Raw genomic sequence first — 57,671 nt, 5'->3', positions numbered from 1 at the left:
GTTCCATCTTCTTTGGTGACAATGGCCAAATTTTCGTAGTTTTTCCCGGTGTAAATGCGTCCTTGGATTTCGATTTTATATTCGCGATTTTTGGTGCGAATGGCACCTGCGGGTAGATTGACACTACTTTGCTGAATAATTTGTGAGATTTGCTGTAAAGTGATTCCGTAAGCGCGGAGTTTTTCTTCGCTAACTTCTATGGTGATTTCATAGTCGCGAATACCTTCCAGTTTGACCTGCGATAGACCCTGGGCAAAAAGTTCGTCTTTGATGTCAAGAGCCATTTCACGCAGTACGCGTTCTTGTGCGTCTCCATGGAGTACCATGAGATACACCGTGTCGGTGGCGATGATTTCTTGCACTTCTGGTTTTTCGATATCTTTGGGCAAGGTGGTGATTTTGTCTATTTTGCTCTTCACATCTTGTAGAATTTCTTTAGTATCACGGCTACGACGCTCTTTGAGTTCTAAATTTAAAAAAGCAATACCTTCACTGGCCGAGCTTTCAATGTTTTTTATTTCCGGTGTACCTTTTATGGCACGTTCAATTTGGCGCAAAACACCTTCCTCTACCTCGGTAGACGACGCGCCGGGATAGACGACGCTTACGGTAATCATGTCGATGTTAATGGGGGGAAAGGTTTCACGATATAGGTTGGAATATCCGAAAAAACCTGCCACCAAGAAAACAATCATCAGTAAGTTTGGTAAAACGGGATGGCGCGCAACTTCGCGAATTAGGTCTCTCATGTTACTTCTCCTGTCTTATTTTTAAAGGCATTCCCTGTATAGGGTACATGATCGGAGAAGTAATGACGAGATCTCCAAAAGTAACGGCATTTTTTTTATTGCGATCTTTGGGAAAAATCATGTACTGTCCACCGCTGTAGTAAGTGAAGACTTTTTCGATATGCAGTTTGTCACCGCGCAGTAAATAGATGCTGTCTTGTTCGCGAATGGCTTGTTCCGGTACCGCCATCGCTTTTTCGATTTCAACACCCTCAATACTTACTTGGCAATATACTCCGGTAAGAAGAGGCGGATTATTGTTTTTTAGACCAAGCCAGGGATTTTCTATTTGTACAACAAGAGGTAGGGTGCGTGTTTTTTCGTCAATGGGCTCTATACGTACTAAGGTACCGTCCCATTTAAAACTCCGGCCAAAAGCGACCCAAGTGACCTTTGCTTTGGGAGTTCCAATTGCCTCTTTGATGTCACGTAAGTTTTCTGGTAAATTTTCTTGCGGTACATAGGGAATCTTTTGTAGTTCTTCAGGATCGACCTTCACGACAACTTCGTAGATGCGATCGTACGCTAGCTGCCCTAGTTCCACCCCCGAAGATACAAATTGTCCAATTTCGGCATTTTTTGCCACCACTTCGGCGCTAAAAGGAGAGGTGATTACCGTTCGTTTTAGGTCTTTCTTGGCCTTTTTTAAATTGACTTCACTACGCTTAATGGTGATTTTAATTTTCTCGATTTCATGAGGAAGTGTTTCTAGCGATTTTTGTGTCGCGAGTAGTTGCTGTTGCTGTTGTAGGTAACTAGTACGGGTGGATTCCCATTCTTTTTCCGACAGTCGCCCGCTCGTGGCTAGTTTACGGCTGCGTTCGAGATCTTTTTTGCGTAAGTCGAGTTGTTCTTTTAATAAATTGAGTTCTTTTTGCAAAAAGGAACTGGTTTTTTTGAGACGTTGCCATTCCGCTTTTGCTTCTTCAAGTTCGGCTTTTACCAACTTATAGGTAATTTCGTAATCTTCGGGGTTGATTTTGATGAGAATTTCGCCTTTTTTGACAAAGTTACCTCTTTTAAAACTCTTGGCGATATAAGTAATACGCCCTGAAACTTCCGAGGTCAGCATTGTCTGGCGTTGTGGACGAACAGCTCCATAGCCATCAATGGTGGTTTTTATCGGTTGTGGAGAAATTTCAATGATATCAACTTCTTCGACTTTGAAGTCAACTTGCTCTTTTTTGGATACTTTTTGTTCTGTTTGCGCGATACTGATGGAGACTAAAACACCGAAAAACAAAATGGTAATGGGAGTAAGAATCAAAATAGCCCACCGCAAATACGGATACTCTTTATTTATTGATGGTTTTTCGGAGATATCTTGTGGTGTGGATTCTTTATTTTGCGGTAGATCGTTTTCTACTTGTTGATTTTGTGTTGGTTCATCCATTTATTTTTCTCACTATAAAATGCAAATAAGGTAAAATCACAAATTGACGCAGCCGTTATATTTACGTTATAATTTTAATCTAAAAACTTTACCACAATTGAACCAAGTGTACAATGGATAAAGTAATGATCGATAATACAAACCCTACCAAACCTCAATAGCGAATGTTTAAAATTTAGATGGGATTCTGTGATGCGTGAAAAAAATTGGTATTTGCGTTTGGAAAGTGAAAACAAGGTATTTGGCCCCTTTTCCAAACAGGAACTTGTTGCTTTTCATCGACAAGGCAAGCTGAGCCGGGAGCATGTCGTATCCAAAGACCACAAGCACTGGGTGGGAGCTTTGCAGATTTTGTCTTCTTTTGAGGAAACACGACGACTTCGGGCCCCACAACAACCAATTTCAGGGCATTCACATAGTAGTTTTGTAAAGACGAAAAAGCTTTCTTTGCCATTGGATAACCAGGTCGGACATTACAGAATTTTGGGAGAGCTTGGGCGCGGAGGAATGGGAATTGTCTATAAAGCTGAAGATCTAAAGTTAAACCGCGTGTGCGCATTGAAGGTGATTCATCATCAACAACTTACCAACAGTCGCAGTGTGGAACGTTTTATTGAAGAGGCGCGGTCCATTGGTCACTTAAAACACCGCAATATTGTCACCATTCACGAAATTATTACCACTCCGATACACATGTTTGCCATGGAATATGTCGCTGGGCAAACGTTACAAAAATATCTGTTGGCGGATGACTTCGACATCCAAAGATTTATGCAAATAATATTAGAAGTTTGTGCCGCATTGGAGTACGCTCATGAACGGCAAGTCATTCACCGCGATTTAAAGCCAGAAAATATTATGATCACCACAGAGGGGCATGCCAAGGTGATGGATTTTGGTATTGCCCGGCGTTTGGACGCCGAGAAAACTTTGTCGAAAACCGATGAGATTGTGGGGACTCCGGCGTATATGGCGATCGAACTTCTCAACGGTGGTAAGGCGGACCAACGCAGTGATATTTACGCCGTGGGAGTGATGATTTACGAAGCCCTTACCGGAAGTAAACCGTTTGTCGGCAAAACACCTGTGCAAATATTTTTTCAAATGGCACGCAAAGACCCTACGCCACCATCAAAGCTACATCCGAAAACCAATAAAGATTTGGAAGCCGTTTGTCTTAAGTGTTTGGAGAAATCTCCGGAGAAAAGATTCCAGACGGTGCGACCACTACGCGACGAAATTGAACGCTTTTTAAACAACAAACCCGTGCTCACACATTCTCCAGGTATTGTTTCGAAAACGCGGAAGTGGTGCGAGCGCAATCCTGTTGCCGCAGGTTTGTGTTTGCTGATGTTTATTTCCATTATCATGACGATTTACCTCCTTGCTTCGCATGCACGAGAGCTGGAGGATAGCAACAACCAACTACAAACTGCCGAACAAGCGACCAAAAAAGCATTGCAAGAGAAAAAACGTGCATTGGTGAAATCGCAGCAAAAATTGGCGTTGGCGCATATGAAAATGTCGGAGTACCATATTGCAACGCGCTTTTATACAAAAGCGCAGAAAGATTTACTGGCCGCAAAGAATATTTTTGGGGCATCACCTGGACAAAGTAAGCACCTCAACGACATAGCTATGGCTCTAAATTATACGACAACACCTATCCTGCCGCGGCTAGCAAAAAAAATTCCGTTCGAGGCAAAGGACTTTGATTTTAGTAGCAATGGACAATATTTTTTGTTGTACCGAAAGAAACAGCTTTTTGTGTGGAACACCTCTGTTCTTATTCGCGATGAGGAAAACTTTTCGTCTCCGCAACAGATCGTACCTATAGGCTCATCTATCTTTAGCATCACCAACGACGGGCAAAATGTTGCGTATGCTGTTAGAAACGAAGTGCGGATATATAATCTTGCGCGCAAAAAAGTAGAGAAAAAATTTTCTTTTGGTGGCAGAATAAAATTTTTGACTTTCTCTCCGAATGGTCGCTTTATGGGAGTTAGTGTGATTCGGTCGCGAACTTCGTTCGAAAATATGATTGTCGATTTACAACAAGACAAACAATTTCTGTTTGATGAGGTACGCCGTGAGAGCCTGGCGAACATTACTTTTAGTCATGACAGTTCCCGCGCTCTGTGCCGCCTGCACATAGGAATACAAGTGATGAACCTCAACGACAAGAAAGTCAACTCGCTTTGGTATGCTGGAAATCCAGTGGCTGGCGCGGCATTCACACCAAATAAACGCGTATTTGTCTACGATAAAGCGGGTAATATTTTGGTGTGGAATGCTGCCAGCAAAGCCAAACAGCAAGATATATTGTTTGCGGCACACCCCAATAAACACATCAATCATGTTGTTTTTAGCCAAGATCGACGTTTTTTTGCGACGGTGGCAGAGGGGCGAGAGGTGGTACTATGGGACATGATGACACGTGGTAAAATACTCTCCTTTACCGTGGACAGTCCTATCTATGAAATTCGTTTTGATCGCAACAATCGGCATTTGCAAATGGTTTGTGTGAAGGAAAAGCTCTATTACTATTGCTGGAAAATAGAGCCTAATTTGCAAAAACAACTGTTTGTCAGTAAAAAAATAGCACAACAATTTGACGAACTACAAAAATTTATTACGCATGCCAATTCTTTTTCTTCGGGAGGAATTGCTTTTAGTCCTTCGAAAAGATATGTGGCCATGCCCATTCTGACGCATTTATTGATGTGGGATTTGCAAAAGTCTACTTTTTCCCACATTGCGGCGTCGGTGATGTATCAAGAATTATTAAAGATTACGTTCTCTCCACAGGAAAAAACGGTTGCGTATAGTTTTAACAAGAATCATGTGGAATGGCAAAACCTGGAAACGGGAGAGATTACGTCGTTGTCACTGCCACGAAGAAGTCACGGTTTGATTTTTTGGAACGAAAACGTTCTGTTATTCAATTCTGACAAGCAGCTTTTTGCGTATGATATGGTTGCGGAAAAATATATATTACAAAAACCATATTACAATAGGGTGCTGCGTGCTCTTGAAATAAGTCATGATCGTAAGTGGATTGCGCTTATTCGCGAAAACGTCGTGCATATTTTTGACCACGAAAAGATTCTCGACAAAAATTATGAGGGAACAGTCGTGCCCATGAATTTTCGCGGACATTTTTGTGCATGGAGTAAAAATAGCAAGCGATTTTCGATCAGTGATGCCAAGGAAGTGGCAATTTTTGATCGTGTGGAAGAGCGTTGGGAGTTAGTGAAGTATATACGTAGTCCTTTTGATATTGTTCGCGTTAGTTTATCACCTGATGGGAAGTATATGTGTGTTTTTGGTCGCAATCAAATGTTTATTGAACATCTGGAGAGTGGGACGCGCAAACCGGTATGGACGGGTTATTTTTTGGGGACATCGGCTTCTTTGGATTGCGATTGGAAATATTTGGCGATACCTAGTATTCAACGTGGTGTGGTGTTATACAATTTTCCTTATGGACGAGATACATCATTTTATTAGAATTTGACCGTTACCGTAGCCTTTTGTTTTCGGTCAGGGTCACGGTCAGGGTCACGGTGACGATTACGACTACGATTACGGTGACGATTACGGCTACGGCTACGGGCTACGGTGACGATTACGGCTACGGTGACGGTTATGGAGTTGGTTGTGGACTAAAATAGTTCCTTTAGTAGCTCCATTCTTTTTGCGAAGATTTGTTTGACATCTTCAATAATTTCTTCTGGTAAAAAAGCGTCAATATCTCCCCCTGAGGCGGCTACTTCGCGTACTAGGTAACTATTGACAAAAGCAAAGTTGGGAGTACTCATTAGAAATAGAGTTTCTAAATTAGGTGATAGGGTCTTATTGGTGACCGCCATGTGAAATTCCATGTGAAAATCTGTAGGGTTACGTAGACCGCGAATGAGTACATTCACTCCGATATTGTTGGCGTAATCAACGGTGAGTCCTTCATATGTGGCAACGGTGACATTGGTAAACTGTGCCGTGGCCTTTTCCAATAATTGTACGCGTTCGTCGGGTTTGATAACCGCTTTTTTACGCATATTGATACCAACGCCAACGATTAGGCGATCACAGACATTGCAAGCGCGGCTAATAATATCTAAGTGTCCCTTTGTCGGTGGATTAAAGCTTCCTGCATATAAACCTACGCGTTCCATAACTCCCCCTTGTATTTCAATAAATGGAATTTATAATGTTATCATTTACTAGTATACTAGTACGCTGTTGATTTAGTATGCCATTGTATAATATCGGGTAATTAACTCTCAAGTGATTTTATAAGTTCTACAAAAGACTGGGGAAAGAATGAGTGCTAGGAATAAAAAAATACGTGTTGTTTTTCGAATATTCTTAGTGTTGCTGTGGATAGGGGTTGCGTTTTTTTCCGCCGAATTTTATTTGCATTACCAGCACGATGAATGGTTAGAGAATAGTAAAGTTTTGCAGGAAACAAAAAGAAAAAATGCCTTTTTTACCGAAGCATACCACAATAACTTGTGGGCAAAAAAATGGTGGGAATACAAAAAAAACATGGTTCTTTTTTTTGAAAAAGATGGTATAAATTTTCAAATTCGCACCAATGCTCAGGGGTTTCGTGATGACGATGTTCGTGAAAAGAAAGCAAATGAACTACGTATTGTGTGTGTGGGAGGATCAACCACCGTTGAAGGACAGACCAATGCAACAACATATCCCAACTTGGTAGAAAAGCGACTACAAAAGCATCGTGTGGATGTAATCAATTGCGGTATATCAGGGCTGTTGTCGTCGGGAGAGTACCAAAAATTACCGGTGTATCTTTCTCTAAAGCCTGATATTTTAATGGAATACAACGGGGTAAATGATATTTGCCGTGTTTTAGTACGCAACTGGGAAAAAGATTACTCTTCATTGGCGAAATGGTTGCATGGTTCTCTTGTACTAAAGATGATTTTTCAACCGTCGCTCATGCCTAGCCAGAAAAAAATTGATGAAGATATTGATAAGGTGATGATTACAAATTTAAAAAAAATTTGGCAACAAGCAAAAGCCCACAACGTAAAAATGGTTTTTTGTAGTTTGGCTTACCCCGATTTACAAAAGTCTTCTACGGAGGAGATCGCTTATTTAAATTACAATCTAAACGCATTTTGGCGTGCAAAGTACCTATCGATTCACGATTATTGTCGCGTGGTGGAAAATTACAATGAACAGTTGGAAAAGTTTTGTAATAAAAACAATATATTGTTCATACCTGTGGCAAAGAATTTAAGAGGTAGCACCAACTACTTTGTCGATATTTGTCATCTAACTCCTGAAGGTATCGAGCAAAAATCAAAAATTATCGCAAAGCATTTAATCGAGTACATCGAACAAAAAAAGTGACTTGTTGTTACACTTGCTATTTCGCAAAATATTCAGTAGAATTACCAAAACTTTTTTATAGTGAAAGTTACCGTTATGGAAGAAAAAAAGTCTCAAAGAGTTGACGTTGATGCAAAAAAATCTACGCGAGGTGGATTTGCTGGGCTTGTTGAAACAGGATTACGTAAATTTCGCAGCATCGTGCATTGTTCTGTTTTGTTGCTATTGTATGTTCTAGCATCTGTTCTCATTGGATTGGCATTAGTACCGAGTATTTATTTTGTTTCATTTATACACAAATGGACATACACATGGTTTCACCTATACCACTACACCGCATTCGCCATTTCTCTTGCCGCGGGCTATTTTATCTACGGCTTTACTTTAATTTTGGTCGTTTTGCCAACAGCAAATTTTGTTTTTCGTCTAAAATTAAAACCGTGGCGCGGGATTTACTACTCTTTGGAAGCTGTTCCTTGGTACGTTCATAACGGATTTACCTATATTGCGCGTTATACCTTTTTATTTATGATTACCCCGACACCTTTTAGCATGATGTTTTACAAACTGATGGGGATGAAAATTGGCCGAGGAACACAACTCAATACCGTAAATATCTCTGACCCTTCTCTTCTGACACTAGAAGACAAAGTTACCATTGGTGGTTCGGCGACGATTATTGCACACTATGGGCAAGCGGGGTATCTAGTCATTAGTCCTGTGCGTATCGGTAAAGGAGCGGTTGTCGGTTTGAAGTCCACCATTATGGGTGGTGTTACTATTGGTAAGAAGGCAAAAATATTGGCAAATTCTTTTGTGATGCCCAATACGGAAATCCCTGATGGTGAAGTTTGGGGTGGAGTTCCGGCAGTATGCATACGCAAAGCAAAGCCTCAAGAGGGAGAAAAAGCCGCAGTTAATGAAGAAAAGCCTCAAGAGGAACAAAAATCGACGACAGATGAAAAATCAACAGAAAACACAGAAAAGGAATAGTTATGAAGGTCCACAATAAAAAATGCCTGGAAGATTATCCAGATTATCCGAAGAGAGCATCTATTGAAGATCCTTATGCACCTGTATATTTTAATCACAAAGACAATGATACGCGTAGTTACGCTGACCCTGAAGATGCCGAAGCTGTTAAGAAAATGACATTTAAAAGTCATACCGGAGATATTAATGTGGTGGATGGCTATCCACAAAATCCCGTAGGACGCACAGGAATGACCGGTAGAGGAATTTTAGCAAAATGGGGAGCCAATTTTAGCGCAGATGTGATCATTACAAGAGGTAGCGGAGATTTGGAAGTTCTTTTGGTCAAAAGAAAAGACACTTTGGAGTTCGCTGTTCCTGGAGGGATGATCGATACTGGAGAAACAAGTTTGCAAACAGCACAGCGCGAACTAAAAGAAGAAACAAGTATTGAGTTAGATTTATCCGCGGCGAAAAAAGTGTACGAAGGTTACGTGGATGATCCGCGTAACACTGACAATGCGTGGATTGAGACTTCTGTGTATCATGTTCATGTTGAAAACTTTGATCCACAAATTACAGTACAGCATTCCGAAGTGATTGAGGGGGGATTTTTCTCACTTAAGGAGGCGCTACAACAAAAAATGTTCGCATCGCACCGTGCATTTTTGGAAATGATATCCGCGAATTAAGAATACTAGAGCCTGGTTTTCACCAGGCTCTAAGAAATAAAGCTACACCTCTTCACATTTTATCACACCGAATAAACGTTTTATGTCGCGATCTACAGCATAAATACATGGAAGCACGATTAAAGTAGCGACGGTACCAAATAGAATTCCCCATGCCATGGCAAGTATCATTGGAGTAATCAGTGGATTAGAACCTGCAACACCGTAAGCCGCAGGAAGAAGACCCGAAACACTTGTCAAAGAGGTTATGGTAATGGGGCGTAATCTCTCACTCGCACCTTGTGCAATAGACTCATCTGTGTATAGTTTTGTTTGATATACTTCTCTATTGAGAGTGACAATCATCACCAGCGAATCGTTCACTAGGACCCCTATTAGACCAAGAACTCCAATGAGAGCAATAAGGCTAAGAGGAAGGCCATGGAGTATAAACGTCAGGATAACTCCCGCGATCCCAAAAGGGATGACTAGGAGTATCAAGAACGGTTGTGACATGGAGTTGAATAGTAAAGCCAATATAAAGAAGATACCCACACTACAGATACAAAATGCCACCAAATAATTACCGAGCGCTTCTTGTTGTTGTTCAATCTCACCGCCATACCATATGCGTAGTTTGGAAAAGCGCTGCAATAGTTTTTGTTGCTTTAAGAATTTGGCTACCTTAGCATTGATTTCGCCCACACTAATTTGAAAGCGATCTATGTCAGCAGAAATTGTGATGTTGCGTTGTCCGAAGTAGTGCTGAATGGCGGCCTCACCGGTACGCAAATGGAAATTAGTAAAGCTCTTTAGCGGTATTTTTTGTTGTAGACGATTAATAATCACTAAGTTTTTCAATGTTGCCAACTTGCCCTGTTGCTGATTATCGAATTGTAAGCGATACTTTATTTTTTCGTCAATGGTTTGCAATTCGTTGATGATGAGTCCATCAAAGGCGATTCTAACAGCTCGGGTAACATCTGCTACTGCTATGTTGCGGCTGGCCATTAATGAGTGATCAAAAAGCAGTTCGATGACATCTTTTCCTGATTTGTAACTGCTGTTGACGCTGACAACACCTGATTGTTGTTGTAGGAAATCATACAAAATTTTGCCCAGTTCAAAGCGGGTAGGATCGTTGCCTATAATTTCTAGTTGCACAGGAGCTCCTGGTACAGGAGCTTCTTCCAGTGGTTCGAATGCAATGCTATTGTATCCCGGTAAATTCTGCACATGGTTGCGTAGTTGGGCGATGATGTCATTGGAGTTGGTGCTTCGTTCCCCTTGGGGTTTCATGTAGATCGCAATAAGCGACCATGCCGGATTAAAACCTTCGGTAATACCATAAACATTGGTGTTGTGGTGTCCAATTTGCGAAGTGATACTTAGAAGATCTTGTTGTGGAGTTATTTTGCGTATCATTTTCTCCAGTTTGGCGGTCATGACTTGCGTATGGTGAAATGACGAGCCTTCCGGAAGCTCTACTTTGGCAAAAAAAGTATCGATGTCTACTTCGGGATACAAATTAAACTTTATCGAACCTGCTAAAAAGAGAATTCCTATGAATACAGACAGAATTACCAGTAGGGTAAGGCAGCGCCAGCGAACTAATTTTAAGATGAAGCTATGGTAGAAATTTTGACATGTGGCAAACCATTTGCGTGCGGTGAAATCTCCCTTACCACCCATTAAATGTGCTGGAAGCATAAATTTGCATTCGAATAGTGAAGCTCCAAGTATTAAAGCGACCATCACCGGTAATGTCCACATGAATTTTCCTTCTAGACCACCCAAGAAAGAAACAGGAGTAAAAGCGAGAATCGTCGTCAACGTGCTGACGATGACAGGAGCTGCGACGCTGTGTGTACCATTAACACTTGCCTCCAGGGGTAACTCGCCTTTTTCACGGTGGCGATAAATACTCTCTCCGGTGACGATGGCATCATCTACAAGCATTCCGATCATCAAAATAAGGGCCATAAGTGACAGCATATCGATACCAATTCCTAAAATGGGCATCATGGCAAAGGTGAAACAAATGGAAACTAAAAGCCCCACACTTACCCAAAAAGCTAAACGTATGCGGAAAAACAGCACCAGAGTGACAAACACTAATATGAGACCGATAAGTGCGTTTCCAATGAGAACATCAATCATCATCAAGGTAAAGCGCGATACATCGTTTACTGCAACAACCTCGACTCCAGGAGGAAAACTACTTTGCACATTTTTGATGAAGTTTTTCACAGCAGCGGTGGTTTTCACCGCATCGGCATTGGCTTTTTTACGTACGGAAAGTGCAATTCCCATTACATTGTTGATGCGCGACTGTACCTTCCAATCTTCGTAGTCAAGAACAACTTGAGCTATATCGCGAACGCGGATGTAGTTACCGGGTTCGGCCGCGCGAATAATGACGTTTTCCACTTCTTTTGGCTGCGAAAACTGTCCTACGGTAAGGACTTTTTTTTCCGCGACGAAGGACTCTACCGACCCTCCAGCGTCGCGAACATTGCGTTTGTTGACGGCGGTGATAATTTCATCATACGTAATGCCAAGGTGTTCTAAGCGACCAGGATCTAAAAGAATACGTACCTCGCGATCGCGGAATCCTATCTTCTTTACTCCCGAAACACCAGGTACCTCACGTAAACTATCCGCTAATTTTTTGGCCGTAAGGCGCAAAAGTTGTTCAGGTACTTTGCCCGATATATGCAGCTCTATCACCGGAACCTTTAGAGAGGAGATTTCTTCTACAATAGGCTTGTTGGGGATATCACTAGGTAAAAGACTTGCGGCGCGATCAACTGCTTTTTGGATATCATTGACGAGTTGTTTTTGGTTTTTGACATCTGGGTCGAGACGTACGGTGATCACCGAAATACCTTCCATACTGTTGGATACCACTTTTTTCAAACCGTCGATCTTGAGAATTTCTTCTTCTATGGGCACTGTGAGTGATAATTCGACATCTTCTGGTCCTGCCCCGGGGCGCGCAGTAGTGATGGTGACAATTCCCAAATCGAATTTGGGAAAAACTTCGAGTTTCATGTTGGTAGTGGCGAGAAAACCAAACACAATGACCACTGCCATGAGTAGATTGACGAGGAGATGGCGCTTTGCAAAAAAAGCGAGGAGGTTTTTCATGGGATCTCCTTTACAGGGGAACCATTGACAATTTGTTGTAGATTACTTGTAATCACTTTGTCTCCCGGATGGAGACCTTGGAGTATGAGCACTTGATCATTAGGAGAAGTACCGATGACCGGCTCTATTTCTTCGGCCGCGTTGTTTTTTACAATGTAAAGTACCTTGCGACGCTGGCGATCTACGAGAATATTGTCGGGTACGACAATCGCGTCTTGTATTTCTAAACCTTGTAACACTACCTTGGCCGTCATACCGGGGCGCAGTAGTCCTTGCTTGTTTTCGATCATCAATTTGACAGGAAAGTTTCCTGTACGTGTATCGGCTTTAATGCCCAAAGCTTCCACACGCGCAGAGTAAGTATAACCAGCGACACCCGAAGAGGTGACGCGCGCTTCTGATCCAATGCGTAAATGATTGATGTCTTTTTCGCTGACATAAGTGGCGACACGCACCGTTTCGACAACCTGAATGACACCAATGAGTTGTCCGGGTAAGATGGTTTCCCCTGAGTGGACATTGCATTTTTCGACAACACCTGTGACCGGACTAATCAATCTACTCTCTCGTAACTCGCGCATTGCCAATTTGGTGGCTGTCAAAGATTGTTCGTACTGCGCCATTGCTTGGCGAAGTTTTGCTTCCGTAGCGTCGTATTTTGTGCGCGCAGCATTTCCATGCATAAATAGTTTACGCGTACTGCGTGCCTCTTGTCTTGCTTTGTGAAGACGTGCACGAGCGTCTTTTACCGATTGTTCGGCATTTTGCAAACGCAGCTTGCGTTTTGTACTATCAAAAGTAATTAATTGTTGGCCACGTTTTACTGTTTGTCCTTCCTTGAAAAACACACTTTTTATTTTAGCAGAAAACTCTACGGTGATTTGTACTTCTTTTGCGGCTTCAATAACACCGTACGCGGAGATCATTTCTTGCCATTTTTGTGATTGTATTGTCATTGTTTTCACTTGAGCGATGCGTATATCTTGTTGAGATGTTTGTGTCGCTTGTTCTTCGCAGCTACACAACAGCATGATGCAGATTATTGTCCATATGTAATGGGGCACGTTACTATTCCCTAATAAAAAATCGCGATTATCCATAATTTACTTTAGAATGAGGCGGTGCTATTATGCTATAACTTGTTCTATAGAAAATGACTTGTGCTAGTAGAAATAAAACAACACAGATTTAGGGCGTGTCATCAATTAAAGTTTGTTTAATATTAAAGTCATTGTAAATTCTAGCTAGGCGCTCCGAACGCATCATAACCAGTTTATTTAAATGAGGAACAACGACGCTAGTATTTACAAGGGCTAAATAGTGAATGAAGGTTAATGGATGACACGCCCTATTTTACCACAGAAAAATTATTATGGAAAATGTTCGCCTACGAATATTGCATGTTAGTCCGTCGTACTATCCGGCATTTTGCTATGGTGGCCCGATTCATTCCGTGCATTTACTGAATAAAAATCTTGTAAAGCAAGGACAGGACGTCGACGTAATTACCTCGAATGCAGGCTTACGGGATCAAAATATCGCATTAAATAAATGGCAAAAAGTTGATGATGTTCGCGTGATGTACTTTAAATACTACGGATATCATCATTTTACCTTTTCACCGCGTATGTTTGCGTATTTACTGCGCGTAGTGAAAAATTATGATATAGTACATATCACAGCGGTGTGGAATTTTCCCGTTGTCGCGGCATGCATTGCTTGTTGTATACATAAAATTCCGTTTATTATTTCTCCACGCGGTACTATATACCCGAAAACATTGCTCACAAAGTCGCGCTATCTCAAGAAACTATATTACTATTTGGTGGCACGCCGATGCTTAAATAGTAGCGCTGCACTGCACTTTACTACCACAGATGAACAACAAAAGGTACAAAAATTTTTACAATTAAAAGCAAAAGGGTTTGTTGTCGCTAACGGAATTGAGCTTGAGGAATTTTCACCGTCGACGATGAATTTTTCCGAGCACTACCTCGGAAAAAAAACGACAAAATACATACTTTTTTTGAGCCGCCTAAGCTGGAAGAAGGGCATTGATTTATTATTACCGGCGTATGCAAAATTTTGTAAAAAGTATGACGATGTTTGTTTAGTCATTGCCGGGCCTGACGAAGATAACTATACGCAGTTTTTGCATTCCATCATCCAAAAATATGATATAGAGACGCGTGTTGTTTTTACTGGTCTCATCAACGGAGAAGCACGCGTTGCGGCTTACCAAAATGCCCAATGCTTTATTCTTCCTTCTTATTCCGAGAATTTTGGAATGGTAGCAATTGAAGCGCTTGCATGCCGTACCCCCATCATTATTTCCGACCAAGTGGGGATTTTCATCGAAGTACAAAAACATGACGCGGGGTTGATCTGTGAGACGAAAGTGGAAAGTGTGTACAATGCGCTGGAAAGTATATGGAGAAGCTCACATGAAGAGATGGTAGAAAATGGTTACACGCTCGTCAAAAATTTTTACGCAGCGCAAAGAACGGCATTGTTGATGTTACAGAACTATAGAAAGATTATCCGTGAAAAACAATAAACTGCCTATTTCAGCTATTATCTTAACCTACAATGAAGAAAAAAATATAGAGGCTTGTATTCAAAGCGTTGTTTCTTGGGTAGAGGAGGTGTTCGTTGTTGATTCATATTCGACAGACCGCACATTAGAAATAGCTGGTAAATACACCAAAAACATTGCGCAGAATCCTTTCGACAATTATTCTCAACAGCGCAATTGGGCATTTTCACATCTAGATATTAAAACGCCGTGGATCATGAATCTCGACGCCGACCACCGCGCAACACCAGAGCTACAAGAAAGTATACGCAATCATTTTACCGCGGATATTCCTTCTGAAGTGAACGGGTTCTTGGTAAGTAGACGCACTATTTTTATGGGAAAATGGATTCGCTATGGCGGGCATTATCCCGTATACCACGCCATTGTATTTCGCAACGGTAGAGGAAAGTGTGAAGAGCGACTTTACGACCAACACTTTATGGTCGAGGGGAAAACTCTAAAAATACGCGGAGATATGATCGATATCATTACCGATTCTATTGACAAGTTTATTACGCGCCATAATCGATGGGCAACTTTGGAAGCCGAAGAACAATTATCGAAAATAAATTCACAGCAAATACAAGCAAAAATCACCGGTAATCCGATTGAAAAACGCCGTTTTTTGCGTAAGTTTTATGGGAAGTTTCCATTGTTTTTGCGTCCGCTATTGTATTTTGGGTATCGCTATTTTTTGCGTTTGGGTTTTCTCGACGGAAAGCCAGGACTTATTTTTCACTTTTTACAAGGATTTTGGTACCGTTTTTTGATTGATGCCAAGATGTATGAGAAAAATATGGATGTCCGCGAACAGTAGGCGTTGCGGAATCGAGGCGGAAATGTAGGGATGGACCTTGTGTCCGCCCGTTCCCTCAAAGAGAGATGGACACACGTTTAGGTCAAAAATAGCAGGAAGAAATGTAGGGGCGGACCTTGTGTCCGCCCGTTCCCTCAAAGAGAGATGGACACACGTTTAGGTAAAAATAGCAGGAAGAAAAAAGATGTTTATTTTGGGAATCAATGCATACCATGGGGACTCTGCGGCATGTATTATAAAAGATGGTGAATTGATTGCAGCGGTTGAAGAAGAACGTTTTTCACGCATAAAACACTGGGCGGGTTTTCCGCGACAAGCCATTGATTTTGTGCTACAACAATGTGAAATCACAATGCGCGATGTAGAATATGTGGCGATCAATCGCGATCCGCATGCGCATTTTTGGCGCAAAGTTTTGTTTACGTTCACCAATATGCCAGGGCCGTCTTTGGTCATCAATCGTTTAAAAAACCGAAAAAAAGTTGCGAGTCTTGAGAATATCCTACAACAACACTGGCCAGAGTTTGATGCTAAGGTAATTCATGTTCATCATCACTTAGCACATATCGCCAGCAGTTTTTTTCTTTCGGGTATGGAAAGAGCTGCTGTTTGTTCCGTGGATGGCTTTGGTGATTTTGCCAGCACAATGATCGGTGTGGGCGAGCACAACGAGATTCAGGTGAATGGCGAAGTGCTGTTTCCGCATTCCTTAGGACTATTTTATCTTGCGATTACTCAGTTTTTGGGATTTGATAAATACGGAGATGAGTACAAAGTGATGGGCTTGTCTCCGTACGGCGAGAAAAATCTGATGCGCGAAATGCGACAAATTGTTCTTCTGCAAAAAAATGGTCTATTTCGCCTTAACCTGCCGTTTTTCTGCCATCACCGTGGTGGAGGCAAGATGTCGTGGGATGGTGGAGAACCAAAAATTGAAACCGTGTACTCTGCAAAGTTAAGCAAATTACTCGGCCCTCCTCGCGGCAAACACGAAGAAATTAATGAGCATCATCGCAATATTGCCGCATCAATGCAAGCGATGTACGAAGAGGCTGTTTTCCACATTTTGACACACCTCCATCGCAAAACACACGAAGAAAACCTTGCTTTAGCAGGAGGTTGTGCGATGAACAGTGTTGCCAATGGCAAAATACATTCTGCGACCGAATTTAAAAATGTGTATATTCCCGCTGCTGCTGGGGATGCTGGTGGAGCGATAGGGGCAGCGTATTATGTGCATAATGTCTTGTTGGGCAACAAACGCATTGCAAAGGAATACAACGCCTACTTAGGACCGGGTTATGACGATGCGGAAATTGAAAACGCACTACACGAAAATGAAAAACTGCAACAAGGTATTGCGCAAGATGAGTTTTGTGTTGTGCAGTGCAAAGACGACGAAGAGTTAACGGCAAAAACTGCTACGGCAATTGTCGAAGGCAAAGTGATTGGCTGGTTTCAAGGAAAAATGGAATGGGGGCCGCGCGCGCTGGGAAATCGTAGTATTGTTGTTGACCCACGACGCGAGGATATGCGTGAAATACTCAATGCAAAAATCAAGCGCCGTGAATCCTTTCGCCCCTTTGCACCGTCTATTTTACGCGAGCACGTTTGTGAATATTTCACCACGGACACCGAGGTGCCATTTATGATGATGGTGTTACAAATTAAAAAAGAAAAACATTCGCAAATTCCTGCTGTAACTCATGTTGATGGTAGTGGGCGTCTGCAAACAGTGGCCAAAGAGCAAAACCCGTTGTACTATAAGTTAATTGAAAAATTTTATCAACAGACGGGGATTCCGTTGGTGCTCAACACTTCGTTTAATGAAAACGAGCCAATTGTCAATACACCACAGCAAGCTTTGCAGTGCTTTCTGCGTACTAAGATGGATGTGATTGCCATGGGTAACTATATTGTTTCGCGTGTATAAAAATTTTGTAGGAAAATAAATCATGGCCTTTGAGAAAGAACAACAACTTTTGACAACACTGATACAAAAGCAATTTATTACCCAACAACAAGCGATGGTTGTGTGGAATGAATTTATCAATGCCGCAAGAACAAACAATGCCATCTCTTTGTCGGAATTATTAATGCAAAAACGGCGCTTGTCAAGTAGCGATTTACAGAGAGCTAGTCAGTCTTTAAGTACCGCAACTTCCAATAAACAAAAGGGCTTGGCGATAGGTGAAAACTTTAACCACTATCGCATAGAGTCTTTGCTTGGTCGCGGAGGTATGGGGGCCGTTTATGCTGCTTATGATCATAAACTAAATCGCAAAGTGGCACTGAAGATTATCTTGGGTAGTAATATAGAGGATAAAATTATTGAGCGCTTTCTCCTTGAGGCAAAAGCCATGGCGCAACTTCGTCATCCCAACATTGTGGAGATTTACGATGTTGGTGAACACCCTCAGAATTATTTTACGATGGAATATGTAGACGGCGATGTATTTTCTAAAGAAATAGAACAAGGAACTTTGAACGCCAAACAAATAGCTCAAATTATGTTACAATGTGCACACGCTGTTGCGGAAATTCATAAATACAAAATAGTACACCGTGATATCAAACCGTCGAATATCATGTTAACCAATAAACGTCAAGTCAAGTTGATGGATTTTGGTTTGGCAAAAATGACAGATAACAATTTGTCGTGCACCGGAGAACTTTTAGGAACACCTTTTTTTATGTCGCCGGAGCAAGCAGGTGGAACGAAAGTAGGCAAAAAAAGTGATATATATTCTCTAGGTGCGAGCCTGTACATGGCGTTGGCGAAAACACCCCCGTTTCAAGGGGAGTCCGTTTACAACACATTGAATCATATTCTCAACAAAGATCCCGTTTCTCCACGCCTTATTAACCCTGATATTCCCGTAGATCTTGAGTCTATTTGCTTGAAATGTTTGGAAAAAAAACCAAGTAAACGCTACGCTACGGCGATGGCTTTGGCCGAAGATTTACAAAACTTCATTCATAACCGCCCTGTTCGGGCACGTCCCATTACCTACTGGGGGAAACTTCGTAAATGGACAGCTCGCAATACGAAAATTGCCATCATTTCCGGAATAGCCGCGTTTGTGATACTCGCAAGTATTGTTTTTACTTTGTACAGTTTTCAACGACAAATTATCGTTGAAAAAAACGCAAGGCTCAAGGCGATCAATGCGGAAAAGATTGCTGTTCGTGAGATGGAACGTTCGCAGTTAGAGGAAAAAAAAGCCCATCGAGCGAAAAAGGAAGCGGAAGATGCACGAAAAGTAGCGGAAGACGCTCTACAAGCAGCAGAAGAAGCGCGAAAAGCAGCGGAAGACGCACAGTTAGCCGCGGTAAAATCGGAAGAAAAAGCGCAAATGTCGGCGTATAATGCCAATATTGCACTAGCGAATTTGTTTTTAAAAGACAATAAAGTTCTCGATGTGGAAAACCGGCTAGAATCTTGCCCCGAGAACATGCGTGGTTGGGAATGGCATTGGTTGAAAGGAGAGAATAACGATGAATATGTCTCTTTGGAACAACATAAAAGCCATGTAGTGCACTGCACTTTAAGTGCGGATAATAAACGTATGGCGTCTTTAGATAGCAAAAATAAACTCATTATTTGGGATTTTACGACCGAAACGCCTAGAATGGTTCGTAGCATAACGTGTGCAAAAAACTCTTTATGTAACACTTGTACGTTTAGCCCCGATGGTAAGCAAATCGCGGTGGCTGGAAAGGATGTTTTTTTATACGATGTTGCCTCCGGGAAAATTCTTACGACATTAAAGCACACCATTCCTGCGAAAAAAGTGGTTTTTTCTGTAAATGGTAAAATGTTGATCGCATGTTACCTTGGTCAAGATCAGACCAGTGGGGGAAATCGCGCCACGCGAAATAGCAAAATTGCCGTAGCGTTGCAACAAACAATTGTGGTGTGGGATGTTGAAAAACGTCGTAAGCGCAAATCCATCGTGGCGCATAAGAGCGAATTTCTCAATAATATAAATGACTGTGACATCTATAAAGACTGGCTACTTACTGCTGGCGACGATAAGACTGTTCGGTTGTGGGACGTAAAAACTGGCAAACAGTTGCAGATATTTAAAGGCCATGAAGATGAAGTGAGTTGCTGTCGTTTCGCATCGCAAGGTAAAATTGTTTCCGCGAGTTATGATAAAACGATAAGAGTGTGGGATATAAAAAGAGCGAACGCCACAAAAATTTTAGATATACACAAGGGGCGCGTTTATGGTTTTGACTTGATGGAGGATGGTCAAACAATCGTTTCTGTGGGGGAAGACCAGAAACTAATCATAACCGATCTCGCAAGTGAAAAAATTAAACAGGTGTTCACTGGGCACAAAGGGGTGTCTTTTTCGAGAGGTCAAAGGCATTTGGCGGTTATTTCGAGTTGTGCTGTTACAAAAAACGGTCAAACAATTATAACATCGGGAAATGATAATACGGTGAAATTATGGAAAGCGTCGAAACAAAATCCACAAACCATCGCAAAACTCAACTCCAAAATTACCACGCTGAGTTTTTCCGCTGATAACATGGTGATTACCAATGCACCTGACATTGCGGTGCGGCTATGGTCTAGGAAGCACAATAAAGTCAAGCCGATGTTTAGTAACTTTTTGCCATCGCGCATGAGTTTTTTTAACCAACAGGGTGATAAAATACTGGTGGCGTGTTCCAGGTTTTTGCGCCTATTTGCACTCGAAAACAAGCAGCACCTCATTGAGTTTGTGGGGCTGACCGAAAATGTGATTAGCTGCGCCTATTCTCCCGATGGTACAAGAGTGGCCGCGGGGTGCTACAATGATCGTGTACATATTTGGAACATCCGTACCCTGCCGAAAAGTAAGGGCAAAACGCCGCTTCGTTGTAAGCCTTCACAAATTATAAAAACAGGTTCCGATGTAATCTATTGTGCCTTTAATCACAAAAATGATATCGCGACCGCCAATAATGTACATTTAAAATTGCACGACGCGAAAACCGCAAGGCTTCGGTGGTCTTTACATCGTGAGAAAGACCGATTTTCCTATTGCGAATTTTCGCAAGATGGCAAATGGTTGCTGGCAGCACACGCAAGAGAAATATGGCTCGTTGATGTCAAGTCAGGAAAGCTGTTACGTAGGTTTGTGGGGCACAATGCACGAGTGACAAGATGTAAATTTATCAACAATGATCAACAAATAATCTCTGTCAGTCGCGATCGCTCGATAAAAATCTGGTCGTTGGACTTAGAGCACAGCGACGACATAGTCGCTCCCCTTTTTACCCTGGGACAAAATCAAAGTGCGATCACCGCAATGGCCATCTCTCCTGATGAGAGATTATTGGCCATTGGTAGTCAAGATGGTCAGGTCAAAATCTGGACGAATTATGGTAAGTAATCGAATGACCTAATGTTGGTATTGAGTAATATACTGCAACATATGCATCGCTTGAGTAATGCACTGCAACATATCGTGTGAGGAAATATCTTTAAAATTGACTTGCGGCTGCGAGTTTTTTCCGACGCTCTCAGGAGACCACGTGGCCAATTGACGGGCAAAATCAGGAGTGTAATATTTTATTACGTCAGACAAAACGCTTTTGTCGCGACACATAAAGCGCACTGCGGGAAGAAATTTTTCACTATGATGGAAAACTTCTATTTTTTTAGATATTTCTTCGGGATATTTCCCCTGGATTCTATACAAAGCGTAGATACTCACCGCTAAAAGTTTCCACTGAGTATGATGTAAATCTTTTGAGAATTGCGCTTGCTGCCAAACGTTTTCTTGTAAAGCTTTGTCGATAAGCTCCACAGTTATTTCATTGTTTGCATCCGCCAAGGCGTGAATTCCTATCTCCAAAAATTTCGCGGGAGCGTTTTGCAACTCTTGGACAAATTGCGGTGATTTGGCCTCGTCTACGATTTTTTGGTAGGTGGAACTTAAGTCACTGCTCTTATCTTGTAACGCATATGTTAAAATAGAAGCTGGTTGTAAGTGTGAAGCACTTACCAGTACCCCGCCATAAAGAATAGCCCCTAATAAAGTGTTGGCTAGTATCAGAAAGCAAAAGCCCACCGTTTTGAATGCGATGGATGGCAAGGTCCAAACAACAGTGGTTATGATCAACGCACATGCAATTGCAGGGAAGAAATAGATTGCAATAGTATCGGAAATCATGAGGGAATAGATGGATATGATAGGAAGCGCCATACCAAAATCTCTAAATATTTCTTTGTACGCGGGAACATAGTACCTGGCGAGAAAGCACACGCAAGCAAACGATATTAGAGCTGTCAGATATAAAACAATAACAAAAGCATTTTTTTTCATTTTCATTTCCTTCCAGAGGTATCAGGAACGTTTTGCCACAAACCATATTATAAAACACCCACCAAAGAGTCATCAATAACAAATCGCAATGCTCATTTAAAAAATTTCAAAAAAACTATTGACGAAAGTAATCTGTATTAATACACTAATACAGTACTGTACTGCTGAACTAATACAGTGTTGTTTTTGAAGTATTGCACAGAAAGGAAGGACATGAATGTTTATTCAAATTCAGCCAGAGTCAAGTATTCCTATCTATAAACAAATCATGGATCACATTGAGCATGCGGTTGCATCGCAACGCTTGAAGGAAAATGACAAGCTTCCCTCAGTACGCGAACTTGCCAAACAGTTGGTGGTAAATCCCAATACTGTGGCGAAGGCATATCGCGAGTTAGAGAGAAACAATGTCGTTCGCACACACAAAGGAAAAGGGGTTTTTGTTATGGTGACGCAAGATGTTTACACCGAAAACGAGAAAAAGCGTTTGGTCGGAGAAAAAATGGCTCCAGCGATTGTCGAGGGATTGAACCTTGGAATGAATTTCGATGAAATTCGCAATGTACTAGAGGAAAAAATTGCGGAGTTTAAAAATATAAAGGAGATCGACCATGAGTGAAGTCATTTCAATACAAAATCTATGTAAAAAATTTGGCAAAAACCAGGTTCTCGACAATGTCAATTTGAATATCTCCTCGGGGGTCGTTTACGCGCTTGTTGGTAAAAATGGTGTGGGAAAAACCACGCTACTACGCACATTGTTAGGACTTTCGCATCCGACAAGTGGGCAATCAACGGTTTTTGGACTAGATTCACAGCGGGATGATTGGAAAATACGTCAGCAAGTGGGTTATGTTGCCGATGGTTTACAAATGTACGAATGGATGACGGTAAAAGAAATTCTATGGTTTGTTTCGCGTTTTTATCCTACGTGGGATTCTAATTACGAAAAGGAATTGGCGGAGAAATTTACCTTGAATTACAAAGCAAAAATAAAAACACTTTCGCGGGGATTTAAGAGCAAACTGTTACTCACAATGGCGATGGCGCATCGCCCCAAGTTATTGATTCTCGACGAAGCCACTGCGGGGTTGGATGTAGCAGTACGTCGTGAATTTTTAGATTGTGTTGTCGATACTGTTGAAAAAGAAGACCATACCGTGGTGATTTCTTCGCATCTTTTGCAAGATGTGGAGCGCATCGCCGATCAGATTGGTTTTTTGCAAAATGGAAAGATACACAAAACCTATTCTGTCGAAGAGCTGAAAAACACCTTTCGCAAAATACAAGTTTCTTTTGATGTGCTCCCAGAAAGTATAGATTTAGAAGGTGTACTGCACCAACAACAACTTGGGAGAGAATATATGCTGACGGTGCGCGATTATAGCTCTACTCATGAACAGCAACTGCGCGATATGGGAGCAAAAGAGGTTCGTGCGGTACACATGAGTTTAGAGGATGTTTTTGTGGAATGTCTAACAGAGGAGGCCACCATATGATACAGCTGATATGGAAAGAATGGCGTAAAACGCGCATGATGTTTTTGCTGTTTGTCTGCTTAAATTTGTTTGCCATTTTGATCACGCTTGGTAAAGAGAGTGACTTGGCGGCGTATTTGGTGTGTACACTCAATTCTCTTTTTTGGGCGATGCTACTGCCTGCTGTGGTTTTTGTTGGTGACGAGGAACAAAATAGCGGGGAATTTACCGCAGCCTTGCCTATTTCACGACGCCGTGTTTGGAGCATACGACTTTTTTATATTGCGCTCACATCACTTATTTTTCATGGCGCGTTTTATACTTATGCTCTAGGTCCTTGGTTCTATGCGGTTTATTTCGCTTTAACTATGGTGGCGATGGTCGCGTCATCTATTTTTTCTCATAGTTTTATTATTGCTTTTACCAGCATCGCTATCTTTTGCGCTTCATGCGGATTTTTCACCTTTTTAGTAAAGGCATTGAGTTTTTCCTATATACCAGTTGAATTTTTAGGGGTTGTGGCAATTTTATTAACGATCCCATTTGTCTTGAATACGAAAATGCGGTGGGGAAATGCGTTGGTGGGTTTATTATTCTTTGTCGAATTGTTTTGTATCTATCGCGACTTCAAGATGGGGCAATTGCACCCTGAGCACCATGATTTTTCATGGTGGGTAGCAGAAGAGTACATTATGTTGATCTTTTGCTGCGTGGGGATTTGTAGTTTACTCGTCAGTTATAAAATTTTTGTACAGCGCGCGATTTTTCAAAAAATTACGACACTATTTATTCCTTGTGGAACAGCGATCGTTTGTCTTGCGCTGTTTTTTAATACTACATATGACCAAGTGGAGTATCGCCACTTCGAGGGCAACATCTTCTTTTCTAATTCACAAATACGCAATCGTAGAGGCAATCTGTACGATGGAAAAATGAGTATTTTCAATTACGAAACAAAAACAATACAAGATTTAGGTTTATACTGCACTGCTTTTTCCTACAGTAACGAATATATTTTTTGTTGGAGTATGGAATTTAAGTGGGGATTGCCAGTTGCGAAGAAGTATTATGTATATAACCACAACACGAAAAAGAAATACGATATATCTTCTGATTTTAAAGACTGCAAAGATGTTGATTTTCAAGGGAATCGTTTGTTGTTGGTAGGGAAAAGTAAACTACACGTTTTCAAAATTGCGGATACATTACAACACACCATCTCCTATCTCATTGATAAAGATTTTCGCTTTGAAGGGGCAAGTGAAAGTTACGCGTATTTTTTTCGTCAGCAGAGTGGCACGTTGATAAAAATGAATTTGCAAAAAAGAGAAAAAATTGTCGATGACAGCATTGGCGACACAGTTTTAATCAACGAAAATCCCGCGTCTATTGTAATGAATTATATCGTTGCCAACAGGTTTTTGGTTGTAGAAAAAAGACGTGACTTAAATCGGGCGTTTTGGGTGAAAGATCTGCAAAAAAATACCCTGAAAAAAGTCTACGAATACAATGAAAAAGATGTGTTTTTTGTATCGCGTTTACGCATAAATGCCGCGAGCAATGATTGTATCGTTCGTTATTACGATAAGAAACATCAAGAAAAAGTCCTTTTAATCAACATGGAGAACGGAAACACCACAAAACTGGAGGGGCGCTTTTTACATCAAAATGAACGACAGTTTATGCTGTTAACGGAAAATGGTATACAGCAAATGGATTTTTCCACAAAGAAGATATTGTATCAACAGGAATACCAATTTGCTCCACAAAGAGGTTATTTGCTGTACTCAAATGGTAAGGTGTGTTTTCGATCAAATGAGGAAACATATTACTATTTCGATGTCAAAGAGCAAAGGTTTTATAAAACCAAGATACCTCGCAGTTGCTATATTGTATTTGTCGATCGCGACGGTGGGATTTTCTATGAAGACAATGACCGTAAAATTTACTACATAAAAAATGGATTTGAAGCGATAAATTAGGAGAATAGGTATGATGAAAGCTCTTTTTTGGAAAGAATGGCGCACGATCCAGGCAATGACATTATTGACAATCGTTGCGGTAGTTGTACTACAGTTTATTGCGGTAGATAGGGAGTATCGCGAATATTTCACCATAGGTATTTGGCAGCTATATATATTGTTTTTAGGCGTCACATCGTTCAGTACCGAGCAAAGTAAAAAAAATCTGATGTTCCTGGTGAGTTTAACCGCGTCGCGCGCGGCAGTATGGTGGGTAAAGTTAAGTCTACGCGTAGGAGTAATAGCACTGCTACTCATTAGTATTCTGCTATGGTGTAGTTTTGAGGTAAGTTCTATACTTTTTGTTTGTACATCTCTAGCACTTTTTGCCTTTTGTTTTTTAATTTCTCTATCGATTATCACTCCGGAAACATGTGCCAGCGCTGCAATCGCTTTTGAGATCAGTGTGGTGCTTTTACTACTGGAGTTTTCCATTCCCATGTTATGGAAAGTAACGATTTGGGTTTTGATCGCGATGATGAGTATCATCTATTCGTATCAGCAATTTTGCCGCGGAAAATATGCATGAAACTTTGTTGTATGAATCATGATGGAAATGCAGTGCAGACTTTGTTCCCTTGTCGTTTGAATACAGTTTGGCGTAATTTTACGACACACAACTATGATGACAAAATATTACAGAAAAATACGTTGCGGTTGTGAAGTATGTTACAATAATCAAAGTCTATCCTCACGATTTTAGGGATGTGTATGAATATTTTCAAGTTATAGGAAAACATCATGTACAAAGTACTAATTCTCATATGTATTACTTTTTTTTGTGGCGGGTGTGCACTCATTATTCCCGGTGGCGCGGTCGTACGTTTCTTACTTTTGACTATTTAGGTGATAGCAAAGGATTTGCGATGCGTTACGGTTCTCCGCAAAATGGGGGGATTATCGGCGATGAAGTTGTTTATGACAAAAACGCACAATTGGATATTCGTCTTCCGCAAACAGCAACGGTTCGCATTTTTCGCGATGGAAAGCAAATCATCGAGAAAAATACCGCTTCCTTTGCACAATCTCTCCCAGGAAAAGGGATTTATCGCGCAGAAATATACAAAGACGGAACGCTGTGGATTTTAACAAGCCCTATTTACATAAATTAGACTTGGCAAAATGTTTTGTTTATGGGAGTTGCGTTGGAAATGTAGGGGCGGACCTAGTGTCCGCCCGTTCTTCAAATACAGTTAGGTGTACGTTTACTACGAACTATGTCTTTCAAACTGTGTGTTTCATATACATCGCTATATCATTCAGGTATCGCAAATTTACAGTGGCGGCAATAACCTTGCATTTCGATGATATGTGATTGCACTACAAAGTCGATTTCTCTTGCCACACTTTGTAGTAGTTCGTCTATTTTTTTATCCGTAAATTTAGTGACACTACCACAGTTATTACAGATAAAGTGATGATGTGGTTGATTATCGTCGTGTACGTATTCGTAATACGTTTGTTTGTCACTTAGGTGTACTTTGCGTAATAAGCCACAGTCCACTATGACAGGTAAAGTTCTGTAAATGGTTGCTTTGGAAACGTTTACACCACGTTTTCTCATGGAGAACAGTAAATCTTCTGCTTGAAAGTGAGAAGAGTATGCGTAAACTTCGTCTAAAATCTTCTTTCGTTCCGTAGTAAATTTGAGTTTTCTACTCTTTAGAAATTCGCAAAATTGGTGAATGTCTTTTTCAGGAACAGGGTTGTTTTTACTCATTTTTTCTTTTTCTTCTTACTTTTTGATTTTCCTTCATTTTTTTTCGACGTTTTTGGTGGATTTTTTTTGCTTTCGTCGACTTCGTCTTGCCCATTGGCGATTTCTTCTTGCAGTTCTTTTTCGCTCAGTTTGAGCTCCGCCAATTCTTTTTTCTTGCCTCCGGTACTGAGAAACATAATCATTTCCAGCATTTTCTTCAGACGAATGAGGTCTTTTTGCGTGGCGCGAAAATTCAATTCATGAATGTGATTTCCACGGTAAATGGTAATAAATACGCGTTGTTTTAAAACAAAGGCGAAAACAGCAGACAGAATTCCCATTAAAAATAACAATACACGCAGAGTTACCGAAAACGGTATGCTGGCATAGATAAGTAACATCGACACAACAAAGCAAAATATGGCACAAAATAAAAGTAATGTACGAAACCTTTCGCGCATGGAAATAGAAGTAATGCTCTTGACGGGAATGTACATAATTTTGCGCCTAAAAAATCCCCATTCATCTGACACAAAGAGATTTTTATTGATTTTAATGGTCGTTTCGTTGCTACGCACAAAGAAACTTAAAATCCAGCCAAGTAGTGTTGCTGGACACGCACGAATTAGTATATGAGATAATTCTTCGTCAATTTCAAAATGCAATATTTTTTTAGCAGCAGTAAATCCCCACAATGTATTCAAAACTGTTCTCTCCTACTTATTTTTGTCTGTAAAGTCAATTTGTTCTTCGTTCTCATTGATGGCGATGTCTTTTTGTCCTGGCTGACTCTTCTTATCGCGGAATTCTACGCGAATGGGAATTTCGGCAAGGCGCAATTTTTCTTGAAGAGCGTTGAACATATAGCGTTTATAATTTTTGCTAACGAGCTGTGGCTTGTTGCAAAATAACACCATTGTTGGAGGGTTAACATCGGCCTGAGTTCCGTAAAATATTTTTACTTTTTGGCCGCGAACAACTCGCGGAGACTTTTTCATGATAATGGTTTTGAGTACGCGATTGAGCTCTCCAGTGCTTATTCTACGATGGGCTTGTTTTATTAAGCTTCGCGCTAAATGAATAGTTGACGTAACGTTTTTACTGGTTTTGGCGGTAATAAAACTTACCGGAGCGTAAAAAATATGCGGCAACGTTTTTGTAATGTACTCTTCATAATCAGAAGTGGCCAAATGCTCAGGAACTAGATCCCACTTATTGATCACAATAATCGTGGGTTTGTGTTGTTCGCGAACATACATGGCGATTTCGCGGTCTATACGCGTGATATCCTTTGTGGCATCGATAAAGAACAACACCACATCGCTACGACGAATAGCGCGTTGTGCACGTGCTTGGCTATAAAATTCGATAGAATTGCGTACATTTTTGCGTCTTTTCAAACCCGCCGTGTCTATGGCAAGAATACTTTTACCGTCTTTTTCAAAACGAACATCTATCGAGTCACGCGTTGTACCTGGAATTTCGGAAACGATTACGCGTTCTTCGTTTGCCAGTGCGTTTATAAAAGTCGATTTACCGGCATTTGGTTGGCCAACAACTGCAATTTTCAGTTCTTTTTCTTCTTTTTCCAAGTCTGTGCAGTTGAAGGGAGTTACTTTTTCTTCAATAAGCTCCATAATGTCGTCAATGCCATGTCTTTGCTGCGCTGAAATACAAATAGGTTCGCCAAATCCTAACTGTAGAAATTTGGGGGCTTCCATTTTAAATTTCGATTCGTCGGTTTTATTGGCGATGAGTACGGCTTTTTTCTCTTGTTTTAGAAGTAAACGCGCAACCTCTTTGTCTAGAGGTGTAATACCCTCTTTGATGTCGACGACAAACAATAGTAAATCGGCCTTTTGAATACCGATGTTGATTTGATCGTAAATTTTATCTTCTAAGCTATGCTCGTCAACGACGCCGATTCCTCCGGTATCGATGAGTTCATAGTAGTAGTCTTTTACTTTTAGTAAGGTCTCTACGCGGTCGCGTGTAACACCACTTGTTGGTTCTACAATCGATATTCGACGACCACATATGGCATTAAACAATGTTGATTTTCCTACATTAGGGCGTCCGCATATTGCGACAACTGGAATAGTCATAGTTGATAATTCTCAAAAAATTCTAATTTTATATTTATATTTAAGTGTTGGTTTTTTCCAGTATGCGATGCCCTCGCGCCGGCTAATCGCCAGCTGCCCTCTTACAGGGAGGACTAACGTATAGCACTTCGTAAGGGAAAAAACGACAGGTAGGTACGTGACCTATTGTACATATAGACTCGAACCAACGTTGCGTTTTTTCAACACTTTTTGAACTACGTAAACTCCCCTGTGGGAGTAATCGGCGAAGCCGATTGTGGGGGCACCAAATACCAGAGAATATCTATAAACAGCCTATTTTCCTGCGATTATTTTTTCTAGGGCACCTTGCCGCGATATCGATATTTTGGAACAAGCTTTGGCAATACCAACGACAACGTCTCTGTCAAGACTCTTGAGAAATTCTTTGGTGCTAATAACTCCTAGAAGAGCTTTTGTCATAACGGGGTAAGCTTTTTCTACACCTTCGCGTCCTATTTTTTTGTATACATACGTAGATGTGGGAGAATGCTTGATATCAAATGAAGCATCTTGTGCACGACCTTTTTCTATCAGCATGAGTACATCGGGGTCAAGGGTGAGTTTTGATGAAACACTTGCTTGTGGTAGATAATATTCTGCGCGCAGTAAGACATCATTGGTGGATGTCGGGAAATCTCCAAGAAACATAGAGATCGGCGCGTCTCCTCCTGTTTCGAGGGCGATGGCTTCTATGATTCCTATGGTGAGTACTTTTACTTTTAGATATTCACGTGCAATTTGGATGTTGCGTGTTGCACGAGAGATAAGATTGTCATATTTTCTTTGTGACGGTGTTTTCTTGTAGCGATGAAAAACTGTTTCCGGTCTTAAAAAGTTCATGAAGCTTTCCATTTTTTGCAAAACTTGGCGATAGTCTGTAATGGTGTACACCCTAGCGTTTTGTAAAAATGTATTGGATTCTTCAAGTAATGCCCATGTATTTCCTAAGAATTCTGCTGAATTTTCAAAGGCAAAGTTTTCGACATCTTTATTGGCAAAGTTAAGTGCTAGTTCTACTATACGTACGCTTTCTTTTGGTGTTGGGGTATCTTTGTATTTTTTTTGCAAGGCAATGAGACGCTCTTCTAAATAATCGAAACAACTTTTGCCATGTTGATCCGTTGGACGAAACGGTCTTGTCCCTTCTATGATCGCCATGATGGTAATGAGTTGCTTTTTGTCGAGGAGATTTTGCAACTTTGCACACGCAATAAGAGCGCTCAAGAATTCGTTGAGTCCTCCCATGGAGGATAATTCTTGTTCATACTTGAAGTCAAATATATCTAGGCAAATGCAAAAAAGTTCATTGTTGGGAACTTTACTCTTGCTATGAATAAAAACCTTTTGCTCTTCTACCAATACGTATTGTAGTAACAACTCCTCCATTCCTTTGGGGAAGCCACCATCGACTTGGAAATATGCCACGTCGTGGAAAATACAGGCTAGAGTTTCCAGTGGTGAAAGTCCTTCACTCAACTTGAAAACGTGTCCTGTATTATGAAAATTGCGTGAAAAACTATCCATGCTTCTATGCACAAGACAAGACATTTCCTCTATGTATGTCATGTCATAATCAATTTTTAGTTTGCCGAAGCAGTTCATAAAGAGTTTGATAATCCTATTGATTGCAGAGTTTTTCATGGTATTTCTCGCCAAATATATGTGTTAATATGTTTTCTTTTACTTGTTCTGCCGCGATTTCTTGTTGAGATATCGCTTGTTTTTCTGAAGAGATAAAAAGTGGTTGATTATTTTTTGTGACCCGCCCATGAGACCCCTTTACTAGGGAGGCATCCAATGAAATTATATCCAATAAATAACGGAACCCTAGTTTTTTCCTCAACAATTTATACACGACTTTTAAAGTTGGAAAATAAATTTTGGGATCAACAAATAACTCGACGGGATCGTACCCAGGTTTGCGATGGATATCTACGGTTCTTGCAAAATCTGGAGCTTTATTATCATCCAACCAATAATAATAACTAAACCAACTGTTTTCGCTAGAAAGCAATACAAGGTCACCACTTCGCGAGTGATCGATGTTGTATTTTTGTTGTTCTTTTTTATCGAGAACAAACTCAATATCGGAAAATTGTTGGAGATGATTTTTGATTTCCGCAATATTCCCATCGTTGTGAATGTACACATGAGCTATTTGATGATCCGCAACAGCAAAGGCTTGCGATGCGCCCGGGTCAAGTATTTCTTTTCCCAATTCTTCGCGTACACACAACCACTTTTTTTCTCGTAGTATTCTGTTGATGTGCACGCAGCTGTCTACCTCGTGAATCGCATATTCAGATAGTACAATTACCTTACAGTTTTTTCCAAGAAAATATTCAATTAATTCACGGCAAACTTCATCAATTTCAGCGACATCTTTTGCAATTTGCGGGTTGCGAGGCCCGAGTCTTTGTAAATTGTAGTCAAGGTGCGGTAAATAGATTAAATTCAAAGTCGGACGGTGTTTCTCGAAAATGTGACGACTGGCTTTGGCTATCCACTTGCTTGAGACAATATTTGCTTTTGGTCCCCAGAAATTGAATAACGGAAATTGTCCTAAACAATCGTTTAGTTCATCGCGTAAATTTGCGGGAAAAGTGTATATGTCGGGTATTTTTCTACCATCTGCAGGATACATTGGACGAGGGGTTGCAGAAAAATCCACACTGCTATACATGTTATACCACCAAAACATGTTAGCGCAAGTAAAATTCTGATCAATCTTTCTCGCGGTTTCCCAAATTTTTTCACCAGCAATGAGTTTGTTGGATTGGCGCCACAACCAAATTTGCGATAGGTCTTTAAAGTACCAACCGTTGGCAACACTCCCGTGTCCGCTAGGCGGAAGTCCTGTCAAATAGGTAGATTGAGCTGTACAGGTAACGGCAGGAGTAACAGCATGGATATTGGTAAGACTACCGTTTGCCGCAAATTTACTCAAATAAGGTGCAAAGGGGAGTAAATTTTGGCTGAGTCCAACGACATTGATAACGGCTGTGTGATTCATAAGTCTAAGTCCCCGGAATAAATTTTTGTGCAAAGAATGTACAGACAAACAATACGAAAAAGTAAGGTAGTGACTCTGTAGATGAAACGGTCGACAATAACATAGCGTCTACAAAACATATTCCGGCGATAAGACCCCCTATTGCGTTTTTTATGCGTTTGTTATAGAGCAAGAAAATATTATAAAGAACCCACAAAAATGCAATGACAATATAAATGATTTGCGCTTGGTGAATGGCCGCATACAAAAACGGTAACGCCAGGAATAGCGCTGGCCAGTAGTTTTTGACTTTGTAGAGGTTCTCTTGCATGGCCATATAAGTGAGTCCTACAATATAGCTTGCCGCAACTGCCGCCATGACAATGATGTTTTGTGTTGGGTACGAAGCAATGCTTAACGCGGCAACAATGTATACCATAAAACGACACGCAGCCATAATAAAAGGGCTGAAGTTATTTCCTTTGTGCCACACATCGTAAAGTACAATGACGGCTGCGAGTGCCAGAGGTGCTAGAGTCTGCCACAAACTAGGATACGCGTAGATAAATTCATAGATGAAAATGGCAGATAGCAGAATTAAGGTGGCAACAAGGAGTGCGGTGTGGCGCTTTACGATCCCTGAAGGAATAGGACGCTGTGGTCTTTCTTTGCGATCAATTTCACTGTCACATACATCGTTTAATATCATTCCTGCGACGTAAAATAGCGAACAAATGGCCGACACCATGGCAAAATGCGACCATGTAAAATTACCAATTGCGGTCATTGCCAGCAAACAGTTTCCCCAAACGGTTGGCAAGTTGGAAACGCGGCTCATTTTTAAATAGGCGATAAATTGTGACATTTTTAGCTCCGTATTTGTTGTAGTGCCCACTGTAGTTCGCGTGTAATCGAATCGTGAAGAGATACTTGGCGATATTTTTGCGGAAGAACTTCCCATGTGTAGGTTTCCACCTCAAGGTGCTCGCATATATTGTGTTGTTTTAGGTAATCTAGGGTGTCGATGATATGTTGCTGTGTTGATTGGATGAGGGGATGTACGGAATCGACAAAAATGGGTATATGAAAATGAATACGCCACTCAAGTTGTTGTGAAACATTACGATTTTTAAGGCTTTGTAGCGCAAGTGGTAGGTCGTTAAACCGAGTAATAATTCCGTCGTGATCCTCGACCACTTGGTGGAGGTAGATGGGGTCTACGTATGGTTGTAGACATTCGCTAATTTCCGCGTCTGTTGATGAAAAACACATTTTTATCGCGGAACTTATTTGTACCTTGCCAACGCGAATTTCATTTTGTTGTAGCCGCTGTAGGGCGTGTTGCGCTTGTTCGTATTCGATAGCCATATGACAAGTGTCGTAGCATATACCCAAGTGGTTTTTAATAAATGCAGCGCTTTCGTTAAGCGCAAGTCCGGTGTGGGCGCTGAACGCTTGATAATTTTTCTCGGTAAAAATGTACTCGCGAAAAAAAGCAATTGTTTCGTCAATCGTTTCGATGTAACACCCTGGCTCTGGTTCGAGACATGTCATGATATTTTTACCACTGCGCTTTTTGATCGCGTACAGATGTTGGAGGTGCTGCAATAGATTCTGGGCTGCTTTTTCTACCGTGTCTCGGGTAGTGAAACGATTTTTGAATCCCACAGGTACAGTGCTTATTGTTCCGTTGATTTCTTGAGGTAGAAGATCCGCTAAAATTTGCGCGAGGTTGTTGGAAAACTCTACTCTTTCTGTGGCACTCCAATCGGGTAGGTAGACATCTTGTTTTACGGGTTTTTTATGGAAATGTCCGTAGATAAAACCGTTTATAGTGAAAACGTAAAGGTCATTTTCGCGGCACATATCGTGGAGTTCGTCCAGACCATGGCGGAGGAACTCCTCACATGCGCAATTTGATAAACGCAATCCCACACCGAAAGACTCGGCAGGACAAAATTTACTCTTAACCGCAACGACATGTTGTTTTACGTTGTCTAAAGTTTCGCTGCGACTTTCTCCGGGATGAATGTTCGTGCAATATGTTAAATGATTACGTGACACTTTCACCAAAATTCTCCTTTAAATAGTCAATCGCTTCGTACATAATCGCGTTGTCTATGGTGTTGACCTCTATTTTATGACCTATATTTTTGGGAAGTGTGATGCATAGTATGCCCCCCAAATGTTCACGAAATTCTTCTAAACCGTTTAGAAAATCACTGTGATGCATTTGCGAGTAGTACAACGAAAATTGTAGAGAACTTAACAACTGGTGGATATCATGCAGTTGTTGTTCGCTGAGCATTTGTTGACGGTAGGCGTAATAAGAATCTATCGCAATCCCTGCCGCGACCGCTTCACCATGACGAATACGGTAACCGCTTAAAGACTCTAATTTGTGTGCTGCCCAGTGCCCAAAATCAAGTGGACGTGAATACCCGAGTTCAAAAGGATCTCCGCTACAACGAATATGCTGTAAATGCAGTTCCGCACAGCGAAAAATGAGTTTTTCCATTGCTTCAATATCACGTTCTCTCAGTTGTATGGCGTGTTCTTTTAGGAAGGCGAAAAACTCCGCGTCTTTAATTAAGGCGACTTTAATTGCCTCGGATATTCCAGAAATCCAGTCGCGAAAGCACAATGTCTTCAAAAATTCGCGATCGTTGATCACCGCATATGGTGCACAAAAAGTTCCTAAAAAGTTCTTTTTGTTAAAGGCATTTACGGCGTTTTTTACCCCCATTGCCGCGTCGTTTTGCGAAAGTACGGTGGTGGGAATACGTATAAGACGTACACCGCGATGTGGAGTTGCACAGGCAAAGCCCACCATGTCTAGAACCGCACCGCCACCAATAACCGCGACAAAAGAGTGTCGACATATTTTAAACTTTTCGATCATTTGCTGGATGTTTTCCACAAAAGATATATCATTTTTCGCCGGCTCGCCGCCGGGAATAACAATTGGCTTGGTTACCAAATCAATGGAGTCGCGATCTTGGCAATACGCCTGTATATCTTTCAATAATGTAGGATGTTTGCGCGATACGCTGTCATCAACAAAAAATATCACTTTGTGTTGTTTGTCCGGTTCTTTGTTGCACACGCACTGCTCAAACGTTGCGTTGTCATGTGTAAATAAATCTTGGGTAAAACACACCGGAAACTCTAAGTGTACTTGTATTTTTTGTTGGATCGTATTTTGTATTTGTATCATGTTGTTTTCCACTATTTTAGCAAAACCGCGTCTTTGAACTCTTTTATAAATTGGTGTATTACTTCGGTAAATGCTTCCGTTCTCCATACGTTTTCGATGTTGGGAATCTTGAGCATTTGGTCGAGCATTTTTTGTTGACGTTTGCCGATGGCAAGTGCATCTTTGTAACAAATGTGGGAAAAAGTGACCATCGAGTACAAGGGGATATATTTACCTGGATATAACTCTTGAATGAGCGCTTCTATCCTCTTGCGCAATAAGAAGCTAGGATCGCCCACCAAATCACGCATTTCAATAAAATTTCGCAAGGCGAGTTCGGCAATCGCATCGCCGTTGTCTTTACGCGCATTTGCATATTTTTCTAAGATAGGCTCATTGGGAAACTCTTCGATCAAATCGTTTAGGACGCGTACGTCCTCAAATCCTGATACCATTCCCTGTCCATAAAAGGGAACGATGGCATGAGCTGCATCACCTATTAGGGCAATTTTTTCTTGGTATTGCCATGGTGAACAAGAAATTGTTACCAATGAAGATGTGGGGTTTGTGAAAAATTCATCTAGCAAATTGGGAATAAGCGGCACAACATCGGCAAACTCTTCCGCGAAAAATTTCGAGACTTGCTCACGTGTTTGTAAATTTTCAAAAGATTTTTCTCCATGATAGGCAAGAAAGAGCGTACAAGTAAAACTTCCGTCGGTATTGGGTAGTGCGATGAGCATAAATTGTTTGCGCGGCCAAATATGCAAGAAGTTTTTTTCTAGCGCCCATTGACCATCTGCTGTGGGAGGAATCGTCAATTCTTTGTATCCATGCTCAATATACTGTTGCTGATAATTAAAACGCAGTTTTTTGCGCATGGTTTCACGTACTGCGGAAAAGGCGCCATCGGCTCCAAAAATGACTTGTGCTTCGCTTTGTATTTCGCGTTGATTTGCCTCATCTAGAAAACGAGCTGTGGCGTTTTCTAAATCAATATCCATGCATTTGTGATGGAAATGAATGTCTACACTTGGTTGCTTTTCCGCTTCTTCGAGTAATATTTTGTTGAGTTGTGCGCGAGAGATGGAGTAAATAGCCTCCCCCTCTTTACCGTACGGTTGAAACGTCAAGTTCCCCTCGACAGAGTGCATCATCCGTCCGTTCATGGCAATGGCTGATTCTTTTACGCTTTCTTCGAGCCCAACACCGCTCAGAGCGCGCCACCCACGATTAGAACAAGCCAGGTTTATTGAGCGTCCCGCGTCTACTTGTACTTTGCGCATATCACCGCGGCGTTCGTACACGTCTACTTTGATACCACGCTTCCCCAAGTAGAGAGCAAGTAATGATCCTACAAGACCTGCTCCTGCAATTGTAACTTTTTCCATTTATTCACCTCTTAGTAATAAAGTTTCTAAAATCTTTACAAAATCCCACACGTCTTGGAAACTGTTGTACAGTGGTACAGGGGCTATGCGAATACTATTTGGTTCGCGCCAGTCACATATAACACTATTTTCCAAAAGAGCTTTGTGAACCTCTTTACCGCCATTTTGCAGATGTAAAGATAATTGTGCACCGCGCTCATGTGGGTTTTGTGGAGTAATAATCTCTAACTGATTTTGTAGTTTGTTTCGCAATAGAAACTCTAGATAGTTTGTCAGTTGCAAGCTTTTATTGCGTAGTGCTGGTATTCCTACGTCTGCAAAAATTTGTAGAGAGGGGATTAAAGCGGCCATCGATAAAACCGGAGCGTTACTTAGTTGCCATCCTTCTGCACCTGACATGAGTTGAAAGTTATCAGGCATTGTAAAACGCGTGGACTTGTCATGTCCCCACCATCCACAAAAGCGCGGTAGAGAAGGATCATTGGCATAGCGTTCGTGAACAAAAGCACCACCCACTCCCCCTGGTCCACCATTTAGGTATTTGTAGCTACACCATACCGCAAAATCTACTTGCCAGTCATGGAGTTGCAAGGGGACGTTGCCAATGGCATGCGCTAAGTCGAAACCAACGGTGCACTTTTCTTCATGCCCCCACTGCGTAATTTTTTGCATGGGAAATACTTGACCGGTGTAATAGTTTACTCCTCCCAGAAGAATCAAGGCAATGTTTTTACCTTCACGCTGAATAACTTCCGTAATGTCTTCTTCACGAACACAGTATTCTCCAGGTCGTGGTACAAGTTCGACAAGACACTCCTTTGGATCATAACCATGAAAGCGAATTTGCGATTCTACGGCATAGCGATCGGAGGGGAATGCGCCTTTTTCGATGAGTATTTTGTTTTTTTGTGACGTTGGGCGATAAAAAGAAACCATCAACAGGTGTAAGTTTGTGGTGAGGGAATTCATCGCAACGACTTCAATAGGTTTGGCTCCCACCAAATGTGCAAGGTTTTCGGTGAGAAATTCATGGTAATCCATCCATGGTCTTTCGCCAGTGAAATGGCCCTCCACCGCCGCTTGCTGCCATTTTTTTATTTCGCATTCAACAAATTGTGGCGTTTTTTTGGGTTGTAACCCCAAAGAGTTGCCGCAAAAATATAAATAAGGCTTACCTTCTTCGTGAGGAAAATAAAATTGTTCGCGGCAGGAGCGCAGTTCATCTTTTAGGTCTAAATCTTCCGCACATCTTTTTTCGAGTGTAAAGCTCATAGTGTTCTGTCCTATTTACTAAGGCGGTGTTAACGCCTAAAATCATTCTTGCTTTTTGGCTTGTAATTTTATACCATGAGTGACTGGATAAAAGTGTTTGTACTTTCACCCAATACTTACAAGTATAGTAAAAAATACAATATACTTTTCAATAAAAATATGATAAAAACCGATTCTGACGGATTTGGTGATTATACAACTTAAATACTAAAAGTAACCACCAAGAGTACGATAAATTTTTTTGAATAACAACTGCTAAAATGTAAGTGCTTTTAGTTTAGTAAGTTACTTACGTGGTTTTTCCGAAGAAGTGCAAAACAATTGTTAGCTGGCACAGCCATAGAATTCCTCGGATTGCAAAACATCCCTTTCGAAAATCCATAAACGGAGGATCAAGTGAAATACATCGCCATAATTCTTTGCGCCTTACTATGTAGCTGTCAATTAGTACAAAAACCTACAAAAATGAAGAGTCGCGCAATTCCCAGTGATCCATTGCAAAAAAGTGCATATTATCTTGAAAACAACGAATCGCAAAAAGCTTTACAAGAGCTTGAACCACTTCTTGTCAACAACGAAGACCCCGAAATATATTATTTAACTGCGCGAGCGTATGCGGCAATAGGCGAGTTAGATAATGCCATCGTGTACTATCAAAAATGCTTACAACTGCAAAGCGATTACGATGCAGCATACAACTTATTAAAAGAAATACATCGTTTTCGACAAATTACCTTACAACAAAAAATTGATAGTTTAAAAGATCAACAAGTTCAGTTTAGTAATAGTGGCCGTGGTGACATTAATGTTATTATGCGTAATTTAAATCAAGCGTACAATGAACAAACACAAATATATCTCGCCCAAGGAAAAGCCTTTTTGCTGTATGATAATGCGCTAAGTAATATTGCCGATTTTTCCGAATTAGAAGCACAGTTGCGCGATGTACAAGACTTTATACGCGAACGCAAGCAAGGTTATGTCAGCAGCGTAAAAAAGCAGTCTTTTACTGATCCTTTGTATTTGAAAGTTCTAAATATGCGCAGTGATGTGACAAAAAAGCACATCAAAAATTTAGTCATGGAAAGCCGTTTAGAACTGCAAGAAAATAATATAGCCAATGCCATCGATTTATTAAAAGAAGCCAATACTCAAACAAGCCGATTTTATGAAGATAAAGATAGTAATATCCAGTCTCTAGTGAAAGACGACCAAATTGAGAATTTATCCAAGGAAATTGGAGAGCAATTGGTAAACACTTACGCGAAGAGTATTGATATTTATGTGTCAAATCGTGTGAAATACGAAGAGTTGCAACAATGGCAAGATGTGATAGACCAAAATCGCAAAATCGAAGAAAACATGGAAAATTTAATCCAAACTAAAGTGGTGCTTCTAATGCGTTTTGACAAAGTTTCTCCCGAGCAAGTTCAAAGTCATCCATCGTTAATACCACTGTATCAGAAATTATTAAAAGCGCTTCCCAATTCTGATAAAAAGGGTGAGTACCACTTGCAGTTGGCAAGATGTTTCGCCGCACAAAAACAATACGAACGTGCTCTAAAGCACGCAGCCATTGCCAAAAAAGATTTGGGAAGTTACCGTGTAGATGATTTTATTGAGTGGTTAGTTGGTGAGATGAAGCGATCTGGAAAGTAGTAAGAAATGACCATTACGTTAAAAGCTAAGGACTTAAGTACCGAAGAAGTTGTACGCGTTGCTCGTCACAACGAAGAGTTGCAAGTTGCTTCTGACTGCTGGCAAAGAATTAAACGTTGCCGTGCGATGTTAGAAGAAAAAATTCATGCCAAAGAAATTATGTATGGTGTGAATACCGGAATAGGTGAGTTTTCTGAGATAGTTCTCGATGATGAACAAATAAAACAGTTTCAGAAATATCTCATATATAATCACTCCGCAGGTATTGGCGAACCTTTTCCCGTTGAGTTTGTGCGTGCGGCGATTACAACACGTATTAACGTTCATGCCCATGGACATTCGGGATGCCGCCCCGATATTACCGAAACTTTAATCGCTTTTTTAAACAAGGGTGTTACACCAGTTGTTTGTGAAAAGGGAAGTGTTGCGGCTTGTGGTGACTTGGCGCCTATGAGTCAGGTTGCGATGCTACTGATGGGGGAAGGCGAAGCTTTTTATAAAGGTGAGCGACTTTCTGCAAAAGAAGCGATGGACAAAGCGGGTATACCTATTCCTGGTTTACAGGCTCGCGATGGACTATCGACAATCAACGGTTCCAATTTTGTTGCCGGAATCAGTTGTTTATTGCTTCATGACATCGAAAACTTAATGAAGCATATTGATATCGCAGCGGCAATGTCTTTGGAAGCATTGATGGCAAATATGAAGCCCTATGACAACCGATTACATGAACTACGTGGGTTTAGTGGAGCAGTGACTTGTGCCGAGAATTTACGACAAGTAATCGCTGGCTCGGATCTTTTGGATGGCAAGCACAAGACGCGTGTTCAAGATGCATACTCTATGCGTTCGACACCACAAGTTGTCGGTGCAGCTCGCGATGCGATTCGTTACCTTCACAGTCAGGTATCCATCGAAATTAACGGTGTCGGAGATAACCCTATTTTCTTGCCGGAAAGCGACACTGTTTTAACAGGGGCAAATTTTCAAGGTACACCGATTGCCTTACCGCTTGATATGGTTGCGGTTGCTGTTAACATGGTATGTGTGATGGCGGAAAGACGTATGAATCGTTTGTTAAATCCAGCCCTTAGTTCTGGTTTACCTGCTTTTCTTACCAAAGGTGCCGGAATGTTCTCTGGTATGATGCTATCGCAATACACCTCCGATATGTTGATTGTTGAACAACGCATTCTTTCTCATCCTGCAAGTAATCAGTCGATTCCTGCGGCGGCAGATCAAGAGGATTTTGTGAGCATGGGAATGAACGGTGTGATAAAAATGCGTCAAATATTAGACAACGCCTACGCTATTGTTGGTTTGGAATTGATGGCCGCAGCACAAGCTCTAGATTTTCGGGATTTTAAGCCGGGAGTTGGTACTGCCGCAGCACACAGCACGATTCGCGAAGTGGTGGACCATTTAGATGTTGATCGTCCGCTTTATCCCGATCACAACAATATGAAGTCTTTAGTTCAAAGCAATAAAATTATTGAGGCAGTGGAAAAAGCCACCGGGAAAAGTTTGCGTGGCTCTTTTACGATAGGCGCATAAAAGCAGAAGGATTTTGCCGTGAAAAAAATTGTTAGCGTTTTGTTTGTATTCATTCTAGTATCCATGGCCAGTTCCATTGTCCACGCGTTGCTGACGGCAAATTTTTTTGAGTCTGGCTCGATGATGATGAACGATGCGTGGGGACGTACGACACTCCTCGAAGCCTATTTGGCATTTACCGTTTTTTATGTTTGGGTTTTCTACAAAGAAGGCCTGGGCGGAAAAATTGCGTGGTTTTTGTTGATTATGGGTATTGGTAATGTTGCCATTGCTTCATATGTTCTCATCCAAATAGCTAAAATGGACAAGGGTGACTCTTGGGCAAAGTTATTGCTCAACGACCGCGATTATAAAAGTTTGGCGAGATGATTTACGATTAGGGATTTTTTCTTCGGATTGGTGCCCTCACCACCGCAAATCATTGAAGTTCTGCTGAGTGAAGAAATTCGTCTTCCATGTTGGTGCCCTCACCATCGCAAATCATTGAAGTTCTGCTGAGTGAAGAAATTCGTTTTCATGTTGGTGCCCTCACCATCGCAAATCATTGAAGTTCTGCTGAGTGAAGGAATTCATCTTCATATTGGTGCCCTCACCATCGCAAATCATTGAAGTTCTGCTGAGTGAAGGAATTCGTCTTCATATTGGTGCCCTCACCATCGAATTTAAGGTTTTAGCTTCGCTAAAAGCCTTAATTCTCATGCCTCTCCCACGGGAGAGGCGTAACACGTCTGAATTTGTTTCCATTCATTTTCTTTAGTGCTATCACAGGTACAACATCAATCAAAGAGTGTATTACATCACTACTTTTGTCTCGCAACTCAAACGAATTTTGTTTTTTACAAAAGAGAAGCATTACACCTCTCCCTGTGGGAGAGGTATGAGAATAGAAGTTTACAGCGCAGCTGTAACTGCTAATTCGATGGTGAGGGCACCAACATGGAAGTAAACCCCACTAAACCCACCTACCTATTTTGCTTTCGCAAATGAATTTTGCCATCAAAAGGAAACTCTTCCATATTGAGATTGGTGCTAATCTCGATATTCCACATTGCTAACCACTCCAGAGCCACTAAGCCCACAAAACCTTCGGGTTCTACACCATCATTTTCCATGTTGTGTTCTACAGCGGCATCACCACAGTTAAAGTCTAGCTCTTTTTCTTCACCTTTGTATCGCACCCATATTTCGTAAGGTCTTTTGTGATCGATAAAATTTCCTTCGGACTTGTTTATTAACCGCTCTTTTCCATTTGGTTTTACTATGTAAAGATGGTTACGTCGGTCACGTACATTGAACAAAATTAAGTAATACGATTTTCCTGGACGATAAAATAACACTACTCCAAAATTTTTTCCTATTTTTTTCGGGGTGTTGTCGACTACTTTACTAAATTCCTTACGCATTTCCGGTTGTTGCGGATTGACGATATGGGTTTTTATATGAAAATAGTTTGGCTGCATGGGGTATTTGTATAAAACCACCTCACCTTTTTTTAACAACATCAATTTTGGTGAATACATTTTCATGTTTAATGGCTTGAATTTTTTTCCATACTTGAATAAATGCCAGTCTTTTTCCATTCCCAGTAAGCCCAACTCCTGCGAACGAAAGAATGGATAGTTGGCTTCTAGCCAATTGCCACCGAAGTTTTTTATACGTCCCGCTAACAATTTTTTTACCTTGTCGTCGCGACTTTCTGGTGCGCCTTTCTCTTCTAGCTGTTGTTGTAGTTCGCCAATTTCTCGAACAACTTCACTGTCCTCTGGAAATTTTTCGCGTAGGCGATTGTAGTAGTTCTTGGCCATCTCGAAATTTTCTTGTTCAATAAGATGTCCCGCGGTAGCTTTGACCTGATCAAGCACTCTACTTTCCATTGCAGAAAACTCTTGTTCGTTGACTTCACGCAGTATTTTTAGCGCACGATAGTATGGTTGTATTTCCCAAAACATAGATTTTTCTACTGCATTTACTAACTTTTCAGTGAGGCCTTGAATTCTTAGTTTGACGATTTCTTGGTGTTTGTCTTGTACTTTTTTGTCCATGAATTTGGGATATTCGTCTATGAGTTCTGCTATTTTGGCTAGATCTTTGGAACGTACGTTTGTTGTTATGTATTTTTCCATATTTTGCGCAATGGTGATTTTCCATTTTTGTTGTGCAGAAACGGGAAGTTGATCCATGGTTTTTTCGTGTAGGAATAAAATTGCCGCAAGGTTAACCTGTGGCGCGTTCTCTGCAAATGAGTACAATGTCTCGTTTATATTTTGGAAAATCTGCAAAATGTATTGGTGTCCCATGTGCTGTTGCGGTAGAAAATCGGCGATTTGTGCGTAAAAATTGACAAAGTCGCTAAATTGGTTGATGGCCATTTTAATGTTACTTCTATTGATTCGCGGATCTTGGGGAATATTATTGAATACTTCTTCAATAAAATCAACTGCACTTTCTCTGGTGGCATCTTGCTGACAAAGTTTCTTTAAACACTCCCCCACTTTGCTATATTTTTGTTGTGTCACAAGTTTCTGTAACTTGGATTGGTATTGTTCCCATTGTAACTCTTCCATATTGTTTTTTGGTCGTTTTTCGAGTGTGGCTAGTTTTCTTTCCGCGATTTCTTGGGCGGTTACCGAAAAATCTCCTTCTAATATTTTGACAAGAGATTTTTTAGGGTCACTGTTTTTTTGCTCGTGAATGTAAATTACTTGCGCAATGATCATTTGCCACAACATGTTCTCTTGTTCAGGGAATGACTTACCCCATTTTGTAATTAATTGTTTCTCTTTTACTTGTGAGAGCATGTCGTGCAGTAAATACACATCTGCTGCTTGGATGGCTTTGTGAATGTTTTCTTCAATGTTGGCCAACAGTTGATTCTTTACCATCTGTGCGTCGTATAGTTTTTGTTGACGACGTTTATTGATGCGTTTTGTTACATTTTTAAGTATCTGATTGTACCAGGAGGGCCCTTGACCTTGGTTCTGTTTCATCAGAGATAATAGCTGCGCATCATTTGCCTCATCTTGACTTTTTTCACGCAAAGATATCGACTGTTCAATATAATCGCGAAGTTCATAAATTTCAGGGTAGCTACTGTGCTCGTCGGCGATTTCCCAGGCAAGTTGCAAATCGTTATCATTTATTTTTTGCACAATTTGTTGCTGTACTTGCTGTGGATCCACACCGGTAAATTGTAGCACAATAATAATGGCGACAACCGCTACTGCAACACCCACCCCCCACATAGGAACAGGAAATTTCTTTTTAGGAGGTTGTTGTATGCGCGCGGTACGCGTTCGCGATGTCTGTGTCAATTTTTTCGTGGGTATTGTTTGTTCATCAATAAGTTGTGTGGCATTGGTTACTGTTTTCGTATAGCGACTGCTACGAAAAGTTTGTAAAGCTTCTATAAGCTCTTCATAATTTTGAAAACGATCTTTTTTTTCTTTGGCGGTCATTTTTAATAGCAGCGGATACAAAGAGTTCGGTAAATTGCTGTTCAACTTTTTCGGATTGGGCAACTTTTCCGAAATGTGTTTTAGGCAGAGAGCCGCGGGGTGCGGAGCAGAAAATGGCTGTTTTCCTGTGACCATATGGAAAAACGTAATACCCAAACTGTAGATGTCGCTGCGTTTATCAATATCATTCTCACCGCGGCATTGCTCCGGAGACATATAATGAGGAGTACCCATGATGCGACCATCAGCGGTCATTGTTGAGATATTTGCGCGTCTTGCCAAACCTAAGTCGCAGAGTTTTACATGAGAGTCTTCACTGCGAATCATAATATTTTCAGGTTTAATGTCGCGGTGAATGATGTTGTGTTGTGCATCCGCATAGCGAAGTGCTTCGGCAATTTGAATGACGATATTCAATGACTTGTTTAGGGGTAACTTACCTTTTCCTAAAATTTGGGCGACATTTTTTCCGTCAATGTATTCCATAACAAAGTAATAAAAATTATTGCTGGTACCCACATCAATACCGGTAATAATATTTTTGTGATTGAGCCTAGCAACAGAGCGTGCTTCGCGTATAAATCTTTTTACATAGTCGTTGTTTTGATTTTGTCTGGATAAAACTTTAATGGCGACGGTGCGTTGCATGGATTTTTGCATCGCTTTGTACACGGCACCCATGCCACCTTGTCCCAATTTGCTAATTACATTGTATCCAGGTATTTGCATGTCCATTTGTTCTTCCTTTCTACGCGGTGGAGATTGCGGCGTATGGTCAAAGTGCGATAAGATCGAGTCGCAAATTTCGTTTGTCTCCAATTTGTACCTAGGTATTTTCGGCGCATTGTCGTCGTCATAGCAGAGTTTTGCACATTGTTTCAATTTGCGTTCCAACTCGCTCATTACACTATTCTCCTATACATTTTTTTAGCTCGTTATGTAAAACTTCTAGAGATTTGTTGACCTGATATCTGCTAATATTTAGTTCATTGGCGATAAAAGAAACGTTTTTGCCATCGCGATATTTCAATAAAAAGATATCGCGAATATGTGGATCATCCATCTCTTCGATGACTTCGCGAATGAGTAAACTTTCAAATAATTCCGAGGCGCGATGATCGTTAACCAGCATCTGTTCGGCAAAAGCTTCGCTTTCGCTTTTGTGTTGGACGATCGCACGCTTTTTTGCTTTTTTGGTACGCCAATAGTTACTTATTTCCCCTTTGATGATCTTAATGGCCAGGTAGTTGAATTTTTTCGGGGTTTCAATTTGTTTCACTTTTACAGATAACGTGAGAAGTACTTTATTTGTTAATTCTAGGCTATCGTGATAGTGACCAATGCTTAGACGAACGAAATTAAATACCGCATCTTGGTAACGCGATAAAAAATCATTCATATGATCTATCGTATGCGGGTTTTCTTTGATATACTCAATGAGTTGTACTGTGAGTTCTGAGCAACTTTTGTATAATTTCATATAAAGCACCATAAAATGTTTGGCTTACGCGTCCTGGTCTACAATAAAAGTGTAAACTCTTTTGCGATTTTGAAAAAAATTTTGAAAAAAATTTAGAAAGGAAGCGAATTCAACGTTAAATACGCGTTTTTTCGCAGAAAAATTATGAAAATGATTAAAATATTTGCAGCGTTGTCTGCACTCATTCATGTATTGTTTTTTTGTTTAGAAAGTCTGTTGTGGACAAATCCCAAAGTGCAAAAAGTTTTTGGCCAAAGTGCCGAAACTATAGAATCTACACAGTTACTTGCTTTTAATCAAGGTTTTTACAACTTGTTTTTCGCCCTAGGCATCATCGCAGCACTAGTTGTTATGAAAAAGAATGAAACCATCGCTTTTACTCTCCTAGCATATATTGGTTCCTGTATGGTAGCCGCGGCCTTAGTTCTTCTCTATTCGGCACCGCATATGATCACCGGAGTCTTAGGACAAGGACTTCCTCCAGCTCTAATGCTAGTAGGGATTACATTGTATTGCCGCAAAAACACATAACCGTTACCGTGACCTAATCGTCACCCTGACCGTGACCCTGACCGTGACCCTGACCGTAACCGTAATCGTAACCGTAATCGTAACCGTAGCCGTAGTCATAAACGACCAAAATCACAAATTTTTTGTATCCCAAAATACAATAGTAAACGTCTTATATATTTGTATACTTTTGCTTACTCGTCTAGATTTTTTGTTTTTTCCTTTTCGCTAGTGAATTACTTATGCTAACATACAACTACATCTAAGACTTAAGGTTCTTTTATGGGGTTCGTACATAACCATGGAGAAATGATGAGAAATATAATTATTATGATGGTACTAGGCATAACCATTTTAGTTGGTTGCAAGACCAAAGAAGAAAAAAAAGACATCGATTGGGAAGGTATAAAAACAACCAGAGATGGTCTTGATGATGCCTCTTTTAACAACGAACTATTTACAGATTTAGATACTCTGTTAACCGAATGGAGCGGTGCGCAAAAATTACGCGATCACGGTAATATCCACTCGGCAGAAAAAAAACTTTTAGAATTGACACGTGGACACTTTAGCGAAGTTGTCGGCGCACTTGCGGAAGGTGAAGATGATCAAAAAATCATATCCTCTGCTGCACTCGGTTTTTGCGACGACATACGCGCAATTCCTTATCTTCTTTCGGCGTTAAACGAAGCAAATGTCGAAGTACGCCGCAATTCTGCGATGAGTGTGGGGCATATAGGATATACCGACACTCCACAAGAAGCTCTTTTGGGAGCGATAGAAAGCGAACAAGATGAAGCGGTGCGCGGTATGTTGTACTTTGCTCTTTCGCGTGTTGTCAATGACGAAGACAAAGACAAGGATAAATCCTTACCCGTTTTGCTCAAGGGGCTTGAAGAAACAAGCGCTGAGGCGCGTAACCATGCTCTTATTGGTCTGGCCGTTGTTGGAAATTTGAATGCCGCCAATGTGATTGCGCAAAAAACACTCGAGGACAAAGAACCTACCATTCGCTACAACTCCATTCGCGCGCTAGGAAAAATTGGAGACCGAACTTTTGTCCCGCAAGTCAAAAAGAAACTCAATGACCCAGTTTTACCCGTTCGAAAAATGGCGGCATTTGTCTTGAAAGAATGGACTGGTGAAGAATACAACGTAGAGTTTGTCAAAAAATCTACGCAAGAAGAAAGCGAGTAGTCTGGTAGTTTTAGAGTTTACTACAAACTACTTAGTAGCCAGTGCCGTTAACGCCATGGCTATGTTGAGAATGAATTTTTAGAAAGGCATCTTTCGTGAACAATAACAAACCTTTACCCGAAATTACCCTTAAGGCTGTAGTTTTAGGGATATTTCTATCGATTATCTTAGCGGGAGCAAATGCATATCTCGGTTTATTCGCAGGTCTTACCGTTTCTGCGTCTATTCCCGCTGCGGTCCTATCTATGGCTATTTTGAGATTATTCAAAGAGTCCAATATTCTCGAAAACAACATCGTGCAAACTGCCGCATCTGCAGGGGAATCTCTTGCTGCAGGAGTTATTTTTACTATACCGGCGCTAGTTATTTTAAAACATTGGCAAGGTTTTGACTATACCCAAACAACAATTATTGCCGCCCTTGGAGGAGTTATTGGAGTACTTTTCACTGTTCCTCTGCGCCGTGCTCTTATTGTTGAAGAAAATCTAAAATTCCCTGAAGGAATTGCAACTGCCGAAGTGTTAAAAGCTGGAGACAGTGGTGACGGTGTAAAATATATGGTAACCGCAGGTATTATCGGTGCATTGTTCAAATTTGGTGAAACCGGTTTGAAAGCTTGGCATGGAACAGTTGAAATCGCCAGTCGGGTAGGGAATGGTATTCTATACGTTGGATCAAACGTTTCTCCTGCTTTGGTTTCGGTTGGTTATATTGTTGGACTTAATATCGCCATACTCGTTTTTGTTGGGGGAGCGATTAACTGGCTTGTTGCCATACCGCTTTTTGCCATGTACAATCCATGGCCAAAAGATGCAACAGCCGCTAGTTTTGCCTGGGATATTTGGAGTGGACATACTCGGTATCTAGGCGTTGGAGCAATGGCTGTTGGTGGTTTGTGGGCCTTAGTTAACTTAATCAAGCCTATTGTCAAAGGAGTGAAGGCCAGTTTAAGTGCTTACAAAGGCGGAGAAGACGGAGAAGAAATACCTTCGACGGAGAAGGATACACCTATTACTTGGGTGGCTACGGCCTTAGTACTTTCGCTTATACCAATATGTGCCTTATACTACTACGTGATTGGCGAACCTGTACCTTCGGCTATTATGTCGGTGATTATGCTTATCGCCGGATTTTTATTTTCTGCAGTCGCTGCGTACATGGCAGGACTTGTGGGAAGTTCAAATAACCCAATTTCGGGTATTACAATAGCAACCATTCTATTTACATCTTTATTATTATCGTACATGATGACCGACACGGCAGCAGGCCCTGCCGCGGCGATTTTCGTTGGTGGTGTGGTTTGTTGTGCCGCTGCGATTGGTGGAGATAATTTACAAGACTTGAAAGCGGGTCATATTGTAGGAGCAACACCGTGGAAACAGCAAATTATGCAAATGATCGGTGTCGTTTCCGCAGCACTTGTACTTGCTCCCATTTTAATGCTTATCGATAAGGCGTATGGAATCGGTGTGAAAACTGCAGAACATCCTGAGCCTCTTCTCGCTCCACAAGCAAGTTTGATGGCATCTGTTGCCAAAGGTGTTTTTGAAGGTGGCTTACCATGGCTTTTTATTGGCATTGGGGCCGCAATCGCTGTTGTGATTATTGTGCTGGACAAAATCCAGGAAGCAAGAAAATCTAATTTCCGTTTACCGGTACTTGCCGTTGCTGTTGGAATTTATCTACCAATAGAACTTGCTGTACCAATTCTTCTTGGCGGAATTATCGCTGCCGTTTCTGAAAAAGCGATTGCCAAATGGCAAAATAAAGAAGAAGGGGAAGCGGCACAAACACGTGGATTGCTATTTGCCTCTGGTCTCATTACTGGTGAAGCACTTGTTGGTATATTAATTGCTATTCCAATTGTAGTTTCAGGTAAAAAAGACTTATTGTCTATTGGTTGGAATGCTTGGTACCCAGGAGTAATTTTATTAGCGATAGTAATGTTTATGTTACTACGCAGTGCTATGCCTAAAAAAGCTTAGATGATTTTGTCAAAGACCTAGGTGAAAACCTACGGAATTTATTGTCTAAATAATATTCAGAGTAGTGATACTCTAATCGACAAATGACCAATACTGTGGGTAGCCTCAAAGTAGGTTGCCCACAGTACTCTACAGAAAGGAACAACATGGGATTTATTGTAGAGGTCGAAAATCCGATGGAAAAAGTTTCTTTGTTTAAAATGCAAGGTGAATTGGATGCACAAGCCGTGGATACTTTTATTGAAAATATCCAGGTGGCTTTTGACCAAGGAAGTTGCTATTTTATTCTAGAAGCGAAAAATTTAAAACAAGTGTCGCGCGATGCATTTGCCAATTTCGCGCGGACAATACTCCATAAATTTCAGGGGTGTACATTTTTATTCTGTTCGATGAACATGATTCTAAAGGCAAAGATCGAAGATCATGCCAATCCATTTACGTTTTTTGAAACGGAACGCGGATGCCTTGACTTTTTAGGATCACACCTCGGAGAATTTGGTGTATCTTCTGATGTGGAAAAAACAGAAGAACGTTGTGCAGCAGCAACCGTTGCCATGACTATACCAGAGAATTTGCGACAACTTGTAGAAGAAGAAGATCGCAAACGAAGAGAAAAGAAAGAAAAGGATAAAGCGTAAGTGATAATGGTAGAGCTGAGTATTATCGTTTTTCTCGTCGTTGTTGGTTCCGCACTTTGTTCTTGCTCGGAGGCAGCATTAGCATCCGTTTCGCTGTTTCGTGTACAGCAACTTGCGGAAACGCAGAGAAAAGACGCTATAGCACTTGGCATAATCAAAAAAGATATGGGGCGTGCTTCCAATACAATTGTAGTGTTCAACAATATCATAAATATTGTTGGGAGTATGATGGTCACTGCCGTTGTTATCGACGCATGGGGCAAAGTATGGCTGGGCGTTTGTTCCGGCGTTTTAACGATTCTTATTATTTTCTTTGCCGAAGTAATACCTAAAGTAATCGGTTATACCTATTCCGAAAAAGTGTGTTTGTTGATCGCACGCCCTCTGCGACTTCTTATTTTTATCATGGGACCGGTGCTATACATTCTCAACTCTGTTACCGAAGCAATTACGCGAAATCAAGCAAATAAAGTAACAGAGCGCGATGTTCTTACGATCATTAAAGCCGCACACCGTGATGGTAAGATAAATGATAGCGAGTATGAAATTGCCAAGCGTGTATTTTTTCTCAATGACAAAATGGTCGGAGAAGTCGATACTCCACGAACGGTAATGACGTATTTGAAAGCTGACGACACACTAGCAAAGAGCAAAGATAAAATTATCAGCTCGCCTCACAGCCGTATGCCCATTATCGGCGAATCGATTGACAATGTTACAGGTATTGCTCTAAAGCAAGAGTTGATGTCGGCGATCATTTGCGGTGATGAGGAGAAATTAGTCAAAGATTTCAGTAAGAGCGCTATTTTTGCCTATAGAAGCAAATCGCTAGAAGCGTTGTTACGCGAGTTTATCAATCAACAACAACATATGGCGATTGTTCTCGATGAGTACGGTGGAGTAGAAGGAGTTGTGACTCTTGAAGATATACTCGAAGAGCTCGTAGGGAAAGAAATTGTAGATGAAACCGATCATGTCGACGACTTAGAAATCGTGGCACGAAAAAAGGGGGAGAAAAAGTTGACATCTACAATAAAAAAGCAAAAAGATGAAAATGGTGAGAGTATTGAGTAAAGAGTAAGTAACGACGCATGTAGTGTCTCTAAGTTAATTAAATTTAAATAACTTAGAGATCACATACGCGGCGCAATTTCTATTTAGTAGTTGCGCGAAGTTCATTTATGTACTATTTATCTTGGTTAAGTTAAAATGGACAAATGTTCAGTTTTGGCTAACTCGTTATGACGACGATGTCACTGACAATAGAACCAATTAGCTCTACAGCCTCTAAGGTAGTGCTCACAGAAATATAACTTTTCGCCGCTTGTAGGAAAGTTTTTTCTTCTTCTGGTACTCCCACATTCGCAAGCCTTTCCAACTCATCGTCTATATCAGAGACTAAATTATCAAGAGCTTTGTCAAGATCTTGTATTTTTTTGTCTAGTTTTGCGAGGTCTTCTTCCGTGTTCTGTATATCTACGTCATTTTTCTTCATTTTTTTCTGCAATTTTTCGTATTGTTTTTTTGCTTTGGTTATTTTTTTGTCCATCTTTAATACATTGGTTTGCATTTTACCAACACTGACTCTGTGTTCCGCTAAATTTGCCAACAATGTGTTCTTTGAGTTTTCCAGGCTCTCTTCAAATGCCTCAATGATACTTTCTTCTCTATTTTCGTCCCTTGCTTTTTGTAGTCTCTCCGCCTCCGAGGTATAAACAGCAAGAGATCCCACAAGAGCCTTTCTTGTTTTGTCTTGGTCAATTTTTGATTCTTTAATAAAATTTGCAAAAGTGGCAATATTTAATACCAGGGAAACATAACTAATAATATTCGTTCCCCCAGAGGCAACGATAGATATAATTGTTGATGATATTTTGATCACGTGAACAGCAAATCTAACTCTAAATACGATTTTGTGTTTTTTGTAAGCTTTGTTATTTTTTTGGATTTCTTTCCACTTTTTTTGTACATCTTTCTTTACTTGTGTTTCTGCGTTACTTTGTAGACCTTCCCACAACTGGTTTAGTTCGTCTTGTGCTTTTTCCCTAAACCAGTCACGGTGACCTTTGTCTGTAAGATCCAATTTTCCTAGTCGGTTATTGAATTTTATGACTCGCTTGTTGATTTTCTTGCGCTGTCTTTTTAGTGTTTTTTTGGTCAGCTTATCTAATAAAGCTAGATCGCCTTTTGTCACTTTTCCACTAATTTTAATCGTCACAGAAAACTTGTCATCTCCTTCGTCTAGAAGATCTGTTTTCTTGTCACACGTTAACAAATCGTATGTGATTTTGTGTTCGGTTTCTGCGAAGATATGTGTCAAAGGCAAAAAGAAACATACGATGAAGAACAGTTTCATGTATTTATTCATAGTAAACTCCTAATCTTGTTGTAAAATCTTTGTTTGTGATAATGTATACATTCTGAATTAGATTTCTCATCTAGACTGTTTCTCTTTATTAAACGCGTTTTTTATTAAACAAGAGCTACACTTTTAGATTGATGAAGATCAACAAAATTCTTTATATCCTCTTTATTTTAACGATATCAAGCGGTTTTCCTTCTTCATAACCGATTTGCGACTGAATACCGATGTTGGCGTTGCGGAAAAATTCACTTAAATTTTGTGCACCGACGTATGTCATGGACGAGGTCACACCATCTATTATGTAGTGTATGATATCCATTACTGACGGACGATCGGGGTCTAAGTACACGAATGAACGATTACTTCCCTCTGAGCGGTGTCCAAGAATTTCACGCATTGTATCGCGTTGTGATCTCTTTTCGGAAGCGCTACGCGAGGCCATACCAAAATTCTCTTTGTATTTATGTCCTTCGAAATCGTACTTTAAGTCCCCTGGACTTTCCATTGTACCTGCAAACCAACTTCCCACCATTACCTGCGAGGCACCCGCGGCAAGGGCAAGGGCTACATCACGAGGGGTTTTTATACCGCCATCGGCCCATATATGTTTACCATAAGGTTCTGCGGCGTTGACACATTTCATGACTGCGGCAAGTTGAGGTCTACCTACACCTGTTTCGTAGCGTGTAGAGCACATAGCTCCTGGTCCAATACCCACTTTGATAATATCTGCTCCCGCTCCAATAATGCGCACCGTGGCTTCTGGTGTCACCACATTTCCGGCAATAATTGGAATTTTGTAATCGGTTGCGTTTTCATAATTACTTACGAGATTGGCTATTTTGTTCAAATTGCGGTAGGACTGAATTCCCTGATCAAAGTGCGCCGTGTCTAGAATAATTCCTGTGACTCCGGCATTTATGAGCATTTTTGCCTTCTCTACAGGATCACGATTGAGTGCCCCCACAGTGGCCAAAACGGCTAAGCCTTTTTTACCATGTCCTTGATGGGGTTTATAGCGTAAACTCATGGCCGCTAACTTTTCCGTTAATACACCAAAAGGATGTCCTGATTCATCCAGAATGGGGAGAAACTTGACCTTATTTTTTTTCATTAAGTTAATGGCATCTACCGCAGATATGTCGGGTTTACTTGTCACAAGTCTTTCGGTAACCATCAGTTTGGTGACCGGCGTATCTTTATTTACGCTTTGTACATCGCGTTTGTGCAAAATGCCAACGAGTTGATCGTCTTGATCGATAATAACAACCGCAGGTAGATCGCGTTTGGAAATGATATTTTCGAAATTATATATCTTTTTATCGGACTTTAAAGTAAGTGGTGTCCTGTAAAGGGGATGACGCGTATTCATATATTCAATAATACGGCACAAGTCGTCGTCGGACATGTATTGTGGTAGCGCAGCACTGCCGCCCATCATGGCCATTGCTTCCGCCATGCGCTTGCCGGTAACCCCATCCATATTTGCGGCAACAATGGGTAGGTTGCCAAAGCCATCGCGTGGAGTAAAATCAACGGTATCTCGCGAAATGATATTTCCGATGTTGTACTTATCGCAGATGTTTATCTTGAATTCCATCAGTTGCTTTTGCGCTTCTAATCGGCTTTCGGAAGAGTCGGCATTTAGTTGGTCTTTTAGTTGTTGTAAAGTGGTTTTTTCTTCGGCACTGATGTGTTGTGCTATTTTATCGTCGATGCTATTAAATGGTATGATAAAAGCTTCATTGTAGGTTTGTTCGAAGCTCTCACGAAATTCCATTGTCTACTCCTTCACTTTGGGTTTTGTGTTTTTGTCGTGCATGCCACGGGGTGATAAGATCTACAGCGAAATAAACAAAGTTTGTGATATCCGTAGGCGGTCCTTGGGATGTGGCACCATAAACAAACTGAATGCCCTTCTCATTTTCTTTTGCTTTAAAAACGATAGATAATTCACAGGTTTGTCCACAGCGCTGCGGGACAGTATATCGTCCGCAGCGTTGTAGCCATTGTGGGTTAATATGTTGTTTTAGATTGGCAAAAAGGTCTGGTGAGGTTTTCCCAATGTATATTGTTTTGTCGCTATTATGGACGGAACCATCTCCCATACACTGTATTACTCCGTCAAGCCCCAATAGTATAAAAAGGGATTGATTTTCATCTACAGCAAGAGAAATAATGATTGTATCGATTTTTTCTAACATATTTTACACGTGTTATTCGCTTTTTTCTTTAGTTTTTTTACGTTTACGCGTAGTTTTCTTGGGCTTTTCGACCTTTTCTTCGCCCTCTTTTGGTGCACTCGCTGTTTTTTTTGTTTTTTTCTTTGGTGTCTCTGTGGTTTCTTCAGCGGTCGTTTCTGCCTTTACTTCGGGTGCAGGTTTTTCTTCCGCATTAGCTTCAGGGGCCGGTTGTTCTTCGGCATCTGTTTGTTTTTCTTCGCTTACCGGACTTTGCTCTTGGAGTTTTTTTGCCTCTTCTTTTGTGGGTAGTGGCTTGTAGATGTCGGGTTGTTCAGGGTGAGCGATGAGCACACCGCGTTCTTCGTCGCGATGTATGCGAATGGGATGTGGAAAAATAGGGGTGGTCACTGACTTCACGGCACGAATTGTCACAATGCGGTCGCGGTATTTGCCGCCCCATAAAGCGGCCATTTCTTTGGAAGTAAGACCCATTTCTTCCAATAAGAAAACTGCGTCGGCGGTGTGAATGAGTGCCTCACCACCTACTGGCATACCTGTATCGCGTATTTGTCCAATGGTTAGACATGTCACGCCTTTTTCATGGTTGTACGTTTTTAAAGCCGACAAATTATCGGCGGTTTTTGTCTTCGACGGATCTAGCATGTTTAGTGAGTCGATAATAACGAATTTAATGCCTTCTTTTTCGACAATAAAACGATAACGAGTAACAAAATTATCCCATGAACTACCTTTGTGATATTGACTTAAAAGTACCGCGATATTTTTGGCAACTTTTTTCTGAAATTGAGCTTCTGAAAGTCCTAAAGTTTTCATACCTATTTTTGTTAGGCGACTGCACAAATCATCGCGACCTGAGTCATTTTCGTCAATAAATCCTTCTTCAGCAACAACAAATGCACAACGAGTTCCACTATATGCTATGCGGCACAAAGCTGAGATGGCTGTACGTGTTTTTCCTTGCCCCGGAGGCCCTACAAAAGCGATGGTGCATCCTTTGGGAATGCCACCTAGAGAGTAATTGCTATCTTCGGTAAGACATAGATAGTCTAGTACGGTGTCGAGTGGTAGTGGTTCTTGTGTTTTTACAACACTACGCAACTGGTGTGGACGAATAATATCGGCATCGAGTCCCGGATCTTCCTCTTCTGGTACTTCCGTGTACGTAAATGGTTGCGCGGCGGTGTCTGCTCCTGCGATTCCCATATTTCCCGACATCATCATCTGCATCATTTGCATCATTTGGTTTTGCATTTGCATTTGCCCACCAGGCATTTGATTGGGATATGCCGCCATATGTGGAGCAGACATCTGCCCAGGCATCCCTTGGTGTCCTGGCATCATCCCTTGGTGTCCCGGCATCATTCCTTGGTGTCCCGGCATACCTTGATGTCCAGGCATCCCTTGGTGTCCTGGCATCATTCCTTGGTGACCAGAGTATTGATACTGTTGATTTGGATCTACAGGCATTTGGTTGTTCGAGGTCTTTTTGCCTTTTTTTGCCATGTTGCTATTTCCTTAAACAAAGTTTGTGGAAAATGTTTGTAGATGGTAATTCGCATTAAGTGTTGAAAAGTGGTAAGTCACCAGGAAACATTTCTGGGAAGTGGCTTTTTACCACAGATAGGATTTCGCCAAAAACAACCTTTTCCGGAGGATTACCGTCAATAGTGACAATATTTACTCCTTGTTGACGCATATCTTTTATTGCATATTCATAGTTTTTGCGAACGATTTCCAGTATTTCGGGTTTTTCGTATAAATCTCGGTACCAACGATTTTTGGAACGTCTTTTTTCGCATACCGAAAGAGATGTGTCGAGATGAATAATCAAGTCTGGTTGCAAACATTTGGAGTTTATTGTCTGAAGCCACGATAAATTTTTACTATCGTTACCCATTTGGTATGCATAAGAAGATAGATGATAGCGATCGCAAATAACAATAACACCTTCTTCTAGTTTGGGAATGATTAAGTGTTGCAAATGATCTAAGCGGTCTGCGGCAAATAACAAAGCAATGGAGTTATTGGATAGAATTTCCATTTCCTTCGTTTGTGCGCTGAATATAAGTCGATTGGATAATACTAAACGGATGATGAGTCCCATCGGACCTTGTGTTGGTTCATTGGTGACCACGACAGGCCAATTTTCATTTTCTAAATATTTTGAGAGTAGATTTGCTTGTGTTGTTGTTCCTGCACCGTCCAAGCCTTCGAATACGATGAATTTTCCTGACGATTTTCTTTTTTTTGCCATTCCGTTGTATCCTGTTTATAAGAGTTATTATACATACTTCAAGTTTCTAGAAACATTATAACAAAAAATGGCTCTCAAAAAGTAAAAAAACTTTTTGAGAGCCAAGAGATGTGGCGCAAAATAATTTACATTGGCAAAT

At 41.0% G+C, this 57,671-nt stretch carries 44 protein-coding genes (1 of these 44 only partly in view); 21 read left to right on the top strand and 23 right to left on the bottom strand.

Going from position 1 to position 57,671, the window contains the following annotated elements:
• Together UABAM_RS08140 and UABAM_RS08135 are read right to left on the bottom strand one after the other, a co-directional pair.
• Window positions 1-749 carry the beginning of an efflux RND transporter permease subunit gene (locus UABAM_RS08140; protein ID WP_151967503.1) on the bottom strand. 2,368 nt of this gene lie to the left of the window's left edge, so the window shows 749 of its 3,117 coding nt (coding positions 1-749); it begins with the start codon at window positions 747-749; the stop codon falls past the left edge of the window.
• Window position 750: 1 nt separating this feature from the next.
• Window positions 751-2,181, bottom strand: coding sequence for an efflux RND transporter periplasmic adaptor subunit (locus UABAM_RS08135; protein ID WP_151967502.1), 1,431 nt, complete (start codon window positions 2,179-2,181; stop codon window positions 751-753).
• Between the two features lie 192 nt (window positions 2,182-2,373).
• On the opposite strand from UABAM_RS08135, the gene UABAM_RS08130 reads away from it, so the two are divergent.
• Entirely contained in the window at window positions 2,374-5,691 is a 3,318-nt protein-coding gene (locus UABAM_RS08130) for a WD40 repeat domain-containing serine/threonine protein kinase (protein ID WP_151967501.1), read from the top strand.
• Window positions 5,692-5,846: 155 nt separating this feature from the next.
• On the opposite strand, the gene coaD is transcribed toward UABAM_RS08130, so the two are convergent.
• Window positions 5,847-6,356, bottom strand: a complete 510-nt coding sequence (coaD, locus tag UABAM_RS08125; RefSeq protein WP_151967500.1) for a pantetheine-phosphate adenylyltransferase — start codon at window positions 6,354-6,356, stop codon at window positions 5,847-5,849.
• Window positions 6,357-6,504: 148 nt separating this feature from the next.
• Here coaD and UABAM_RS08120 point away from each other — a divergent pair, with 148 nt between their 5' ends.
• The 3 genes from UABAM_RS08120 to UABAM_RS08110 all read left to right on the top strand — a co-directional run bounded on the left by UABAM_RS08120 (window position 6,505) and on the right by UABAM_RS08110 (window position 9,206).
• Window positions 6,505-7,563, top strand: a complete 1,059-nt coding sequence (locus tag UABAM_RS08120) for an SGNH/GDSL hydrolase family protein (protein WP_151967499.1) — start codon at window positions 6,505-6,507, stop codon at window positions 7,561-7,563.
• Window positions 7,564-7,638: 75 nt separating this feature from the next.
• Window positions 7,639-8,535: a DapH/DapD/GlmU-related protein gene (locus UABAM_RS08115; protein WP_151967498.1), complete on the top strand. Its 897-nt coding sequence runs from the start codon at window positions 7,639-7,641 to the stop codon at window positions 8,533-8,535.
• Window positions 8,536-8,537: 2 nt separating this feature from the next.
• Window positions 8,538-9,206 carry an NUDIX domain-containing protein gene (locus UABAM_RS08110; protein ID WP_151967497.1) on the top strand — a complete coding sequence of 223 codons (669 nt, stop codon included), beginning with the start codon at window positions 8,538-8,540 and terminating at the stop codon, window positions 9,204-9,206.
• Between the two features lie 42 nt (window positions 9,207-9,248).
• Here UABAM_RS08110 and UABAM_RS08105 read toward each other — a convergent pair whose 3' ends face one another.
• Window positions 9,249-12,335 (bottom strand): efflux RND transporter permease subunit, encoded by a 3,087-nt coding sequence (locus UABAM_RS08105; protein ID WP_151967496.1) that lies wholly within the window; start codon window positions 12,333-12,335, stop codon window positions 9,249-9,251.
• A complete protein-coding gene (locus tag UABAM_RS08100; protein WP_173013201.1) occupies window positions 12,332-13,399 on the bottom strand; it encodes an efflux RND transporter periplasmic adaptor subunit in 1,068 nt (355 codons plus the stop codon). The genes UABAM_RS08105 and UABAM_RS08100 overlap by 4 nt, the downstream gene beginning before the upstream one ends.
• Before the next feature lie 308 nt (window positions 13,400-13,707).
• Here UABAM_RS08100 and UABAM_RS08095 point away from each other — a divergent pair, with 308 nt between their 5' ends.
• The 4 genes from UABAM_RS08095 to UABAM_RS08080 all read left to right on the top strand — a co-directional run bounded on the left by UABAM_RS08095 (window position 13,708) and on the right by UABAM_RS08080 (window position 21,120).
• On the top strand, window positions 13,708-14,892 hold the full coding sequence (locus tag UABAM_RS08095) for a glycosyltransferase (RefSeq protein ID WP_151967494.1): 1,185 nt from the start codon (window positions 13,708-13,710) through the stop codon (window positions 14,890-14,892).
• Window positions 14,879-15,730: a glycosyltransferase family 2 protein gene (locus tag UABAM_RS08090; protein WP_151967493.1), complete on the top strand. Its 852-nt coding sequence runs from the start codon at window positions 14,879-14,881 to the stop codon at window positions 15,728-15,730. The genes UABAM_RS08095 and UABAM_RS08090 overlap by 14 nt, the downstream gene beginning before the upstream one ends.
• Before the next feature lie 184 nt (window positions 15,731-15,914).
• Window positions 15,915-17,663, top strand: a complete 1,749-nt coding sequence (locus UABAM_RS08085; protein ID WP_151967492.1) for a carbamoyltransferase family protein — start codon at window positions 15,915-15,917, stop codon at window positions 17,661-17,663.
• Between the two features lie 22 nt (window positions 17,664-17,685).
• Window positions 17,686-21,120, top strand: coding sequence for a WD40 repeat domain-containing serine/threonine protein kinase (locus UABAM_RS08080; RefSeq protein ID WP_151967491.1), 3,435 nt, complete (start codon window positions 17,686-17,688; stop codon window positions 21,118-21,120).
• 9 nt (window positions 21,121-21,129) lie between these two features.
• On the opposite strand, the gene UABAM_RS08075 is transcribed toward UABAM_RS08080, so the two are convergent.
• The gene (locus tag UABAM_RS08075; RefSeq protein WP_151967490.1) at window positions 21,130-22,056 is read right to left on the bottom strand and encodes a hypothetical protein; all 927 of its coding nucleotides are present in this window, start codon (window positions 22,054-22,056) and stop codon (window positions 21,130-21,132) included.
• Between the two features lie 217 nt (window positions 22,057-22,273).
• Here UABAM_RS08075 and UABAM_RS08070 point away from each other — a divergent pair, with 217 nt between their 5' ends.
• The 5 genes from UABAM_RS08070 (at window position 22,274) to UABAM_RS08050 (ending at window position 26,667) form a co-directional block, all read left to right on the top strand.
• Entirely contained in the window at window positions 22,274-22,675 is a 402-nt protein-coding gene (locus UABAM_RS08070) for a GntR family transcriptional regulator (RefSeq protein ID WP_151967489.1), read from the top strand.
• A complete protein-coding gene (locus UABAM_RS08065; RefSeq protein ID WP_151967488.1) occupies window positions 22,668-23,555 on the top strand; it encodes an ABC transporter ATP-binding protein in 888 nt (295 codons plus the stop codon). The genes UABAM_RS08070 and UABAM_RS08065 overlap by 8 nt, the downstream gene beginning before the upstream one ends.
• Window positions 23,552-25,516 carry an ABC-2 family transporter permease gene (locus tag UABAM_RS08060; protein ID WP_151967487.1) on the top strand — a complete coding sequence of 655 codons (1,965 nt, stop codon included), beginning with the start codon at window positions 23,552-23,554 and terminating at the stop codon, window positions 25,514-25,516. The genes UABAM_RS08065 and UABAM_RS08060 overlap by 4 nt, the downstream gene beginning before the upstream one ends.
• A 10-nt stretch (window positions 25,517-25,526) precedes the next feature.
• Window positions 25,527-26,084 (top strand): hypothetical protein, encoded by a 558-nt coding sequence (locus UABAM_RS08055; protein ID WP_151967486.1) that lies wholly within the window; start codon window positions 25,527-25,529, stop codon window positions 26,082-26,084.
• A gap of 337 nt (window positions 26,085-26,421) precedes the next feature.
• Window positions 26,422-26,667, top strand: coding sequence for a CehA/McbA family metallohydrolase domain-containing protein (locus UABAM_RS08050; protein ID WP_151967485.1), 246 nt, complete (start codon window positions 26,422-26,424; stop codon window positions 26,665-26,667).
• Window positions 26,668-26,810: 143 nt separating this feature from the next.
• Here UABAM_RS08050 and UABAM_RS08045 read toward each other — a convergent pair whose 3' ends face one another.
• The 10 genes from UABAM_RS08045 to kynU form a co-directional block, all read right to left on the bottom strand.
• Window positions 26,811-27,275 carry a Fur family transcriptional regulator gene (locus tag UABAM_RS08045; RefSeq protein WP_151967484.1) on the bottom strand — a complete coding sequence of 155 codons (465 nt, stop codon included), beginning with the start codon at window positions 27,273-27,275 and terminating at the stop codon, window positions 26,811-26,813.
• The gene (locus UABAM_RS08040) at window positions 27,272-27,958 is read right to left on the bottom strand and encodes a hypothetical protein (RefSeq protein ID WP_151967483.1); all 687 of its coding nucleotides are present in this window, start codon (window positions 27,956-27,958) and stop codon (window positions 27,272-27,274) included. Before UABAM_RS08040 ends, UABAM_RS08045 begins: the two co-directional genes overlap by 4 nt.
• A gap of 12 nt (window positions 27,959-27,970) precedes the next feature.
• Entirely contained in the window at window positions 27,971-29,359 is a 1,389-nt protein-coding gene (gene der, locus UABAM_RS08035) for a ribosome biogenesis GTPase Der (RefSeq protein WP_151967482.1), read from the bottom strand.
• Between the two features lie 294 nt (window positions 29,360-29,653).
• Complete coding sequence (locus tag UABAM_RS08030) at window positions 29,654-31,021, bottom strand: hypothetical protein (protein ID WP_151967481.1); 1,368 nt, start codon at window positions 31,019-31,021, stop codon at window positions 29,654-29,656.
• Window positions 30,999-32,393: an alkaline phosphatase family protein gene (locus UABAM_RS08025; RefSeq protein ID WP_151967480.1), complete on the bottom strand. Its 1,395-nt coding sequence runs from the start codon at window positions 32,391-32,393 to the stop codon at window positions 30,999-31,001. Before UABAM_RS08025 ends, UABAM_RS08030 begins: the two co-directional genes overlap by 23 nt.
• A gap of 4 nt (window positions 32,394-32,397) precedes the next feature.
• Window positions 32,398-33,237, bottom strand: a complete 840-nt coding sequence (locus UABAM_RS08020; RefSeq protein WP_173013200.1) for a UbiA family prenyltransferase — start codon at window positions 33,235-33,237, stop codon at window positions 32,398-32,400.
• Between the two features lie 2 nt (window positions 33,238-33,239).
• Window positions 33,240-34,442, bottom strand: a complete 1,203-nt coding sequence (gene eboE, locus UABAM_RS08015; protein WP_151967478.1) for a metabolite traffic protein EboE — start codon at window positions 34,440-34,442, stop codon at window positions 33,240-33,242.
• Window positions 34,426-35,589, bottom strand: coding sequence for a 3-dehydroquinate synthase (locus tag UABAM_RS08010; RefSeq protein ID WP_151967477.1), 1,164 nt, complete (start codon window positions 35,587-35,589; stop codon window positions 34,426-34,428). Before UABAM_RS08010 ends, eboE begins: the two co-directional genes overlap by 17 nt.
• 11 nt (window positions 35,590-35,600) lie before the next feature.
• The gene (locus tag UABAM_RS08005; RefSeq protein ID WP_151967476.1) at window positions 35,601-36,959 is read right to left on the bottom strand and encodes an FAD-dependent oxidoreductase; all 1,359 of its coding nucleotides are present in this window, start codon (window positions 36,957-36,959) and stop codon (window positions 35,601-35,603) included.
• Window positions 36,960-38,231 (bottom strand): kynureninase, encoded by a 1,272-nt coding sequence (gene kynU / locus UABAM_RS08000; protein WP_151967475.1) that lies wholly within the window; start codon window positions 38,229-38,231, stop codon window positions 36,960-36,962.
• 396 nt (window positions 38,232-38,627) lie between these two features.
• Between kynU and UABAM_RS07995 the strand changes: the two genes are divergently transcribed.
• From UABAM_RS07995 to UABAM_RS07985, 3 genes are read left to right on the top strand one after another with little or no spacing between them, the layout of a single operon-like run.
• Window positions 38,628-39,890, top strand: coding sequence for a tetratricopeptide repeat protein (locus UABAM_RS07995; RefSeq protein WP_151967474.1), 1,263 nt, complete (start codon window positions 38,628-38,630; stop codon window positions 39,888-39,890).
• Between the two features lie 6 nt (window positions 39,891-39,896).
• Window positions 39,897-41,444 (top strand): HAL/PAL/TAL family ammonia-lyase, encoded by a 1,548-nt coding sequence (locus UABAM_RS07990; protein WP_151967473.1) that lies wholly within the window; start codon window positions 39,897-39,899, stop codon window positions 41,442-41,444.
• A gap of 18 nt (window positions 41,445-41,462) precedes the next feature.
• Window positions 41,463-41,813: a DUF1475 family protein gene (locus UABAM_RS07985; protein ID WP_151967472.1), complete on the top strand. Its 351-nt coding sequence runs from the start codon at window positions 41,463-41,465 to the stop codon at window positions 41,811-41,813.
• Between the two features lie 593 nt (window positions 41,814-42,406).
• Here UABAM_RS07985 and UABAM_RS07980 read toward each other — a convergent pair.
• Window positions 42,407-45,802: a serine/threonine-protein kinase gene (locus tag UABAM_RS07980; RefSeq protein ID WP_151967471.1), complete on the bottom strand. Its 3,396-nt coding sequence runs from the start codon at window positions 45,800-45,802 to the stop codon at window positions 42,407-42,409.
• A gap of 4 nt (window positions 45,803-45,806) precedes the next feature.
• Complete coding sequence (locus tag UABAM_RS07975; RefSeq protein WP_173013199.1) at window positions 45,807-46,379, bottom strand: sigma-70 family RNA polymerase sigma factor; 573 nt, start codon at window positions 46,377-46,379, stop codon at window positions 45,807-45,809.
• 144 nt (window positions 46,380-46,523) lie between these two features.
• Here UABAM_RS07975 and UABAM_RS07970 point away from each other — a divergent pair, with 144 nt between their 5' ends.
• From UABAM_RS07970 to UABAM_RS07950, 5 genes are all read left to right on the top strand, one after another.
• The gene (locus UABAM_RS07970; RefSeq protein WP_151967469.1) at window positions 46,524-46,910 is read left to right on the top strand and encodes a DUF1304 domain-containing protein; all 387 of its coding nucleotides are present in this window, start codon (window positions 46,524-46,526) and stop codon (window positions 46,908-46,910) included.
• 291 nt (window positions 46,911-47,201) lie between these two features.
• The gene (locus tag UABAM_RS07965) at window positions 47,202-48,086 is read left to right on the top strand and encodes a HEAT repeat domain-containing protein (RefSeq protein WP_173013198.1); all 885 of its coding nucleotides are present in this window, start codon (window positions 47,202-47,204) and stop codon (window positions 48,084-48,086) included.
• A gap of 95 nt (window positions 48,087-48,181) precedes the next feature.
• On the top strand, window positions 48,182-50,071 hold the full coding sequence (locus tag UABAM_RS07960; protein ID WP_151967467.1) for an OPT family oligopeptide transporter: 1,890 nt from the start codon (window positions 48,182-48,184) through the stop codon (window positions 50,069-50,071).
• 146 nt (window positions 50,072-50,217) lie between these two features.
• Window positions 50,218-50,709, top strand: a complete 492-nt coding sequence (locus tag UABAM_RS07955; protein ID WP_151967466.1) for a hypothetical protein — start codon at window positions 50,218-50,220, stop codon at window positions 50,707-50,709.
• 6 nt (window positions 50,710-50,715) lie between these two features.
• On the top strand, window positions 50,716-51,783 hold the full coding sequence (locus UABAM_RS07950) for a hemolysin family protein (RefSeq protein WP_229759413.1): 1,068 nt from the start codon (window positions 50,716-50,718) through the stop codon (window positions 51,781-51,783).
• 157 nt (window positions 51,784-51,940) lie between these two features.
• Here the strand turns inward: UABAM_RS07950 and UABAM_RS07945 are convergent, their stop codons facing one another.
• The 5 genes from UABAM_RS07945 to tmk form a co-directional block, all read right to left on the bottom strand.
• Entirely contained in the window at window positions 51,941-53,077 is a 1,137-nt protein-coding gene (locus UABAM_RS07945) for a hypothetical protein (protein WP_151967464.1), read from the bottom strand.
• Between the two features lie 151 nt (window positions 53,078-53,228).
• Window positions 53,229-54,854: an IMP dehydrogenase gene (locus UABAM_RS07940; protein WP_151967463.1), complete on the bottom strand. Its 1,626-nt coding sequence runs from the start codon at window positions 54,852-54,854 to the stop codon at window positions 53,229-53,231.
• On the bottom strand, window positions 54,841-55,278 hold the full coding sequence (locus UABAM_RS07935; RefSeq protein WP_151967462.1) for a hypothetical protein: 438 nt from the start codon (window positions 55,276-55,278) through the stop codon (window positions 54,841-54,843). Before UABAM_RS07935 ends, UABAM_RS07940 begins: the two co-directional genes overlap by 14 nt.
• Before the next feature lie 12 nt (window positions 55,279-55,290).
• Window positions 55,291-56,781 (bottom strand): RAD55 family ATPase, encoded by a 1,491-nt coding sequence (locus UABAM_RS07930; RefSeq protein WP_173013197.1) that lies wholly within the window; start codon window positions 56,779-56,781, stop codon window positions 55,291-55,293.
• Window positions 56,782-56,836: 55 nt separating this feature from the next.
• Window positions 56,837-57,532, bottom strand: a complete 696-nt coding sequence (gene tmk, locus UABAM_RS07925) for a dTMP kinase (protein WP_151967461.1) — start codon at window positions 57,530-57,532, stop codon at window positions 56,837-56,839.
• Between the last annotated feature and the right edge of the window lie 139 nt (window positions 57,533-57,671).

This window comes from Candidatus Uabimicrobium amorphum, from assembly GCF_009002475.1.
GTDB lineage: Bacteria > Planctomycetota > Uabimicrobiia > Uabimicrobiales > Uabimicrobiaceae > Uabimicrobium > Uabimicrobium amorphum.
This window is presented reverse-complemented; position numbering and strand designations above follow the sequence as displayed.

What these genes read in the sequence shown, in the direction of transcription:
- UABAM_RS08120 (WP_151967499.1), top strand. Translation starts at nt 6,505, where the DNA reads ATGAGTGCTAGGAATAAAAAAATACGTGTTGTTTTTCGAATATTCTTA.
- UABAM_RS08105 (WP_151967496.1), bottom strand. Translation starts at nt 12,335, where the DNA reads ATGAAAAACCTCCTCGCTTTTTTTGCAAAGCGCCATCTCCTCGTCAAT.
- UABAM_RS08005 (WP_151967476.1), bottom strand. Translation starts at nt 36,959, where the DNA reads ATGGAAAAAGTTACAATTGCAGGAGCAGGTCTTGTAGGATCATTACTT.
- UABAM_RS08115 (WP_151967498.1), top strand. Translation starts at nt 7,639, where the DNA reads ATGGAAGAAAAAAAGTCTCAAAGAGTTGACGTTGATGCAAAAAAATCT.
- coaD (WP_151967500.1), bottom strand. Translation starts at nt 6,356, where the DNA reads ATGGAACGCGTAGGTTTATATGCAGGAAGCTTTAATCCACCGACAAAG.
- UABAM_RS08020 (WP_173013200.1), bottom strand. Translation starts at nt 33,237, where the DNA reads ATGTCACAATTTATCGCCTATTTAAAAATGAGCCGCGTTTCCAACTTG.
- UABAM_RS08060 (WP_151967487.1), top strand. Translation starts at nt 23,552, where the DNA reads ATGATACAGCTGATATGGAAAGAATGGCGTAAAACGCGCATGATGTTT.
- UABAM_RS07955 (WP_151967466.1), top strand. Translation starts at nt 50,218, where the DNA reads ATGGGATTTATTGTAGAGGTCGAAAATCCGATGGAAAAAGTTTCTTTG.
- UABAM_RS08070 (WP_151967489.1), top strand. Translation starts at nt 22,274, where the DNA reads ATGTTTATTCAAATTCAGCCAGAGTCAAGTATTCCTATCTATAAACAA.
- UABAM_RS08065 (WP_151967488.1), top strand. Translation starts at nt 22,668, where the DNA reads ATGAGTGAAGTCATTTCAATACAAAATCTATGTAAAAAATTTGGCAAA.
- UABAM_RS07980 (WP_151967471.1), bottom strand. Translation starts at nt 45,802, where the DNA reads ATGAGCGAGTTGGAACGCAAATTGAAACAATGTGCAAAACTCTGCTAT.
- UABAM_RS07990 (WP_151967473.1), top strand. Translation starts at nt 39,897, where the DNA reads ATGACCATTACGTTAAAAGCTAAGGACTTAAGTACCGAAGAAGTTGTA.
- UABAM_RS07975 (WP_173013199.1), bottom strand. Translation starts at nt 46,379, where the DNA reads ATGAAATTATACAAAAGTTGCTCAGAACTCACAGTACAACTCATTGAG.
- UABAM_RS08010 (WP_151967477.1), bottom strand. Translation starts at nt 35,589, where the DNA reads ATGATACAAATACAAAATACGATCCAACAAAAAATACAAGTACACTTA.
- UABAM_RS07930 (WP_173013197.1), bottom strand. Translation starts at nt 56,781, where the DNA reads ATGGCAAAAAAAGGCAAAAAGACCTCGAACAACCAAATGCCTGTAGAT.
- UABAM_RS08045 (WP_151967484.1), bottom strand. Translation starts at nt 27,275, where the DNA reads ATGAGTAAAAACAACCCTGTTCCTGAAAAAGACATTCACCAATTTTGC.
- UABAM_RS08050 (WP_151967485.1), top strand. Translation starts at nt 26,422, where the DNA reads ATGCGTTACGGTTCTCCGCAAAATGGGGGGATTATCGGCGATGAAGTT.
- kynU (WP_151967475.1), bottom strand. Translation starts at nt 38,231, where the DNA reads ATGAGCTTTACACTCGAAAAAAGATGTGCGGAAGATTTAGACCTAAAA.
- UABAM_RS07950 (WP_229759413.1), top strand. Translation starts at nt 50,716, where the DNA reads ATGGTAGAGCTGAGTATTATCGTTTTTCTCGTCGTTGTTGGTTCCGCA.
- UABAM_RS07965 (WP_173013198.1), top strand. Translation starts at nt 47,202, where the DNA reads ATGAGAAATATAATTATTATGATGGTACTAGGCATAACCATTTTAGTT.
- UABAM_RS08135 (WP_151967502.1), bottom strand. Translation starts at nt 2,181, where the DNA reads ATGGATGAACCAACACAAAATCAACAAGTAGAAAACGATCTACCGCAA.
- UABAM_RS07935 (WP_151967462.1), bottom strand. Translation starts at nt 55,278, where the DNA reads ATGTTAGAAAAAATCGATACAATCATTATTTCTCTTGCTGTAGATGAA.
- UABAM_RS08055 (WP_151967486.1), top strand. Translation starts at nt 25,527, where the DNA reads ATGATGAAAGCTCTTTTTTGGAAAGAATGGCGCACGATCCAGGCAATG.
- UABAM_RS08130 (WP_151967501.1), top strand. Translation starts at nt 2,374, where the DNA reads ATGCGTGAAAAAAATTGGTATTTGCGTTTGGAAAGTGAAAACAAGGTA.
- UABAM_RS07970 (WP_151967469.1), top strand. Translation starts at nt 46,524, where the DNA reads ATGAAAATGATTAAAATATTTGCAGCGTTGTCTGCACTCATTCATGTA.
- UABAM_RS08110 (WP_151967497.1), top strand. Translation starts at nt 8,538, where the DNA reads ATGAAGGTCCACAATAAAAAATGCCTGGAAGATTATCCAGATTATCCG.
- UABAM_RS08025 (WP_151967480.1), bottom strand. Translation starts at nt 32,393, where the DNA reads ATGAATCACACAGCCGTTATCAATGTCGTTGGACTCAGCCAAAATTTA.
- der (WP_151967482.1), bottom strand. Translation starts at nt 29,359, where the DNA reads ATGACTATTCCAGTTGTCGCAATATGCGGACGCCCTAATGTAGGAAAA.
- UABAM_RS08080 (WP_151967491.1), top strand. Translation starts at nt 17,686, where the DNA reads ATGGCCTTTGAGAAAGAACAACAACTTTTGACAACACTGATACAAAAG.
- UABAM_RS07940 (WP_151967463.1), bottom strand. Translation starts at nt 54,854, where the DNA reads ATGGAATTTCGTGAGAGCTTCGAACAAACCTACAATGAAGCTTTTATC.
- UABAM_RS08075 (WP_151967490.1), bottom strand. Translation starts at nt 22,056, where the DNA reads ATGAAAAAAAATGCTTTTGTTATTGTTTTATATCTGACAGCTCTAATA.
- UABAM_RS07945 (WP_151967464.1), bottom strand. Translation starts at nt 53,077, where the DNA reads ATGAATAAATACATGAAACTGTTCTTCATCGTATGTTTCTTTTTGCCT.
- tmk (WP_151967461.1), bottom strand. Translation starts at nt 57,532, where the DNA reads ATGGCAAAAAAAAGAAAATCGTCAGGAAAATTCATCGTATTCGAAGGC.
- UABAM_RS08030 (WP_151967481.1), bottom strand. Translation starts at nt 31,021, where the DNA reads ATGAAAAACTCTGCAATCAATAGGATTATCAAACTCTTTATGAACTGC.
- UABAM_RS08095 (WP_151967494.1), top strand. Translation starts at nt 13,708, where the DNA reads ATGGAAAATGTTCGCCTACGAATATTGCATGTTAGTCCGTCGTACTAT.
- UABAM_RS08085 (WP_151967492.1), top strand. Translation starts at nt 15,915, where the DNA reads ATGTTTATTTTGGGAATCAATGCATACCATGGGGACTCTGCGGCATGT.